At 70.2% G+C, this 57671-nt stretch carries 53 protein-coding genes and 5 tRNA genes (2 of these 58 cut by a window edge); 19 read left to right on the top strand and 39 right to left on the bottom strand.

The features are described 5' to 3' along the window. Both OG210_RS05485 and OG210_RS05490 read right to left on the bottom strand, forming a co-directional pair. Positions 1-655, bottom strand: the beginning of a protein-coding gene (locus OG210_RS05485) for an ammonium transporter (protein WP_328331895.1). The gene continues 734 nt to the left of window position 1, outside the view; the window shows 655 of its 1389 coding nt (coding positions 1-655); the start codon lies at positions 653-655; the stop codon falls past the left edge of the window. Positions 656-1002: 347 nt separating this feature from the next. Beyond that, positions 1003-2478, bottom strand: a complete 1476-nt coding sequence (locus OG210_RS05490) for a hypothetical protein (RefSeq protein WP_371535122.1) — start codon at positions 2476-2478, stop codon at positions 1003-1005. A 428-nt stretch (positions 2479-2906) separates the two neighbouring features. Between OG210_RS05490 and OG210_RS05495 the strand changes: the two genes are divergently transcribed. Beyond that, entirely contained in the window at positions 2907-3563 is a 657-nt protein-coding gene (locus OG210_RS05495; RefSeq protein ID WP_328331891.1) for a bifunctional DNA primase/polymerase, read from the top strand. A 126-nt stretch (positions 3564-3689) separates the two neighbouring features. Here OG210_RS05495 and ftsY read toward each other — a convergent pair whose 3' ends face one another. Beyond that, positions 3690-4910, bottom strand: a complete 1221-nt coding sequence (gene ftsY / locus OG210_RS05500; protein ID WP_328331889.1) for a signal recognition particle-docking protein FtsY — start codon at positions 4908-4910, stop codon at positions 3690-3692. Between the two features lie 192 nt (positions 4911-5102). Here ftsY and OG210_RS05505 point away from each other — a divergent pair, with 192 nt between their 5' ends. Continuing rightward, positions 5103-6578: a cytosine permease gene (locus OG210_RS05505; protein ID WP_328331887.1), complete on the top strand. Its 1476-nt coding sequence runs from the start codon at positions 5103-5105 to the stop codon at positions 6576-6578. A gap of 61 nt (positions 6579-6639) precedes the next feature. Continuing rightward, entirely contained in the window at positions 6640-7620 is a 981-nt protein-coding gene (locus tag OG210_RS05510; RefSeq protein ID WP_371535125.1) for an LLM class flavin-dependent oxidoreductase, read from the top strand. A 33-nt stretch (positions 7621-7653) separates the two neighbouring features. On the opposite strand, the gene OG210_RS05515 is transcribed toward OG210_RS05510, so the two are convergent. From OG210_RS05515 to OG210_RS05530, 4 genes are all read right to left on the bottom strand, one after another. Next, positions 7654-9072, bottom strand: coding sequence for a sugar porter family MFS transporter (locus tag OG210_RS05515; protein ID WP_328331883.1), 1419 nt, complete (start codon positions 9070-9072; stop codon positions 7654-7656). Positions 9073-9238: 166 nt separating this feature from the next. Further along, positions 9239-13021: an AAA family ATPase gene (locus tag OG210_RS05520; protein ID WP_371535128.1), complete on the bottom strand. Its 3783-nt coding sequence runs from the start codon at positions 13019-13021 to the stop codon at positions 9239-9241. Positions 13022-13281: 260 nt separating this feature from the next. After that, on the bottom strand, positions 13282-13497 hold the full coding sequence (locus OG210_RS05525; RefSeq protein ID WP_164267867.1) for a hypothetical protein: 216 nt from the start codon (positions 13495-13497) through the stop codon (positions 13282-13284). Positions 13498-13886: 389 nt separating this feature from the next. Then, the gene (locus OG210_RS05530) at positions 13887-14168 is read right to left on the bottom strand and encodes an acylphosphatase (protein WP_328331880.1); all 282 of its coding nucleotides are present in this window, start codon (positions 14166-14168) and stop codon (positions 13887-13889) included. Positions 14169-14300: 132 nt separating this feature from the next. Between OG210_RS05530 and OG210_RS05535 the strand changes: the two genes are divergently transcribed. After that, a complete protein-coding gene (locus tag OG210_RS05535) occupies positions 14301-15206 on the top strand; it encodes a CAP domain-containing protein (protein ID WP_328331879.1) in 906 nt (301 codons plus the stop codon). On the opposite strand, the gene mutM is transcribed toward OG210_RS05535, so the two are convergent. The 9 genes from mutM to OG210_RS05580 all read right to left on the bottom strand — a co-directional run bounded on the left by mutM (position 15200) and on the right by OG210_RS05580 (position 24467). Then, a complete protein-coding gene (gene mutM, locus OG210_RS05540) occupies positions 15200-16108 on the bottom strand; it encodes a bifunctional DNA-formamidopyrimidine glycosylase/DNA-(apurinic or apyrimidinic site) lyase (protein ID WP_328331878.1) in 909 nt (302 codons plus the stop codon). The two genes, OG210_RS05535 and mutM, sit on opposite strands and share 7 nt — an antisense overlap. 118 nt (positions 16109-16226) lie before the next feature. Further along, entirely contained in the window at positions 16227-17030 is an 804-nt protein-coding gene (gene rnc, locus OG210_RS05545) for a ribonuclease III (protein WP_328331876.1), read from the bottom strand. Positions 17031-17049: 19 nt separating this feature from the next. After that, positions 17050-17223 (bottom strand): 50S ribosomal protein L32, encoded by a 174-nt coding sequence (gene rpmF / locus OG210_RS05550; RefSeq protein WP_030753522.1) that lies wholly within the window; start codon positions 17221-17223, stop codon positions 17050-17052. 2 nt (positions 17224-17225) lie between these two features. Beyond that, the gene (locus OG210_RS05555; RefSeq protein WP_328335624.1) at positions 17226-17870 is read right to left on the bottom strand and encodes a YceD family protein; all 645 of its coding nucleotides are present in this window, start codon (positions 17868-17870) and stop codon (positions 17226-17228) included. 184 nt (positions 17871-18054) lie between these two features. Continuing rightward, the gene (locus OG210_RS05560) at positions 18055-19164 is read right to left on the bottom strand and encodes a cell division initiation protein (protein WP_328335623.1); all 1110 of its coding nucleotides are present in this window, start codon (positions 19162-19164) and stop codon (positions 18055-18057) included. 119 nt (positions 19165-19283) lie between these two features. Next, positions 19284-19775, bottom strand: a complete 492-nt coding sequence (coaD, locus tag OG210_RS05565) for a pantetheine-phosphate adenylyltransferase (RefSeq protein WP_328335622.1) — start codon at positions 19773-19775, stop codon at positions 19284-19286. Between the two features lie 26 nt (positions 19776-19801). Beyond that, entirely contained in the window at positions 19802-20386 is a 585-nt protein-coding gene (gene rsmD / locus OG210_RS05570) for a 16S rRNA (guanine(966)-N(2))-methyltransferase RsmD (protein WP_371535133.1), read from the bottom strand. Positions 20387-20432: 46 nt separating this feature from the next. After that, complete coding sequence (recG, locus tag OG210_RS05575; RefSeq protein ID WP_328331872.1) at positions 20433-22643, bottom strand: ATP-dependent DNA helicase RecG; 2211 nt, start codon at positions 22641-22643, stop codon at positions 20433-20435. Between the two features lie 120 nt (positions 22644-22763). Next, entirely contained in the window at positions 22764-24467 is a 1704-nt protein-coding gene (locus OG210_RS05580) for a DAK2 domain-containing protein (protein ID WP_328331870.1), read from the bottom strand. Between the two features lie 246 nt (positions 24468-24713). Between OG210_RS05580 and rpmB the strand changes: the two genes are divergently transcribed. Further along, entirely contained in the window at positions 24714-24899 is a 186-nt protein-coding gene (gene rpmB, locus OG210_RS05585) for a 50S ribosomal protein L28 (RefSeq protein ID WP_015036441.1), read from the top strand. Positions 24900-25127: 228 nt separating this feature from the next. Here the strand turns inward: rpmB and thiD are convergent, their stop codons facing one another. Then, entirely contained in the window at positions 25128-25919 is a 792-nt protein-coding gene (gene thiD / locus OG210_RS05590; RefSeq protein WP_328331868.1) for a bifunctional hydroxymethylpyrimidine kinase/phosphomethylpyrimidine kinase, read from the bottom strand. Then, complete coding sequence (locus OG210_RS05595) at positions 25916-26881, bottom strand: thiamine-phosphate kinase (RefSeq protein ID WP_266852576.1); 966 nt, start codon at positions 26879-26881, stop codon at positions 25916-25918. The genes thiD and OG210_RS05595 overlap by 4 nt, the downstream gene beginning before the upstream one ends. A 283-nt stretch (positions 26882-27164) precedes the next feature. Between OG210_RS05595 and OG210_RS05600 the strand changes: the two genes are divergently transcribed. Then, positions 27165-27398: an Lrp/AsnC ligand binding domain-containing protein gene (locus tag OG210_RS05600; protein WP_328331864.1), complete on the top strand. Its 234-nt coding sequence runs from the start codon at positions 27165-27167 to the stop codon at positions 27396-27398. Positions 27399-27417: 19 nt separating this feature from the next. Then, positions 27418-27888: a DUF3515 domain-containing protein gene (locus tag OG210_RS05605; protein WP_328331862.1), complete on the top strand. Its 471-nt coding sequence runs from the start codon at positions 27418-27420 to the stop codon at positions 27886-27888. A gap of 20 nt (positions 27889-27908) precedes the next feature. On the opposite strand, the gene OG210_RS05610 is transcribed toward OG210_RS05605, so the two are convergent. Genes OG210_RS05610 through OG210_RS05620 form a run of 3 tightly spaced genes read right to left on the bottom strand, consistent with a single transcriptional unit; the run spans position 27909 to position 30857 of the window. After that, complete coding sequence (locus OG210_RS05610) at positions 27909-29072, bottom strand: D-alanine--D-alanine ligase family protein (RefSeq protein WP_328331860.1); 1164 nt, start codon at positions 29070-29072, stop codon at positions 27909-27911. A gap of 34 nt (positions 29073-29106) precedes the next feature. Next, positions 29107-30108 carry an NAD(P)H-dependent glycerol-3-phosphate dehydrogenase gene (locus OG210_RS05615; protein ID WP_328331858.1) on the bottom strand — a complete coding sequence of 334 codons (1002 nt, stop codon included), beginning with the start codon at positions 30106-30108 and terminating at the stop codon, positions 29107-29109. Beyond that, positions 30105-30857: a lysophospholipid acyltransferase family protein gene (locus tag OG210_RS05620; protein WP_328331856.1), complete on the bottom strand. Its 753-nt coding sequence runs from the start codon at positions 30855-30857 to the stop codon at positions 30105-30107. The genes OG210_RS05615 and OG210_RS05620 overlap by 4 nt, the downstream gene beginning before the upstream one ends. Before the next feature lie 148 nt (positions 30858-31005). Here OG210_RS05620 and cofC point away from each other — a divergent pair, with 148 nt between their 5' ends. Together cofC and OG210_RS05630 are read left to right on the top strand one after the other, a co-directional pair. Beyond that, entirely contained in the window at positions 31006-31710 is a 705-nt protein-coding gene (gene cofC / locus OG210_RS05625) for a 2-phospho-L-lactate guanylyltransferase (RefSeq protein ID WP_328331854.1), read from the top strand. 30 nt (positions 31711-31740) lie between these two features. Further along, a complete protein-coding gene (locus tag OG210_RS05630) occupies positions 31741-31953 on the top strand; it encodes a hypothetical protein (RefSeq protein ID WP_328331852.1) in 213 nt (70 codons plus the stop codon). Between the two features lie 83 nt (positions 31954-32036). Here the strand turns inward: OG210_RS05630 and OG210_RS05635 are convergent, their stop codons facing one another. The 4 genes from OG210_RS05635 to leuC form a co-directional block, all read right to left on the bottom strand. After that, entirely contained in the window at positions 32037-32696 is a 660-nt protein-coding gene (locus OG210_RS05635) for an HU family DNA-binding protein (protein ID WP_328331850.1), read from the bottom strand. Between the two features lie 125 nt (positions 32697-32821). Further along, a complete protein-coding gene (locus OG210_RS05640; RefSeq protein ID WP_266852593.1) occupies positions 32822-33067 on the bottom strand; it encodes a hypothetical protein in 246 nt (81 codons plus the stop codon). A gap of 104 nt (positions 33068-33171) precedes the next feature. Further along, positions 33172-33765 (bottom strand): 3-isopropylmalate dehydratase small subunit, encoded by a 594-nt coding sequence (gene leuD, locus OG210_RS05645; protein ID WP_328331848.1) that lies wholly within the window; start codon positions 33763-33765, stop codon positions 33172-33174. 5 nt (positions 33766-33770) lie between these two features. Continuing rightward, a complete protein-coding gene (gene leuC, locus OG210_RS05650) occupies positions 33771-35195 on the bottom strand; it encodes a 3-isopropylmalate dehydratase large subunit (RefSeq protein WP_328331847.1) in 1425 nt (474 codons plus the stop codon). Positions 35196-35366: 171 nt separating this feature from the next. On the opposite strand from leuC, the gene ndgR reads away from it, so the two are divergent. Next, positions 35367-36083: an IclR family transcriptional regulator NdgR gene (ndgR, locus tag OG210_RS05655; protein ID WP_327295032.1), complete on the top strand. Its 717-nt coding sequence runs from the start codon at positions 35367-35369 to the stop codon at positions 36081-36083. Between the two features lie 125 nt (positions 36084-36208). Here ndgR and OG210_RS05660 read toward each other — a convergent pair whose 3' ends face one another. Beyond that, positions 36209-36724: a DUF4188 domain-containing protein gene (locus OG210_RS05660; RefSeq protein WP_328331845.1), complete on the bottom strand. Its 516-nt coding sequence runs from the start codon at positions 36722-36724 to the stop codon at positions 36209-36211. A gap of 106 nt (positions 36725-36830) precedes the next feature. Between OG210_RS05660 and OG210_RS05665 the strand changes: the two genes are divergently transcribed. Further along, positions 36831-37472: a MerR family transcriptional regulator gene (locus tag OG210_RS05665; protein ID WP_328331843.1), complete on the top strand. Its 642-nt coding sequence runs from the start codon at positions 36831-36833 to the stop codon at positions 37470-37472. Positions 37473-37584: 112 nt separating this feature from the next. Here the strand turns inward: OG210_RS05665 and OG210_RS05670 are convergent. The 9 genes from OG210_RS05670 to OG210_RS05710 form a co-directional block, all read right to left on the bottom strand. Then, a tRNA-Glu gene (locus OG210_RS05670) sits at positions 37585-37657 on the bottom strand. A 33-nt stretch (positions 37658-37690) separates the two neighbouring features. Further along, positions 37691-37762: transfer RNA gene (locus OG210_RS05675), tRNA-Gln, on the bottom strand. An 8-nt stretch (positions 37763-37770) separates the two neighbouring features. After that, positions 37771-37843 (bottom strand) — tRNA-Glu (locus OG210_RS05680). A 61-nt stretch (positions 37844-37904) separates the two neighbouring features. Then, a tRNA-Glu gene (locus OG210_RS05685) sits at positions 37905-37977 on the bottom strand. Between the two features lie 33 nt (positions 37978-38010). Beyond that, positions 38011-38082, bottom strand: a tRNA-Gln gene (locus OG210_RS05690). Positions 38083-38167: 85 nt separating this feature from the next. Next, positions 38168-38887: an HAD family hydrolase gene (locus OG210_RS05695; RefSeq protein WP_371535143.1), complete on the bottom strand. Its 720-nt coding sequence runs from the start codon at positions 38885-38887 to the stop codon at positions 38168-38170. A gap of 9 nt (positions 38888-38896) precedes the next feature. Further along, on the bottom strand, positions 38897-40420 hold the full coding sequence (gene gltX / locus OG210_RS05700; RefSeq protein ID WP_371535145.1) for a glutamate--tRNA ligase: 1524 nt from the start codon (positions 40418-40420) through the stop codon (positions 38897-38899). Then, complete coding sequence (locus OG210_RS05705; protein ID WP_328331839.1) at positions 40413-41198, bottom strand: fumarylacetoacetate hydrolase family protein; 786 nt, start codon at positions 41196-41198, stop codon at positions 40413-40415. Before OG210_RS05705 ends, gltX begins: the two co-directional genes overlap by 8 nt. A gap of 92 nt (positions 41199-41290) precedes the next feature. Beyond that, on the bottom strand, positions 41291-41485 hold the full coding sequence (locus tag OG210_RS05710; protein WP_328331837.1) for a hypothetical protein: 195 nt from the start codon (positions 41483-41485) through the stop codon (positions 41291-41293). 590 nt (positions 41486-42075) lie between these two features. On the opposite strand from OG210_RS05710, the gene OG210_RS05715 reads away from it, so the two are divergent. From OG210_RS05715 to OG210_RS05750, 8 genes are all read left to right on the top strand, one after another. Then, positions 42076-45990, top strand: a complete 3915-nt coding sequence (locus tag OG210_RS05715; RefSeq protein ID WP_371535148.1) for a nitrate- and nitrite sensing domain-containing protein — start codon at positions 42076-42078, stop codon at positions 45988-45990. Between the two features lie 9 nt (positions 45991-45999). Next, positions 46000-46413: a roadblock/LC7 domain-containing protein gene (locus OG210_RS05720; protein ID WP_164260060.1), complete on the top strand. Its 414-nt coding sequence runs from the start codon at positions 46000-46002 to the stop codon at positions 46411-46413. 119 nt (positions 46414-46532) lie between these two features. After that, a complete protein-coding gene (locus tag OG210_RS05725; RefSeq protein WP_164259976.1) occupies positions 46533-46940 on the top strand; it encodes a DUF742 domain-containing protein in 408 nt (135 codons plus the stop codon). After that, the gene (locus OG210_RS05730) at positions 46921-47502 is read left to right on the top strand and encodes an ATP/GTP-binding protein (protein WP_164259978.1); all 582 of its coding nucleotides are present in this window, start codon (positions 46921-46923) and stop codon (positions 47500-47502) included. Before OG210_RS05725 ends, OG210_RS05730 begins: the two co-directional genes overlap by 20 nt. Before the next feature lie 363 nt (positions 47503-47865). Beyond that, a complete protein-coding gene (locus tag OG210_RS05735) occupies positions 47866-51129 on the top strand; it encodes a nitrate- and nitrite sensing domain-containing protein (protein ID WP_328331832.1) in 3264 nt (1087 codons plus the stop codon). Positions 51130-51139: 10 nt separating this feature from the next. Beyond that, complete coding sequence (locus OG210_RS05740; protein WP_164260062.1) at positions 51140-51553, top strand: roadblock/LC7 domain-containing protein; 414 nt, start codon at positions 51140-51142, stop codon at positions 51551-51553. An 88-nt stretch (positions 51554-51641) separates the two neighbouring features. Continuing rightward, complete coding sequence (locus tag OG210_RS05745; RefSeq protein WP_328331830.1) at positions 51642-52202, top strand: DUF742 domain-containing protein; 561 nt, start codon at positions 51642-51644, stop codon at positions 52200-52202. Continuing rightward, positions 52183-52764 carry an ATP/GTP-binding protein gene (locus tag OG210_RS05750; RefSeq protein ID WP_014048542.1) on the top strand — a complete coding sequence of 194 codons (582 nt, stop codon included), beginning with the start codon at positions 52183-52185 and terminating at the stop codon, positions 52762-52764. The genes OG210_RS05745 and OG210_RS05750 overlap by 20 nt, the downstream gene beginning before the upstream one ends. A 98-nt stretch (positions 52765-52862) precedes the next feature. Here the strand turns inward: OG210_RS05750 and OG210_RS05755 are convergent, their stop codons facing one another. The 4 genes from OG210_RS05755 to OG210_RS05770 all read right to left on the bottom strand — a co-directional run. After that, complete coding sequence (locus OG210_RS05755; protein WP_327295038.1) at positions 52863-53069, bottom strand: acyl-CoA carboxylase subunit epsilon; 207 nt, start codon at positions 53067-53069, stop codon at positions 52863-52865. Positions 53070-53110: 41 nt separating this feature from the next. Further along, positions 53111-54694: an acyl-CoA carboxylase subunit beta gene (locus tag OG210_RS05760; protein ID WP_328331828.1), complete on the bottom strand. Its 1584-nt coding sequence runs from the start codon at positions 54692-54694 to the stop codon at positions 53111-53113. 208 nt (positions 54695-54902) lie between these two features. Continuing rightward, positions 54903-57296 (bottom strand): polysaccharide lyase 8 family protein, encoded by a 2394-nt coding sequence (locus tag OG210_RS05765; protein ID WP_328331826.1) that lies wholly within the window; start codon positions 57294-57296, stop codon positions 54903-54905. A 195-nt stretch (positions 57297-57491) separates the two neighbouring features. Further along, a protein-coding gene (locus tag OG210_RS05770) for an endo-alpha-N-acetylgalactosaminidase family protein (protein ID WP_371535161.1) crosses the window boundary here: on the bottom strand, positions 57492-57671 show its 3' end. The gene runs 3678 nt beyond the window's last position; only the last 180 of its 3858 coding nucleotides appear in the window; its start codon lies beyond the right edge, outside the window — the gene reads right to left on this strand; the stop codon is at positions 57492-57494.

A 57671-nucleotide genomic window follows, 5' to 3' on the forward strand; every position in this document is an offset into this window, starting at 1 on the left:
CCGCGCCGAGCATCACCAGCGGGAGGCTGTGCGGGCGCATCGGGTCCTTCCGGAAGCCGACGCGCCTGCCGGTCACCAGGATCACGCCGAGCGCCGCCGCGCCCGCGTTGATGTGGACCGCCGTGCCGCCGGCGAAGTCGATGACGCCCTTCTTGAAGAGCCAGCCGTCGGACGCCCAGACCCAGTGCGCGACCGGGAAGTAGACGACCGTGACCCAGCCCACGATGAACAGCGCCCAGGCGGTGAACTTCACGCGGTCGGCCAGCGCGCCGCTGATCAGCGCCGGGGTGATGATCGCGAACATCAGCTGGAAGACGGCGAAGACATAGACCGGGATGGTGTAGCCCGGCCACAGCTGGGTCAGCCCGATGCCGCTGAGTCCGAGGTAGTCCCTGGACCAGCCGAAGAATCCGTTGCCCGATCCGAAGGCGACGCTGAATCCGTAGAGCACCCAGAGGATCGTGACGATCCCGAGGCTGATGAAGCTCATCATCAGCATGTTCAGGGTGGACTTGACCCGGACCATGCCTCCGTAGAAGAAGGCGAGGCCCGGAGTCATGACCATCACCAGGGCCGAGCAGATGAGCATGAACCCGGTGTTGGCGGACGACAGCTTCGGGGCTTCTGCAGCAAGGGTCATGATGCCTGCGGGCATCGTCGTCTCCTCGTCGTCGGTGCGGCCACCTGCGGGCGGGGGCTGTGGAAAGCGGCGGAACAGCGGCCTGTCATGCGTCAGAGACTGACGCCGCGCCGTTTCCGCCGATGCCGCGTGATGTTTCACCGCAGTGACGAAGAGGTGATGTGTGTTACGCCCGGATGAAGTGCGGGACGGGTGCGCGGGGCCGGGCCCGACCTCGTGCGGGACGGAAACCGGCCACGACGGTCACCCTGTTGACCTGGCACAGGGGAGCCGAGTCGGGCATCACGGGGTGACTGTCGTGGCCGGGGCCTTTGGGTACCGCTGTTGCGTAACGCTGCCGTGTACCGGTGGGTGGCTGGGGCTCAGACCGCTTCGGCCGTCTCGGGCAGCTGCTCGGCGAGACGTTCCGTGAGGTCGATGACTTCGGGGACGTCCCCGAAGTCCCTGACCGCCGTGCCGACGGTCTTGCGGAGCCTGGTGTTGACGCGCTCGGAGCGGACGCGTTTGGCGATGTGCAGGGCCTGGGTGGCGAAGGAGGTGGACTGCTCGGGTTCCCGCTTCAGCAGATGGACGGTGGCCATTCCGACGAGGTTCAGCGCGTACGAACGCTGGTGCTCGTCGTCCTTCTCGAAGAGCGCGACCGCGTTGTCGATGACCGGCTCGGCGAGCGAGGCGTAGGTGGGGCTGCGGCCGGCCACATAGGCGAGATCGCGGAACGAGTGGCCGTTCTCGCCGTTCAGCTCGGCCTCCGAGAAGAAGCGGATCCAGTCGGGCTCCGGCTCGCCGTCGAAGCCGGCGTCGGAGAAGGTGTCCTCGGCCATCCGCACGGCCCGTTTGCACTTGCTCGGCTGGCCGATGTTGGCGTAGGCGCGGGCCTCCATCGCATACAGCATCGCCTGGGTACGGGGGGTGGCGCACTCGCGGCTGCCGTACTGGGCGAGATGGACGAGTTCCAGGGCGTCGTCGGGGCGGCCGAGATGGATCATCTGGCGGCTCATCGAGGACAGGATGTACGAGCCGAGCGGCTTGTCCCCGGCCTCCTTGGCCGCGTGCAGGGCGAGCACGAAGTACTTCTGGGCGGTGGGCTGGAGACCGACGTCGTAACTCATCCACCCGGCCAGCTCGGCGAGTTCGGCCGCGCACCGGAACAGCCGCTTCGAAGTGGCCCCCGGCTGGGGCTCCTGCAGCAGGTCGGTCACCTCGTGCAGCTGCCCGACGACTGCCTTGCGGCGCAGCCCGCCACCACACTGGGCGTCCCACTGGCGGAACATCGCCGTGGTGGATTCCAGCAGTTCCAGCTCGGGCCGCGAGAGCCTGGACGGGCGCCGTGCGTGGTCGGCGGGGAGTTCCGCGGTGGGCTCACCCGCGGGCGTGGGCACCAGCCAGCGCTGCATGGGCTCGATGAGCGTCGGGCCGGCGGCCAGTGCGAGCGAGGCGCCGAGGAACCCGCGCCGGGCGAGCATGAGGTCGCTGCGGGAGAACTCACTGAGCAGCGAGACCGTCTGCGGGCCCGCCCAGGGCATGTCGACACCGGACACCGAGGGTGACTGGTGCGCCGCGCGCAGCCCCAGGTCCTCGATGGCGACGACGCTGCCGAAGCGTTCCGAGAACAGCTCCGACAGGATGCGCGGAATGGGCTCACGCGGCTGCTCGCCGTCGAGCCAGCGCCGCACCCGCGAGGTGTCGGTGCTGATGTGGTGCGCGCCCATCTGCCGTGCCCTGCGGTTCACCTGGCGCGCGAGCTCACCCTTCGACCAGCCGCTGCGCACGAACCACGAGCCGAGCCGCTCGTTCGGGCGTTTGCCGGCACCCGTCTCGCCGTCGCCACTGCCGCCCACTGGAACGCCCCCATCCCGCTGAAGCCTCATTACGCCAACCCATATCAGAATGCCGCGAGTTGAGGTTCACTGTCCGGCGCTCGCGCCCCTTCGAACAGAAAACCGGCCTTGCCCCCGGCATACCCGTGAGTGCATCCGACCGAGGGTTCATGCACTGAAAGTAATCCTACGATCACGCACCCCGCGAGGGCGATCCCGGAAACGCCACCATTCGCCACCCCTCCGAAGGAACACGCCTGCCGCCAGGCGCGATTCACTTGACACTCGACGATCAGGATCGGGTGGAGCGATGCACGCGGGGGCGCGTGAATCGTTCCGCACCACCCCCAACGTCACCCCGCACCTCCCCGATCAGGGTGTTTGCAACGCAGGGTGACGGAGAGGCTCCAGGTCGTAACCACCGGCGCGCACGACCCGTTGGAGGGGGCATGGGCTTCACTATCGGCGGCATCCGGGACATCCGCTCCGGCACCCGGCGTCGCGGCCGCACACAGCAGAGCACAGCGGTGGCCGAGTTCACCGGGCTCTGGGGCTGGGACGTGGTTCCCGGCGCGCGCGCCGCGGCGGGCAACTGCTCCTGCGGAGAGGCCGGATGCGCGTCCCCGGGCGCCCATCCCCTCGGGTTCGCGCCCGAGGTGCCGGCGGGGGCCACCCTCGGTGAGGCGGCGAGAGCCTGGTCCCTGACACCGGGCGCCGCGGTGCTGCTGCCGGTCGGCCGCTGCTTCGACATCATCGACGTCGCCGAGCCCGCGGGGCGCACGGCCCTGATCCGGATGGAGCGCATGGGACTCCCGCTGGGCCCCGTGAGCGCGACCCCGGACGGCCGGGCCCAGTTCTTCGTCGCCCCCGGAGCCGCCCGCGAACTCCCCGAGCTGCTCTACCGGATGGGCTGGGACGACGCGGACCTCGATCTGCACGGCCTGGGCCCCGGCGAGCACATCACCGCCCCGCCATCGAACCACGCAGGCCTGGGCCCGGCCCGCTGGCTGCGCCCCCCGTCGCTGGAGACGGCGAGCGGCCCGCCCCAGGCCCGGCTGCTGCTCGGCACCCTCGCGTACATCTGCCACCGCCACGTACCCGCCTGACACGCCTCCCGCGCCGGCCGGCGCCGGCGCGGGACAGCGCGAAGGGCCCCGCCACATCTGCACCGTGCGGCGGGGCCCTTCGCGGTTCTCCCTGATTCGGACGGCCGGGTCTTCAGCCGGCCCGGTTCACTCCCCGACCAGCGCGTCCACGAACGCCTCGGGCTCGAACGGGGCCAGGTCGTCCGGGCCCTCGCCGAGGCCGACCAGCTTGACCGGTACGCCCAGTTCACGCTGGACAGCGATCACGATGCCGCCCTTGGCCGTACCGTCCAGCTTGGTCAGCACGATGCCGGTGATGGCCACCACCTCGGCGAACACCCGCGCCTGCACCAGGCCGTTCTGCCCGGTCGTCGCGTCCAGTACGAGCAGCACCTCGTCCAGCGGACCGTGCTTCTCCACGACCCGCTTGACCTTGCCGAGCTCGTCCATCAGGCCGGTCTTGGTGTGCAGCCGTCCGGCGGTGTCGATGAGGACGACATCGGCGCCCTCCTTGATGCCCTCCTTCACCGCGTCGAAGGCGATCGACGCCGGGTCGCCGCCCTCGGGGCCGCGCACGGTGCGCGCGCCGACCCGTTCGCCCCAGGTCTGGAGCTGGTCGGCGGCGGCGGCCCGGAAGGTGTCGGCCGCGCCGAGGACCACGCTGCGGCCGTCGGCCACCAGGACCCGGGCGAGCTTTCCGGTGGTGGTGGTCTTCCCGGTACCGTTGACCCCGACGACCATGACGACGCCCGGAGTCTCCAGGCCGCCCTCGGTCTTGACCTCGCGGTCGAAGTCCGTACCGAGCAGGTTCAGCAGTTCCTCGCGCAGCAGGGTGCGCAGCTCCTGCGGTGTACGGGTACCGAGGACCCTGACCCGCTCACGCAGCCGCTCGACCAGCTCCTGGGTCGGCGCGACGCCGACGTCGGCGGTGAGCAGGGTGTCCTCGATCTCCTCCCAGGTCTCCTCGTCGAGGTTGTCGCGGGAGAGCAGGGTGAGCAGTCCCTTGCCCAGCGAGTTCTGCGAGCGGGCGAGCCGGGCACGCAGCCGTACGAGACGGCCCTCGGTCGGTTCCGGGATCTCGATCCGCGGGGCGACGGGCTCCGCGACGACCGGGTCCTCGACGGCGGCGGGGGCGCCCACGGCCTCGTCGGCGGGCGGGAGGTCCACCTCCTCGATGGTGCGGCGCGACTCGTCGCGCGGTGGGGCAGCGTCCTCGCCGACCTGGGGTTCGGCGGGCGGCGCTGTGATGGTCGGCGCACTCGGCGGTGCCGTGGGCAGCTGCTTCTTCTTGCGGCTGCTGACCACGAGCCCGCTGATCGCGCCGACAGCGACCAGGGCGATGACTACAGCAAGGATCACGATTTCCATAACCCACCCAGTATCAGTCACGGCTCAGCGTTCGGTCACGGCCCGGCCGTACGCACCTTCGTCGGATCGCACAAGGGACTAAATCCTCTATTTGAAATTTTCCCGGCGCCTCTACGATGATGTCGCCATCTACGCGCGTCACTTCACATTCCCGTCCCCAACTCCCCCCTCACACGTGCACGGAGTACCCCCATGCCCCACGCCTCCGACGTCGAAGGCGCGGTGGAGACCCGCGGTCTCGAACCCGTCCCGGACAACGAACGCAAAGGCCGTGTCCGCGATCTGGTCCCGACCTGGGTCGCCGCCAATATCAGTGTGCTGCTCCTCGCGATGGGCGCGAGCCTGGTCGTCGCCGACAAGCTGAACTTCTGGCAGGCGCTGATCGCAGCCTTCGTGGCCCCGGTCATCAGCTACGGGCTCGTCGGCCTCATCAGCATCGCCGGCAAGCGCGGTGGCGCCCCCGGTATGGCCCTCTCCCGTTCGGTCTTCGGCCAGCGCGGCAATCTGCTGCCCGGCTCGCTGATCTGGGTCGCCCGCTGGGGCTGGGAGACGATCAACGCGGTGACCGGTGCGTACGCGCTGCTGACCGTGCTGGACATCTGCTTCGGCATCCACAGCAGCACCCCGCTGATCATCGTGACCCTGCTGCTGTTCGTCGCTGCCACGTTCCTGATCTCGGGCCTCGGCATCAAGGCCCTGCACCTGTGCAACAAGTGGTCCACGTACCTCTTCGGGATCTTCTCGGTCCTGGTGCTGGTCTATCTGATCGCCGACACCGACTGGTCCGCCGTGTTCGCCAAGCCGGCAGGCACCACCGCCTCCCTGGTGGCGGGCATCGGCCTGATCGCCGCGGGCGGTCTCAGCTGGGTCCCGTCCGGCCCCGACTTCGCGCGGTACCTGCCGCGGCGCTCCTCCGGCACCGGCATGATCGGCGCCTCGATCGGCGGCGCGGGCATCGTCGTCCTGCCGATGGTGCTGATGGGTGCCGTGATGGCGGTCTCCACCCCGGATCTCGCGAACGCGTCGGACCCGGTCTCCTTCCTGGGCAAGGTCCTGCCGATGTGGATCGCGGTCCCGTACCTGCTGATCGCCGTGGTCGGCATGGTCCTGATCAACGCGATGTCGATGTACTCGGCCGGCTTCACCGCGCTGACGCTGGGCATCAAGGTGCCGCGCGCCTGGGCGGTCTCCGTGAACGCCGTGATCAGCGTGGTGCTCGGGCTGGTCCTGATGCTGGCGGCGACGAGCTTCCTCGGCTCCTTCGTCGCGTTCCTCTCACTGCTCGCGGTGGCCTTCTCGGCGTGGATAGGGGTCTTCGGCGCGGACATGCTGCTCGGCCGGAAGTACGACCCGGTGGCCCTGATGGACACCACCCGGACCAGCGCCTACTGGTACCGGGGCGGCTTCAGCCCCGCCGCCGTCGGCGCCTGGCTCGCCGCACTGGTCACCGGGATGCTGTTCACCACGGCCGGCACCGCGGGCTCCGCCTGGTTCAGCGGGCCGTTCGCGGACACCTGGCTGGGCCGCAACGGCCTCGGCTGGGTGGTCACCATCCTGGTCTCGGGCGTGCTCTACGCCGTACTCCCGAAGCCGGCGCCGAAGCCGCAGGACGGCGCGGCGGACCAGGGGCCCGACGAGGACCGTGAGCCCGCGGGGCTACCTATCTGACGCTGCGTCAGCTACCGTCCCCCTTCGCCAGCTCCCACCCGGCGAAGGGGGACTTCCCGTCATGGCCTTCACAGTCGTCAGGTTCAATCTCGTCGATCCGCGGGCGACCCCCGAGTCACTCTCCTCCCGCTATCGCACCGCCCTCGAGATGGCCGCGTACGCGGACGACCGCGGTGTCGACACCGTCCAGACCGAGGAGCACCACGGCGTCGGCAACAACTGGCTGCCCTCCCCGTTCGTCTTCGCGGGCTCCGTCTTCGGGGCCACCCGCCGGATCGCGGTCACCGTCTCCGCGATCATCGGCCCGCTCTACGACCCGCTGCGCCTCGCGGAGGACATCGCTGTCCTCGACCTGATCAGCGCGGGCCGGCTGGCCACGGTCGCCGGCATCGGCTACCGGCCCGACGAGTACACGCAGCAGGGCGTCGAGTGGACCCGGCGCGGCCGGCTCCAGGACGAGCTGCTCGAGACCCTGCTGGCCGCGTGGACCGGCGAGCCGTTCGCGTACCGGGGGCGTACGGTACGGGTCACCCCGCGCCCGTACACCGCTCCGCACCCGCTGCTGCTCGTCGGCGGGTCGTCCAGGGCGGCGGCCCGGCGGGCGGCGCGGCTGGGGCTGCCGCTGTTCCCGAGCGCGTATCTGCCGGAGCTCGAGGCGTACTACCACCAGCAGCGCGCGGAGTACGGGACCGAGGGCTTCTGCATGATGCCGGAGGCCGAGACCCCGCTGCTGCACATCGCGGAGGATCCCGACCGGACCTGGGCCGAGTACGGCGAGTACTTCCTGCACGAGGCGCGCACATACTCCTCCTGGCAGTCCGCGGACATCCACTCGGCGGTCCGTTCGGCGGCGGAGACGGTGGAAGGGCTGCGCGCGGAGGGCGTCTACCGGATCGTCACCCCGGACGAGTGCGTGGCCCTGGCCGATGGCGGCGCCGGGAGCCTCGTCCTGCATCCGCTGTGCGGCGGGATACCGGTGGACGAGGGCTGGCGCAGTCTGCAGCTCTTCGCCGAACGCGTACTGCCCCGGCTCAAGAGCTGAGCCGGGGCCGGTGGGCAGGGGCGGGCCGCGACCTCAGCCCATCTGCTCCAGCGTCTTGCCCTTGGTCTCCTTCACGAACAGCAGCACGAAGGGGATCGAGAGCACGGCGAAGACGGTGTAGATCACGTACGTCGCCGAGAGGTTCCAGTCGGCGAGGCTCGGGAAGCTGGCCGTGATCGCCCAGTTGGCGATCCACTGGGCCGAGGCGGCCACCCCGAGCGCGGCGGCACGGATCTTGTTCGGGAACATCTCGCCGAGGAAGACCCAGACGACGACACCCCACGACATCGCGAAGAAGAACACGAACCAGTGGGCGGCGACGAGGGCGACCCAGCCCTGGACGGTCGGCAGTTTGCCGCCGACGAGGTGGTACGAGAACGCCCAGGCTTCCAGGGAGAGCCCGATGACCATGCCCACGGAGCCGATCAGCACCAGCGGTCTGCGCCCGATCCGGTCCACGAAGATCATGGCGACCACGGTGCCGACGATGTTGATGATGGACGTGGTGAACGAGTACAGGAACGAGGTCGACGGGTTGATACCGACGGACTGCCACAGGGTCGCGGAGTAGTAGAAGGCGACGTTGATACCGACCAGTTGCTGGAAGGCCGAGAGGCCGATACCGATCCAGACGATGCGTTTGAAGTAGAAGCCTCCGCCCAGCAGGTCCTTGAACGTCGACTTGTGCTCGCGCTTCATGGCGAGGTGGATCTCCTCCACCCGCGCGTCGAGATCGATGTGCGAGCCCTCGACCTCGGACAGCACCTTCCTGGCCCGGTCCGACTTGCCCGCGGAGATCAGATAGCGGGGCGACTCGGGGATCGCGAAGGACAGCAGTCCGTAGATCACGGCCGGGATCACCATGACACCGAGCATCAGCTGCCAGGCCTCGACGCCCAGCAGATTGCCGCGCTGGTTGCCGTTGGCCGTCTGCAGAATGCCGTAGTTGACGAGCTGTGAGACGGCGATGCCGATGACGATCGCCGCCTGCTGGAAGGAGCCGAGCCGGCCGCGGTACGCGGGCGGGGAGACCTCGGCGATGTAGGCCGGGCCGATGACCGATGCCATCCCGATGCCGAAACCGCCGATGATGCGCCAGAGAGCGAGGTCCCACAGGGCGAAGGGGAGCGCGGAGCCGACGGCGCTGACGGTGAACAGCACGGACGCGATCTGCATACAGCGGATGCGCCCGATGCGGTCGGCGATGCGGCCGGCCGTGGCGGCGCCGATCGCGCAGCCGATCAGGGCGACGGCGATGACCTGGGCGAGGGTCGCCGAACCGACGTTGTACTTGCCCCGGATGCCCTCCACGGCTCCGTTGATCACCGAGCTGTCGTAGCCGAACAGGAACCCGCCCATCGCGGCCGCCGCCGTGATGAAGATGACGTGCGCGAGGTGCTCAGGGGCAGCCGGGGTGCCGCCGGCCTGCGGTGTGTTCGCCGTGCTGGTCACATAAGCTCCTCGGGCCCGTCGGTGCTGACGGCCATGGGGGTACGAGCCCCTCCAGTTCCGCACAGCTTCCGGGCGCGCACCACTTGAGGGCCGAGACGTCTGAGGGCCCCTCAGTCCGGCCGGGACCGGTTGCCCGGCCGGTACTGGTTGCCCGGCGGGGACCGGTTCAGCGAAGACGCTGGCTGATCACCTTGGAGACCCCGTCGCCCTGCATGGAGACGCCGTAGAGCGCGTCGGCCACCTCCATCGTCCGCTTCTGATGAGTGATCACGATGAGCTGGGAACTCTCCTGGAGCTCCTCCATGATCCGGATCAGCCGCTGGAGGTTGGTGTCGTCGAGCGCGGCCTCCACCTCGTCCATCACGTAGAACGGACTGGGCCTGGCCTTGAAGATCGACACCAGCAGGGCCACGGCGGTCAGCGACCGCTCCCCGCCGGAGAGCAGCGAGAGGCGCTTGACCTTCTTGCCCGGCGGCCGGGCCTCGACGTCCACACCGGTGGTGAGCATGTTGCCGGAGTCGGTCAGGATCAGCCGTCCTTCGCCGCCGGGGAAGAGCCGGGCGAAGACCCCTTCGAACTCGCGTGCGGTGTCGCGGTACGCCTCGGTGAAGACCTGCTCGACGCGCTCGTCGACCTCCTTGACCACCAGCAGCAGGTCGGCTCTCGTCTTCTTCAGGTCCTCCAGCTGCTCGGAGAGGAACTTGTGCCGCTCCTCCAGCGCGGAGAACTCCTCCAGAGCGAGCGGATTCACCTTTCCGAGTTGCTGGTACGCCCGTTCGGCCGACCTGAGCCGCTTCTCCTGCCCGGCCCGGTCGAACGGCACCGGCTGGTTCCGAGGATGGTCCGGATCGTCGGGCAGCTCCTCGCCCTCGGCGGCCGGGGACGGCGGCACCGGCTGGTCCGGGCCGTAGTCGGCCACCAGCCCGGCCGGCTCCACGCCCAGCTCCTCCAGCGCCCTGGTCTCCAGCTGCTCGATCCGCAGCCGCTTCTCGGCCCCGATCACCTCACCGCGGTGCACCGAGTCGGTGAGCCGGTCGAGTTCGGCCTTGAGGTCGCGGCCCCTGTTCCGCTCGGCGGCCAGCTCCTGCTCGCGCCCGGCCTTCGCGGCCTCGGCTGCGGCCCGCTCCTGCTCGGCGCGGACCAGCGACACCTCGACATGCGCGAGCAGCTGGCGCGCCCCGTCCGCGACGGCCGACGCGACCGCGGCCTCGTGGCGCAGCCGGGCGCGGCGCTGCTCGGCGCGCGCCCGGGCCTCACGCTCGGCGCGCGCTCCCCGGTCGAGTGCTTCGGCGCGCCCCGCGAGCCCCTTGACCCTCTCCTCATGGGTACGGGCCTGGAGTCTGGCCTCCATCTCGGTCTGCCGGGCATTGGCCCCGTCGGCGGCGAGCCGGTCCCGTACGGAGGTGTCCGGCTCCTCCTCCATCGGTGACTCCTCGGCCACCAGCAGCCGTTCGGCCAGCTCCTCGGCCTCGCCGGTCGCGTGCTCCAGGGCCTCCTGGGCCTTGGCGGCGGCAGCCGCCGACCGCTCGGCCTCGCCCGCCGCACCCCGCGCCTGCCCGGCGAGGCGCCCGAGCTGCTGGGCCACACCGGACTTCTCCCGGTCGGCTGTGCGCCGCAGCTCAGCCAACTCGTCGACCAGCGCTGCGCACTCCGCGCGCCGGGCGGCCGCTGCGCGCTGCGCCCCGGCCAGCTCGTCGCACCGTACGGCCAGCTGCGCCAGCCCGGCGGCGGCCTCGTCCACCGACGCCTGCACCTCCAGCAGGCTGGGCGCACCGGCGGACCCGCCGTGTGCGAAATGCGCCCCCAGGACATCGCCTTCGGCGGTCACGGCGGTCAGCCCGGGCCGTTCGGCGACCAGCTCCTCGGCGTCTTCGAGGGTGCCTACGACGACGATGTCGCGCAGCAGCCTGCGCACCCCGGGCAGCAGCTCGGCGGGGCCGCCGACCAGATCGACGGCGAAGGGCGCGGCGGGAGCGAGAGCGGCGCGGTCCGGTCCCGGCGCGGTCCCGCCGGACGGGAGGGAACCGGCACCGCTGTCCCCATGGTCTCCGGGCCGGCCTTCGGAACGCCCCACGGACCGGCCCTCTGAACGGCCCGCCGCAACAGCCCCCGTACCGTCGCCGTGCCGGGCGTCCGGCACCTCGGGATCCCCGCCGCCCGGCTGCTCCGGAGCGTCCGTACGCACCTGGCCGGGCAGCCCTGCGGCACCGGACTCGCGCGCCGGGACGGCCGCCGTGCCGGGCAGCAGGGTCGCGCGGCCGGCGTCCTGCTTGCGCAACCGCCGGATCGCGTCCGCCGCGGTGGCCGTGTCGCGCACCGCGAGTGCGTCGGCCGCCACCCCCAGGGCGGCGGCCACCGGGACCTCGTACCCGGCGGCCACTGTCAGCAGCTCCGCGACCGGGCCCAGCAGACCGGCCGGGCGGTCATCGGCTCCGAGCAGCACACCGGTGCCGTCCTTGCGGCGCAGTCCGAGCGCCAGCGCCTCGTGCCGGGCCGACAGCGCGGCCCGCTCCCGCTCGGCGCCCGTGGCCGCCTCCCGGGCCACGGTGAGCTCGGTCTCCGCCTCCGCCAGCGCGGACTTCGCCGCGCTGTGCCGGCCGGCGAGGTCCAGGTCCCCGGCGTCGAGCCCGTCGACCTCGGCCTTGAGCTGCTCGTACTCCCGCTGGGCCGCTTCGGCGCGCTCCTGCGCCCCGTCCCGCGCCTCAGCGAGCCGGTCGATCTCGGCCTGCGCCGAACCTGCTCTGCTGCGGGCCGCGTTGACCTGCCCGTTCAGCCGCGCGAGCCCTTCGCGCCGGTCGGCGATGGCCCTGGCGGCGTCCCTGAGCCTGCGCTCCTCGGCGGCGAGCTCCCGCTCCAGCTCGGCCCGGTGCGCCGAGGTGTCCTCCAGCGCGCGCTCGGCGGACTCCAGCGCGGCCTCGAGTTCGGCCTCCTGCTCCCGGATCCTGGCCGCCTCGCGCTCCATGTCCTCGGGATCACGGCCCCGCCGCTCCTCTTCGGGGGCGGCGGACGCGCTCTTCACCCGCGCGTCGGCGAGCGAGACCGTACCGCGCACCCGCTCGGCCAGCTGCGACAGCTCGTACCAGGTCTGCTGGGCCCGCTGGAGCCTCGGGGCCAGCTGCCGCACCTCGTCCTCAAGACCGGCCTCGCGCGCGAGCGCGGCCTTGAGCGCCGTCTCCGCCGTCTCCCGGCGCTCCTTCAGCGCGGCCTCGTCGGCGATCTCGTTCCGCAGCGCCCGGCGCATCGTCACCAGGTCGTCGGCGAGCAGCCGCAGCCGCGCGTCCCTGAGGTCGGCCTGGATAACGGCGGCGCGCCGGGCGACCGCGGCCTGCCGCCCCAACGGCTTGAGCTGGCGGCGCAGTTCATCGGTGAGGTCCTGCACCCGCGCGAGGTTGGCCTGCATCGCGTCCAGCTTCCGCAGCGCCTTCTCCTTGCGCTTGCGGTGCTTCAGTACACCCGCGGCCTCCTCGATGAAGGCGCGGCGCCCCATGGGATCCGCGTGCAGTACGGAGTCGAGCTGCCCCTGTCCGACGATGACGTGCATCTCGCGGCCGATCCCGGAATCCGACAGCAGTTCCTGGATGTCCAGCAGCCGGCAGGTGTCGCCGTTGATCTGGTACTCGCTGCCGCCATTGCGGAACATGATCCGGGTAATGGTGACTTCCGCGTACTCGATGGGCAGCGCACCGTCGGAGTTGTCGATGGTGAGCGAGACCTCGGCGCGGCCCAGCGGCGGCCGGCCGGTCGTCCCGGCGAAGATGACGTCTTCCATCTTGCCGCCGCGCAGCGATTTGGCGCCCTGCTCCCCCATGACCCAGGAGAGCGCGTCGACCACATTGGACTTGCCTGATCCGTTGGGCCCCACGACACAGGTGATGCCGGGCTCGAACCGCAGGGTGGTGGCCGAGGCGAAGGATTTGAACCCGCGGAGGGTCATGGCCTTGAGGTGCACGCCGCCGGACTCTACCTTTCACTGCCGGTTTCACCCATGAAGGTGCAGGGCACATCAGACGTTAAAGGAAGCACACGCGGCAGTGTGTGAGGGGGCGGCGAGCGACCGGGGGGACCGGCCGTGAGCGACCGGGGGAAGCCGGAGGAAAAGAGAGAGCGGGCAGAAAGAAGGGACGCCGAAGCGTCCCTTGCATATCCTTGCGCATTGGATCTCAAGCGGCTGTACGGATCAGCCCGGCCGGTACCCTTATGGGGTGTGGGTCAGGTGAGCGCAGGCTCCGCCTGGGGTACGTCCATGTCGATACCGTCGAGCAACGAGTCTCCGTGGTGCTGGACTGCGGCGGCCAGCGCGTCGTTCTCGGACTGGATCCGTACGAGCTCGGATTCGAGGTCCTGGACGCGCTGCTGAAGCCGTCGCATCTCGGAGAGAAGTCGCGGGTCGGAACCGCCGACGTAACCGAGAAGCGCCTTTGCCATGATGGATGGTCCTCCACACTGAGTGACCGACCGAAGAGTGGTGGGTCGTAGGGGGAATCGCACCCGCGGAACTCGGCAGCCTCTGTCTGTGCTGTTTTTTCTGCGTTTCTCGCTGCCGAGCAGCTGAGGTGCGCGGGGCTTCCAGAGTCTCACCAAAAAGTTTGACGGTCAACACGATCACACCCCGTATCGATGGGCAGACCCGGGGGCGCACGCCGGACGGTGTCCGGTGCGGCTCTCCTGCGGGGCCCAGGGGGCTTGGAGATCATTCCTACTGCGGCAGCCTGGCACGGAGCGCGCTTCTTGGCAACCACCAGGCATTTTCTGCCTCGCACATATGCCAGAGGCGCATCAGCGGGACCCCGCAGCCGCCGCCGGGACCGGGTGCGTCAGCGAATCTCGAAGCCCTGGTAGATGTGGCGGGGAGTGTCCCAGATCTCAGACACACCGTCGACGCGGCCGGGTGTGTCGGACGACCTCAGCCACTCCAGGAGAAGGTCGCACTTCTCCCGCGGCCCTTCGGCGACGACCTGCACCCTGCCGTCCTCCAGATTGATGGCGAATCCGGTGAGCCCACCGATCCGCAGAGCGTTGGCCCTGGTGAACCAGCGGAACCCCACGCCCTGGACCTTGCCCCGCACCCAGGCGGCGAGCCGTACATCTTCGTTCATATCTGCACGCTAACCGGCCAATTGCCCCGGCAGCACCTCGCCCCCCGTGGCCCATGGACTACAGTCCCTGGCCAATGAGCTTCACCTGTACGGGTGAGTCAGCCACGCCGAGCACGAGGAAGGGCACCGCGCATGGGACGCCACAGCCGCTCCGCCGCCGGACCCGACGCCGGACCCGGCGCCGTCGAAGGCCGGGCGGCCTCCGGGAACCGGCGGCGGAACCGGGCGCAGGGCAAGGGCCGGGGCTCCACGCCCGTACGCACCGGGCTGCTGGGCGTGTCGGCCGCGGTCGCGGTGGGTGCCGTGGCGATGGCTTCGGGGCTGCTGCCGGGCGGCGACACCTACACGATGGGCGGCTCGGGCGGCGGCCAGGTCCGCGCCGACGGCGTACCGGACCTCCAGACCCAGGGCGGATCGTCGGCCACACCCGAATCGGACACCCCGTCCGCACCGGCCGGGCCGTCCTCCGCCCACGCGCACGCCCCGGCGGCCTCACCGTCCGTGCACAAGCCGGAGGCTCCCGACGTACCCGCTCAGCGGAAGACGGGCAGCCCCGCCGCACGGAGCGCCTCGCGCAGCGCGGCACCGGCCCGGACAGCGGCGCCCACCACGGCGTCCGGGCACACCGAGTCCACCCGCGCCCCAGCGGCGACCAGCACCGAGAGCACCGCGGCCGCGGCGGTTCTCAGCCTGGTCAACCAGCAGCGGGCCCAGGCCGGTTGCCGGCCGGTGCGGGCCGACACGGGTCTTGCCTCGCTGGCCGGGGCCTTCAGTGCCGAGATGGCGTCCCGGAGTTTCTTCGACCACACCGACCCCGACGGGGCCACCCCGTGGGACCGGGCGGACAAGGCGGGCGTCAAGGGCCTGGGCGGCGAGAACATCGCACGCGGCCAGGCCGATGCCGCCGCCGTGATGGACTCCTGGATGCACAGCCCGGGCCACCGCGCGAACATACTCAACTGCCACTTCAAGACGCTCGGCGTCGGTGTCCACTTCGGCACCGGCGGGCCCTGGTGGACCCAGGACTTCGGCTACTGAACCGATCCGGCCGGCGGGCGCTGGCAGCGCGGGCAGAAGTAGCTGGAACGGTTCATCCAGGGGCGGCGGCGAATGGGGGTGCCGCAGCGGCGGCACGGCTCGTCCTCCCGCCCGTAGGCGTCGAGTGACCGGTCGAAGTAGCCGGATTCGCCGTTCACATTGACGTAGAGGCTGTCGAAGCTGGTGCCGCCGACGGCGAGGGCCTGGTTCATCACATCCCGTACATGGCCCAGGAGTTCCACGGTCCGGGGGCGGGTGAGCGTGGCCGTGGGGCGCTCGTAGTGCAGCCGCGCGCGCCAGAGCGCCTCGTCCGCGTAGATGTTGCCGACCCCGCTGATCAGCGACTGGTCGAGGAGGGCGCGCTTGATGGTGGTGCGGCGCAGCCGCAGCGCCGCGTGGAACGCGGCGTCGTCGAACTCCTCGTCCAGCGGGTCGCGTGCGATGTGCGCGATGACGTCGGGCAGCCCGTCGGGGGTGTTCGCGTGCAGCGAGAGCCCGCCGAAGGTCCGCTGGTCGACGAAGCGCAGCTCGGTGCCCGCGATGTCGTCGAACCGGATGCGGACCCGCAGGTGCTTCTCGTCGGGCGCCCCTTCGGGCTGGACCAGGAGCTGCCCGCTCATCCCGAGATGGCCGAGGACCGAGTACGCGGCCCCGGGTTCACCCCCGGCGGAGGCGGCAGCGGTATCGGTACCCGCGTCCTCCAGCGGCAGCCAGAGGTACTTCCCCCGGCGGCGGGCCACGCCGAACCGGTGCCCGCGCAGAGCAGCGGCGAAGTCCTCGCCGCCCGCGGTGTGCCGGCGCACCGCTCGGGGGTGCAGCACCTGCACATGGGCGACGGTACGGCCGGAGACCCAGCGTTCCAGTCCACGCCGTACGACTTCGACCTCGGGCAACTCGGGCACGCTGCTCCTCAGGGGTGGATCACCGGTGAACGGTGAAGAGGCTGAGAGGGACCATGGAAAAGAACCACGAAAAGAACCGCCCGCCCCCCGGAGGGGACGGGCGGGGAAAGAACCGGCGTCAGGCCGAGGCCGTGCCGGCGGCCGGAGCCGAAGAGGTGTCGGCGTCCTCTCCGTGGGCGGCGGGGGCGGTCCCGGCCGCCACCGCACGCTCTTCCGCCGCGGCGCTGATCGCACGCCACGCGGACTCCGCCGCCTGCTGTTCCGCTTCCTTCTTGCTGCGGCCGGTGCCGGTGCCGTACGAGACACCACCGACGCGAGCGGCAGCTGTGAAGGTCTTCTCGTGGTCCGGACCGGTCTCACTGACCAGGTACTCCGGGACCCCGAGCCCTTCACTTGCGGTGAGTTCCTGGAGGCTGGTCTTCCAGTCCAGGCCCGCACCGAGATTGGAGGACAGCTCGATGAGGGGGTCGAAGAGCCGGTGCACCAGCTCGGACGCCGCTTCGAGGCCCTGATCGAGATAGACGGCGCCGATCACCGCTTCCAGGGTGTCGGCGAGGATGGATGCCTTGTCCCGCCCGCCCGTGCCTTCTTCGCCCCGGCCGAGCCGGATGAAGAGACCGAGTTCGAGCCCACGGCTCACCCCTGCGAGCGCACGCGAGTTGACCACCGCGGCCCGGAGCTTGGCCAGCTGGCCCTCCGGGAGATCGGGGTGGGTGCGATAGAGCGTGTCCGTGACCACCAGGCCGAGCACGGAGTCCCCGAGGAACTCCAGCCGCTCGTTGGTGGGCAGACCGCCGTTCTCGTACGCGTACGAACGGTGGGTCAGCGCACGCACCAGAAGGGCGGACTCGAGTGTGTACCCGAGCCGCCCTTCCAGAAGCGTGTGGGACGAGGCATTGTCCGTCTTGTTGACGTCAGACATTGCGCCTCTCACCAGCCGCTCAGACCTCGAGGACCTGGCGCTTGTTGTAGGTGCCGCAGCTCGGGCACGCGATGTGCTGGAGCTTCGGCTCCTGGCAGCGCTCGCACGCAACCAGGGTGGGGACCGCAGCCTTCCACTGCGACCGGCGGTGGCGCGTGTTGCTGCGCGACATCTTCCGCTTCGGAACAGCCACGGCTACTTCTCCTGCTTCTCGTCGACGCCAGGTTCGGCGCCGTCAACGTTGTCCTTCTCGCCGACCTGGCCGGTCCCGACGAGTCCCTGCAGTGCCGCCCAACGAGCGTCGACGGCGTCATGGTGGTGACCGGGTTCGTCGTCCAGCCTGATTCCGCATTCGGAACACAGGCCGGCGCAATCCTCCCGGCACACCGGCTGCATCGGCAGTGCGAGCACCACCGCATCACGCAGCACGGGTTCGAGGTCGAACAAGCCGTCCTCAAGGGGGGTGATTTCCTCGTCCTCGTCGTCGGCGCTGTCAGCCGGGTCCGCCTTCTTGCTGCGGCCCCGGTCGTCGGCTTCGGGGTACGAGAACATCTCCTGGAAATCCGCTTCGAGCTCTCGCTCCAGCGGCTCCAGACACCTTACGCACTCCCCCTTGGCGGTTGAACGGGCGGTGCCTGTGACAAGCACCCCGTCCATGACCGACTCAAGGCGGAGCTGCAGTTCTACGGGAGTACCTTCCGGCACTCCGATGACCCCGTCGATGCCGAGGTCCTTTGGCGCTGCGACCGAGCGGGTAAGCCGCTGGAGCGCACCGGGACGCCGGCCCAGCTCGTGTGTGTCGAACACGAGAGGGTTGCGGTGGTCGAGGCGGGCGTTCAGGGCTCTTCCTGCTTTCGGATCGCTGAAGACTGGGGAATGAGGCGCCGCCTCGTCGGGAACCGTCCGGAGACCATCGGAACGGGCAGCACAGATCGCGGAGGTACGGGCGACCGAAGAGCCAGGATACTGGACCGGCCGCCGTAGGCCCAATCGGCCCCTTCGGGCCTCCGGGTCCCCCCTGGCTTCAGCGCCCCTGTTCGTACTCGCGCAGCTGATCCAGGTTGATCATGCTGGTGTCGAAGAGGCTGGTCTCGTCGAGAGCGCCCTGCTGCTGGGGGTGCGGCGGCTGCTGCATCTGCTGGACCTGGTCGGGCTGCTGGACCTGGCCGGGCCCCGGGTAGCCGTACCCGTCCTGCTGCTGGGCCTGCTGCTGGTACGCGTACGGGTCGTGCTGGTACGCGTACTGCTGCTGCTCGTACGCGTACGGGTCCTGGGGCTGGTGCTGGTAGCCGTACGGGTCGTACATCTGCTGGACCGGTACGTCGGCGAGGTGCTGCGGCGGCTCGTCAGGCTGCAGCTGGGCGGCCATCGGGACGGGTGCCTGGGCGGGCGGCTGGACGGCCGCCGGGGCCTGCGGCTCCGCGAGGTCCGAGAGGAAGTCCGCGTCGCTGCTGTGCCTGCGGCCCATCTCGTCCTGCTCCGCCATGTGCACGCCCAGTTCGTCGGACGCGACCCGGCCGTGCAGCTTCTGCCGGCCGCGCCCCACGGCTTCGAGGGTCTTGGCCATCACGGCCTCGAAGGCTCCGAGCTTGGTGTCGACGTACTCGTCGGCGCGCATCCGCAGGGTCTCGGGGTCCTGGCTGCGCTCCGGGGCCTCCGGGTCCTCGTAGCCCTCGTCGTCCAGGCCGGGACCGCGGCCGAGCAGCTTCTCGCGGCCCCGGTCGACGGAGCCGATGGTCTTGGTGAGGACGACTTCGAAGTTCGCCAGCTTGGAGTCGACGTAGTCGTCGGCCTCGGCGCGGATCTCCTCGGCCTCCCGCCGGGCCTCGGCGAGCACCCTGTCGGCCTCGTCCTGGGACTGCCGGGCGACCTCGGTGTCGGAGATGAGGGAGCCGCGCTGGGCGTGCGCCGCCTCGATGATCCGCTCGGCCTCGTCACGGGCCTGCTCGACCAGCTGCTCCCGGCCGCCGATCAGCTCCTCGGCCTGCGCCAGAGAGCCCGGCAGGGCCTCGCGCACCTCCTGGAGCATCGCCAGCAGCTCGGCGCGGTTGACCACGCAGGAGGCCGACATGGGCATGGACCTGGCACTGCCGACCGTGTCGACGATCTCGTCCAGCTTCTTCTGCACGTCCACCGTGTGCGCCACCTGTTCTTCCGGCCTGGAGACGGACGGGGACGACTGTACGGCCAGTCGGCGCCCGCCCGACACCTGGTGACGGTCCGTCAGTTCAGTCCGGCACCGTCACGCGGCCGTCAGCCGGCTTCCCGCTTCTCGCCGAGCCGCTGTGTCAGGGCCTCGCAGACCAGCGGAGGCAGCAGGTGCGAGACGTCCCCGCCCCAGGTCGCGACCTCCTTGACCAGGCTGGAGGAGAGGAAGCTGTAGGTCGGGTTGGTGGGGACGAACAGCGTCTCGACCCCCGAGAGACCGATGTTCATCTGCGCCATCTGCAGCTCGTAGTCGAAGTCGCTGACCGCGCGGAGGCCCTTCACGATGGCCGGGATGTCGCGCTGTTTGCAGAAGTCGACGAGAAGGCCGTGGAACGACTCGACCTCGACGTTCCCGAAATCGGCCGTGACCTGGCGGATCAGATCAATCCGCTCCTCGATGGAGAACAGGCCCTGCTTCGACTGGTTGATCATCACGGCCACGTGCACGACGTCGTACAGTCTGGAGGCACGGCCAATGATGTCGAGGTGTCCATTGGTGATGGGGTCGAATGACCCCGGACAGACGGCGCGGCGCAACTGAAGTCCCTCGCTCCCGGGTCCGGTCATCGTGCGTCTTCGCACGTAGAGGCGGCGCGACCGTACCAAAGCGTGGCCTCGCCGTAGCGGCGGGCCCGTAGCGGCTCAAATCCCTCGGGCCACTTGAACTCTCCGCCTCTTGTGCTCCGTTCCACCGTGACGAGCGCATCGTCGGTGAGCCAGCCCTGAGCACCGATTGTGAGCAGGATCTCGCGAAGATCGTCATCGGTGACGGCGTACGGCGGATCCAGGAAAACCACGTCGTACGGGGCTTCCGGCGCCGGTCCTGTCACGATCTGCTCGGCTTTGCCCGCTCGCACTTCCGCCCCGGGGAGCCCGAGCGTACGGACGTTGTCGCGGACCGTGGCCACCGCCCCCGCGTCCGCCTCGACGAGCAGCGCGTGCGCCGCGCCACGGGAGAGCGCCTCCAGACCGACGGCGCCCGACCCTGCGTACAGATCGGCGATCCGGGCCCCGTCCAGGGTGCCGAGCAGCGCTTCCCAGGTGGAGAAGAGCCCTTCGCGCGCACGGTCGGATGTGGGGCGGGTGCCGTTGCCCGGCGGTACGGCGAGGCGGCGCCCGCCGGCCGTACCGGCGATCACGCGGGTCATCTCGGTCCTTGTCCTTCTCGGGGGTGGAGCTGTCCCGGCCAGTCTCTCAGCCCTTGTCGAGGTACCGCTCGCGCTCCTGGTCGAGGAGGGCGTCCAGGGCGGTGCGCAGCGCGGGCAGCCGGGCGAGCTCCGGGTCGGCGGCGACGACCTGGGCGGCCTCCTCGCGGGCCGCCGCGATGACCTCCTCGTCGTCGATGACGGCGAGCATCCGCAGCGAGGACCGCACACCGGACTGGGCCTGGCCGAGGACGTCGCCCTCGCGGCGCTGTTCGAGGTCGATACGGGACAGCTCGAAGCCGTCGAGAGTGGCGGCCACCGCTCCGAGCCTGGCGCGCGCGGGACCGGCCTCGTGCGCCTCGCTCACCAGGAGGCAGAGACCGGGCGCCGAGCCACGGCCCACCCGTCCGCGCAGCTGGTGCAGTTGCGATACGCCGAACCGGTCGGCGTCCATGATCACCATGACGGTGGCGTTGGGCACGTTGACCCCGACCTCGATGACCGTCGTCGCGACCAGGACATCCACCTCGCCCGCGGCGAAGCGGCGCATGACACCGTCCTTGTCGTCCGGTGCCATCCGCCCGTGCAGCAGCTCGATGCGCAGCCCCTTGAGCGGGCCGTTCCTGAGCTGTTCGGCGGTCTCGACCACGGCGAGCGGGGGCCGCTTGTCCGCGTCGGCCCCGGCCTCCGCGACCGCTTCCTCAGCTGCGGGTTTCCGCTTCTTCGGCTCGTCATCGCCGTCCCCGATGCGCGGGCACACCACGTACGCCTGGTGGCCGTTCTCCGCCTCCTCGCGCACCCGCTCCCAGGCGCGGGCCAGGAAGTGCGGCTTGTCCTTGGCCGGTACGACATGGGTGGCGATCGGGGAACGGCCCGCGGGGAGCTGGTCGAGCACGGAGGTCTCCAGGTCCCCGAAGACGGTCATGGCGACCGTACGGGGAATGGGCGTGGCCGTCATGACCAGCAGATGGGGCGGCTGGTTCCCCTTGCCCCGCAGCGCGTCCCGCTGCTCGACCCCGAAGCGGTGCTGCTCGTCGACCACGACCAGACCGAGGTCGTGGAACTGGACCTTGTCCTCGATCAGCGCGTGTGTGCCGATGACGAGTCCGGCCTCGCCTGTGACCAGGTCGAGCAGCGCCTTGCGACGGGCGGCCGCGCCCATGGAACCGGTCAGCAGCACGACCTTGGTGGACTGCTCGCTGCCGCCGAGCGTCCCGCCTTCGGCCAGCTCGCCCATCATCTCGGTGATGGAGCGGTGGTGCTGCTGGGCGAGCACTTCGGTCGGCGCGAGCATCGCGGCCTGGCCGCCCGCGTCGACGACCGTGAGCATCGCGCGCAGCGCGACCATGGTCTTGCCCGAGCCGACCTCTCCCTGGAGCAGCCGGTGCATCGGGTGCTCGGTCGCGAGACCGGCGAAGATCTCCCCGGTGACCTTCTGCTGGCCTTCGGTGAGAGTGAACGGCAGCTTGGCGTCGAAGGCGTCGAGCAGTCCGCCCGGTACGGGCTTCCGTGCCACTGCGGGCAGTTGGGTCTCGGCGTACCGCCGCCGGGCCAGCGCGACCTGGAGGACGAAGGCCTCGTCCCACTTCAGCCGGTCGCGCGCGACCGCGACATCGGCCTTCGTCTGCGGCCGGTGCACCTTGAGCAGCGCGTCGGGCAGCGTGGTGAGTCCGCGTCCGTCGCGCAGTGCGGGCGGCAGCGGGTCGGCGGCCTCCTGGGCGGCGGGCAGTACGGCGTCGACCGCTTTGGCGATCTTCCAGGACTCCAGCCCCTTGCAGGCCGGATAGATGGGGATCAGTTCGTTCGCCCAGGCCTCGACGGTGCCCGCGTCGGTGTCGGCGTCCAGCAGTTCGTACGTGGGGTGGGCGAGCTGGAATTTCTGGTTGAACTTGGAGACCTTGCCCGCGAACATCGCGCGGCGGCCGGGGAGCAGTTCCTTGTGGGGCTTGTGGATGCCCTTGCCGAAGAAGACGAGCTGCAGCCGGCCACTGCCGTCGGTGATGTTCACCTCCAGGCGCCGGCCCCTGCCCTGGTTGAAGGTGAGCACCCGGGCGTCGGCGACCTGGGCGAAGACGGTGACGTGTTCGTCCAGGGGCAGCTCGGCGAGCTGGGTGAGTTCACCGCGCTCGGCGTATCTCCGGGGGTAGTGGTGCAGCAGGTCGCCGACCGTGTGCAGGTCGAGGTGCTCGGCCATCACCTTGGCGGTGGGGGCGCCGAGCGTGTTCTTGAGAGGTTCATCGAGCGCGGGCACGCGGTCCATTGCACACCATGGGTCCGACAGCGGGGGTATTTCCCCTGCCCGCCGTCCCCTGCCCCCGTCCCCTGCCCCCGTCCCCTGCCCGTCCGGGACCGGACCCTGGGCCGCCCGGTGGCCTCCCCGCTACTCGACCCCGATCAGCAGCGGCGCCAGCTGGCGGCCGCCGTCGTAGACCACCGTGTCGACCGCCAGGTGCCCGCCCCGTACGAACCCTTCGAGCCGGTCGGCGACCGCCACCGGCACCCCGTCGCCCAGGACCAGCGTCACCAGTTCGCCGCCCGCGGAGAGCATCCGGTGCAGCACCGTCTCCGCCGTCGTGACCAGATCGGCTCCGATCACCGCCACATCGCCGTCGATGAGACCCAGCACGTCGCCGGCCTGGCAGATACCGGCCGACGTCCAGGACTGCCGCTCGGCGACGGCCAGTTCGGCGTAGCGGGTGGCGCCCGCCGCCGCGGTCATCGCGACGACGTCCTCGTCGAACCGCCGCTCGGGCTCGTGCACGGCCAGCGCCGCGACGCCCTGGACGGCTGCCCGGGTGGGCACGAGGGCCACCCGTACGCCCTCCGCCCTGACCTGCTCGGCCGCCGCCGCTGCCGTGTGGCGCAGTTCGGCGTCGTTGGGCAGCAGCACCACCTCGCGGGCGTGCGCGCGCCGGATCGCGTCGACCAGTTCGCCGCTCGCGGGCGGCTCTCCCGGGCGGGCCAGCACCGTGGTGGCACCGGCTTCCCGGCACAGGGCCGCCAGACCCTCGCCGGGTACGACGGCGACCACCGCGCGCTGGACCTGCTCGGGCGCCGGGGTCCCGGCCACGCCGAAGTGGGTGATACGGATCCGGTAGGGGCGCCCGGCGTCGACTCCGGCCTCCACGGCAGCCCCGGCGTCGTCCACATGGACATGGACGTTCCACAGGCCGTCACCGCCGACGACGACCAGTGAGTCGCCGATGCCGTCCAGCCGGGTACGCAGCCGGGCCACGGCGTCGTCGTCCGCTTCCAGGAGGTAGATCACCTCGAAGGCCGGGCCGCCGTCGGCCGGGCAGTCGTCGGTGAAGTGCGGGGGCAGCACGGTGGGGGCCCGCCGCCGCTCGGCGGCCGGGGCCTCACCGGAGAACGCCCCGGCCAGCGCGGCGAGGACGTCGACCAGGCCCCGGCCGCCCGCGTCCACGACGCCCGCGCGGCCGAGTACGGCCAGCTGTCCGGGGGTTGCGTCCAGCGCCACGCGCGCCCCTTCGTAAGCCGCGCGCGCCACCGCCGTGCAGCCGGCGCCGGTACCGGGCAGGGCGGATGTGTCCGTACGGGCGGCGGCCGCAGCCGCTTCGGCCGCGGCGGTGGCCACCGTCAGAACGGTGCCCTCCACCGGGTGCGCGACCGCCTGGTACGCCGATTCCGCTGCCCGGCGAAGCGCCTCGCTCAGCAGTTCCGCGTGATCATCGTCACCCGTCGGCGCCCCGAGCACCTCGGCCATGCCGCGCAGCAGTTGGGCCAGGATCGTGCCCGAGTTGCCGCGGGCCCCGATGAGCGCGCCGTGTGCCATCGCCCGTACCGCGTCCGCCAGCGCGGGGGCCGAGCCCCCGCCGTCCGGGCCTCCGTCGGATCCGGCGGCGGTGCCGGCAGGACCCACCGTCCCGTGGGCGACGAAGACCGCTTCCACCGCCTGGGCCGCGGATTCCACGGTCAGATAGAGGTTGGTGCCGGTGTCCCCGTCGGCGACCGGATAGACGTTGATCGCGTCGATCTCCTCACGGTCCCTGCCCAGCGCCTCCAGCGCCAGTGAGCACCAGGTGCGGACCACGACGGCATCCATATCGTCGGGCGGCTGCGGCACCTGAAGCCTCCTTGAGCAGCGGGGTTGAACCGCAGGGTAGCCCTCGGCCGGGAAGTGGGCAGCGGGACCCGGACCGGGAGGGGGGCGGTGCCAACCGTGGTAGTTTCGTTCCACCGGCGCAGTCGTTGTATGCTGCTTCGGTTGCCCGATGAGAATCGGGCCATTCCTCCGGTACCGCCACTTCAGTCAATGATTCCGGCGCGCCGGAATTCACTGTAAGTGCACCTGAAGTCTTTGGAGTGACCCGTGGCTGCCAACTGCGACGTCTGCGGCAAGGGGCCGGGCTTCGGCAACAACATTTCGCACTCGCACCGCCGTACTCCGCGTCGCTGGAATCCCAACATCCAGCGCGTGCGTGCAGTGGTCGGTCGGACGCCGAAGCGGCTCAACGTCTGCACCTCGTGCATCAAGGCCGGCAAGGTCTCGCGCTAATCTGTGGTTGCTCCCCGCCTGTGCGGGGACTGATCCCGCCGACGTTTCGTCGTAGCGCAGCCCCTTGCGGTTGCCTTGAAAAGCCGGTCCACCTCGGTGGACCGGCTTTTTCGCATTCCCCTACGCATTCCCGCACGCATTCCCACTGAGCGCCTGCTGAACCGAGCGCCCACTGAACGGGCGGGCCCGGCGGCCCGGACCCGTCCCGTCCTCATCCGTGCCGACAGCTCACCGGCGGAGCTGCCAGCCGTGGTCCACCGGGCCGATGCCCGAGCCCAGCGCGAATCCGGCACCGATGGCGCCCGTGACGTACTCCTTGGCCGCGGCCACCGCTTCGGGCACGGCCAGACCGCAGGCCAGCTGCGCCGCGACGGCCGACGCCAGCGTGCATCCGGTGCCGTGCGTATGGCGGTTGTCGAGCCGGGGCGCCCGCAGCCAGTGCTCCTCGCTGCCGTCGGTGAGCAGGTCCACCGCGTCACCCGCGAGATGACCGCCCTTGATCAGCACCCACTTCGGCCCGTGGGCCAGCACGGCCGCCGCCGCACGCGGCAGATCGGCCTCGCACTCCACCTGTACGCCGGTGAGCTGGGCCACCTCGTCCAGGTTGGGGGTGGCCACGGTGGCCACCGGCAGCAGCCGCTTCCGTACGGAGTCGAGCGCCGATGCCGCGAGCAGCGGGTCGCCGTGCTTGGAGACCCCCACCGGGTCGACGACCACCGGGGCCCGCGTCCCGGCGAGGAGCTCGGCCACCGTCTCCACCAGCTCCGCCGACGACAGCATCCCGGTCTTCACCGCGTCGACGCCGATGTCGTCCACGACCGCCCGGTACTGGGCGCGTACGGCGTCGGCTGGCAGCTCCCACGCGCCGTGCACGCCCTGCGAGTTCTGGGCGGTCACCGCGGTGAGCACGCTCATGCCGTGCACCCCGAGCGCGAGCATCGTCTTCAGGTCCGCCTGGATGCCCGCGCCGCCGCCGGAGTCCGATCCGGCGATGGTCAGGACCAGCGGTGGCGCCGTCATGACGGGTCCTCCCCGAAGTGGTCCCAGCCGCCCTTGCTGGTCCACGGCGCCCCGTCGACCGTCACATGGGGCAGCGCGGAGGGGTTGACCACCTCGCCGATCACCTTCCAGCGCGCGGGCAGTTTCACGTCCGGCGGGAAGGTGGCCACGATCGCGTGGTCCTCTCCCCCGGTGAGCACCCACTGGAGCGGGTCCACACCGACGGCCTGGCCGATGTCGCTCATCTGCGTCGGGATGTCGATGAGCCCCGCCCGCAGGTCGATCCGGACCTTGCTGGCCTCGGCGATGTGCCCGAGGTCGGCCACCAGTCCGTCACTGACGTCGGTCATCGCGGTGGCGCCGAGGCCGGCGGCCGCGGGGCCCGCGTGGTACGGAGGTTCGGGGCGCCGGTGCGCCTCCACGAAGGCGCGGGGCGAGCGGAATCCGCGGGAGAGCACCGCGAACCCGGCGGCGGACCAGCCGAGCCATCCGGTGACTGCCACGACGTCGCCGGGCCTGGCGCCGGACCTGGTGACCGGTTCGTGGTTGCGCAGATCGCCGAGTGCGGTGATGGAGACGGTGATCGTGTCTCCTCGTACGACATCGCCCCCGACCACGGCGGCCCCCGCGACCTGGCACTCGTCGCGGATGCCGTCCATGAGCTCGGTGGGCCAGGTGACCGGGAGCTCGGCGGGCACGACGAGCCCCAGGAGTATCGCGGTGGGCACCGCGCCCATGGCCGCGATGTCCGCGAGGTTCTGCGCCGCCGCCTTGCGGCCCACGTCGTACGCGGTGGACCAGTCCCGGCGGAAGTGCCGCCCCTCCAGCAGGATGTCCGTGCTCGCCACGACCCGCCGGTCGGGGGCGGCCACGACCGCGGCGTCGTCGCCGGGCCCCAGCCGTACCGCCGGGGTCGTCGTGAGCCTGGAGGTGAGCTCTCTGATCAGCCCGAACTCCCCGAGCTCCCCCACAGTGCCCTTCATCGCCCGTCGCCTCTCCTCGTGATCCGGACCTCGTGTCCGGGCTGTCCGCCGGCCTGCCTGCCAGGGGAGATACCCCGTATACCCTGTTTGCCCCGGTCCGCTCGCGGTCGCGGGCTCCCACGGCCGTGGGTACCGTCAATCAGGTACGTCAACTCTGTATCCCATACACCCCGTACGCGTGTGACTGCAGGGTGCGCGGGTCTCCCCGCCGCCCGGAGCTACGCGATACCGTGGCGTCCCTTTCTCTCCCCCACATGATCCTCGTGGCCGCCTTGGAGGTTCCGTGGTACAGGCGTACATCCTCATTCAGACCGAAGTGGGCAAGGCGACAGCGGTCGCCGAGCTCGTCGGGAAACTCCCCGGGGTGATCCAGGCAGAGGACGTGACCGGTCCGTACGACGTGATCGTGCGCGCGCAGGCCGACACCGTCGATGAGCTCGGCCGCATGGTGGTCGCCAGGGTCCAGCAAGTGGAGGGCATCACGCGCACCCTGACCTGCCCGGTCGTCCATCTGTAGCCCCCTCTACGCTGAGCCGGTGAAGACCGATCGCCACCGGCTCCTGTCCCTTTCCGCCGCCGCCCTGCTGCTGGCGGCCGCGGGCTGTTCCTCGACGGACGGCAGCACGTCCGTCGCGGTTCCCGAGCCGCCCGCGGCCCAGGTCAAGCTCTGCGGGGCGCTCGACAAGGAGCTGCCGAAGACCGTCGCGGGACTGACCCGCGGCGATCCGGCGCCGAAGTCCGAACTGACCGCCGCTTGGGGGGATGCGGCGATCGTACTGCGCTGCGGGGTCCCGCGGCCCGCGGAGATGGACGACTCCCAGGCCAAGGCCGTGGACGCGAACGGGGTCAACTGGCTGCTGGAGCAGCGGGACAGCGGACCCCGGTTCACGACCACGTACCGCAAGGCCTATGTGGAGGTGACCCTGGGGCAGAAGTACGCCCACGACGCCACCCCGCTCTCCGACTTCGCGAGCGCCATCAGGAAGACGGATCCGTCCAGCCTCTGAGGGCCGGCCGGCGCACGGTCTCAGCGCAGCCCCGTCGACCGGCTGAGCGCGGCCTGGATCAGCCGGTCCACCAGCTCCGGGTAGCCGACGCCGCTCTCCTGCCACATGCGCGGGTACATCGAGATCGGCGTGAACCCGGGCATGGTGTTGATCTCGTTGATGACGAACCCGCCGTCCTCGGTGAGGAAGAAGTCGGCGCGCACCAGACCCTCGCAGGACACCGCGTCGAACGCCTCGACGGCAAGCCGCTGTACCTCGGCGGTCTCCTCGGCCGTCAGCGGTGCGGGCACCATGCCCTCGGCCGACTCACCGGGGATGTACTTCGCCTCGAAGTCGTAGAAGTCGTGCGAGGTGACCGGCGGGATCTCGGCGGGCACGCTCGCCCGCGGGCCGTCCTCGAACTCCAGCACCCCGCACTCGATCTCGCGGCCCCGCAGCAGCGCCTCGACCAGCACCTTGGGGTCGTGGCGCCTGGCCTCCTCGACGGCGTCGTCGAGACCGGCCAGTGAGTCGACCTTGGTGATGCCCATCGACGAACCGCCGCGTGCGGGCTTGATGAAGAGCGGCCAGCCGTGCTCGCCCGCGAAGTCCACGATCTTCTTACGGGCGGCGGCCGGGTCCAGGTTCCACTCGCGGGGGCGGATCACCTCGTACGGGCCGACCGGCAGCCCGTAGGAGAGGAACACCCGCTTCATGTACTCCTTGTCCTGGCCGACGGCGGACGCGAGGACGCCCGCGCCGACGTAGGGCACTCCGGAGAGTTCGAGCAGGCCCTGGAGGGTGCCGTCCTCGCCGTAGGGGCCGTGCAGCATCGGGAAGACCACGTCGACGTCGCCCAGCGCCTTGGGCACCGAGCCGGGCTCGCTGTAGACGACTTCGCGGTTGCCGGGGTCGACGGAGAGCACCACGGCGCCCTCGGCGCCCTCGGCGATCGCTTCCACCGACGGCATGGTGCGGTCGGCGATGGCCATCCGCTCGGGATCGTCAGCGGTCAGCGCCCAGCGGCCGTCCGTGGTGATGCCGATGGGCAGTACGTCGTATTTCGTCCGGTCGATGGCGCGCAGGACGGCGCCCGCTGTGACCACCGAGATGGCGTGTTCGGAGCTGCGCCCGCCGAAGACAACCGCCACACGCGGCTTACGACGCTGCTGCTCAGGGCTCTGGGATGAGTTCTCGCTGCTCATATCGCGTTGAGGGTACCTGCTGGTACGTATCGAGTCAGCGTCGCTCGGCCTTGGCGCTGCGCGACATCAGTTCCTTCAGCGCGACGACCGGCGCCTTCCCGTTGTGAACGATGTCCACAACGGTTTCCGTGATGGGCATTTCGACGCCGTGCCGGCGGGCCAGATCGGCCACCGACTCACAGGACTTGACGCCTTCGGCCGTCTGACGGGTGGCCGCGATGGTCTCCTGGAGCGTCATGCCCCGGCCGAGGTTGGTACCGAAGGTGTGGTTGCGGGAGAGCGGCGACGAGCAGGTGGCCACCAGGTCGCCCAGGCCCGCGAGTCCGGAGAAGGTCAGCGGATCCGCGCCCATCGCCAGGCCCAGACGGGTGGTCTCGGCGAGTCCCCGGGTGATCAGTGAACCCTTGGCGTTGTCACCGAGTCCCATCCCGTCGGCGATCCCGACCGCGAGGCCGATCACGTTCTTGACGGCGCCGCCCAGTTCGCAGCCGATGACGTCGGTGTTGGTGTACGGGCGGAAGTACGCGGTGTGGCAGGCGGTCTGGAGCCGCTGGGCCACCGCTTCGTCCCGGCAGGCGACGACGGCGGCAGCGGGCATCCGGCCGGCGATCTCCTTGGCCAGGTTGGGCCCGGTGAGTACGGCGACGCGCTCGGCGGGGACCTTGCCGACCTCCTCGATGACCTCGCTCATCCGCTTGGCCGTGCCGAGTTCGACGCCCTTCATCAGCGAGACGAGGACGGTGCCGGGGTGCAGCAGCCCGGTCCAGTCGGCCAGGTTGGCGCGCAGCGTCTGCGACGGGACGGCGAGCACGGTGAACTCCGCGTCGCGGGCCGCCTCGGCGGGGTCGGCGGTGGCCCGTACCGACGCGGGGAGTTCGATCCCCGGCAGATAGTCCGGGTTGGTACGGGTGGTGTTGATGGCCTCGGCGAGAGCGGCACGGCGGCCCCAGAGGGTCACCTCGCACCCCGCGTCGGCGAGGACCATGGCGAAAGCCGTGCCCCAGGATCCGTTGCCGAAGACGGCTGCTCGCGTCACTTGGTGCCCTCTCCTGCGGCCTTGCGGCGCTCTGCGGCGCGGGCCTTGCGGTGGTCGTACGGTTCGGCGGGGGCCTGCTCGCCCCGCAGGTCCTCCAACAGGGCGGTGACGGCGGCCATGATGGCCTCGGTCGCCTCCCGCAGCACCTCGGGCGTCGGGTCCTCGCCGTAGAACCGCGCCAGGTCCACCGGCGGTCCGGCCTTGACCTGAAGGGTCTTGCGCGGGAAGAAGTGGACCTTCTTGCCGGTGGCGTACGGCGGCATCGCGAGGTTGGCGCCCCACTGGGCCACCGGGATGACCGGCGCCTTGGTGAGCAGAGCCGCCCGCGCGACCCCGCTCTTGGCGGTCATCGGCCACTGCCCCGGGTCGCGGGTGAGGGTGCCTTCGGGGTAGAAGGCGACGCACTGGCCCTTTTCAACGGCGGCCACGGCGGCCCGGAAGGCGCCGAAGGCGTTGGAGGACTCGCGGTAGACGGGGATCTGTCCGGTGCCGCGCAGTAGCACTCCGACGACGGGCACCTTGAAGAGCGCGGCCTTGGCGAGGAAGCGGGGCACCTTGCCCGTGTTGTACTGGAAGTGACCGTAGGAGAACATGTCGAGATATGAGTTGTGATTGACAGCGGTGATAAATCCGCCGTCATCCGGAATGTGTTCCATTCCGCTCCAGTCCCGCTTGAACAGAACCAGCAGCGGCGGTTTAGCAATCACCGCCGCCAGGCGGTACCAGAAGCCGATTCTGCGGCCGGACACTCGGACACCTTCCTCTTGTTCCACTTGAGCCTCAACGCTGCCTGGCTGCCTGACGTCACGTGTCGCACCGGGCCCCCTGCTCTGTCGAGAACACCGTACGCCCGGCCCGGCCCGCCCGGTATCGCGGGCTCGGGCCACAATGGGGCCGATGCCGAACACGGATCGGACCGCCAACTGGTCCCTGGTCGTACCTCTGAAGCCCTTGTCGCTGGCGAAGAGCAGACTCTCGCCGACGGCGTCCGACGCGGTGCGTCCCGGGCTCGCCCTGGCCTTCGCGCAGGACACCGTGGCGGCGGCGCTGGCCTGTTCTGCCGTACGGGATGTGGCCGTCGTCACCAACGACGCGCTGGCCGCCGCCGAACTGGCCTCGCTGGGTGCCCGGATTGTGCCGGATACGGCAGCGGCGGGGCTGAACCCCGCACTGGCGCACGGTGCGCGTTCCGTGCGGGAGCTGCGCCCCGGGGCCGCCGTGGCCGCGCTGAACGCCGACCTTCCCGCACTGCGCCCGGCGGAATTGCGACGGGTGCTCGACCGGGCGGCGGAATTCCCCCGTGCATTTCTGACGGATGCCGCGGGAATCGGCACGACTTTGCTGACAGCGCGAGCGGACACTGAATTGAGCCCGGCATTCGGCGGGCTGTCGCGGGCGCGGCATTCCGCGTCGGGAGCGGTGGAAATACTGCTCGGGGGCGTGCCTTCGGTCCGCCAGGACGTGGACACCGGTGACGATCTGCTGGCCGCTGTGGCACTGGGGCTCGGCCCGTACACGGCCCGCAGGTACGCGGCGGTCACCGGGGAGCCGAGGCCCGTCCGCGGCCGGGAAGGCCGTCACGGGACGCCGCGACGCCGCTGACAATCGTGGGCGAGGTCGTAAGCTGCGCTCATGCAGGCGACCGCGTACACGTACGACTCCGAGACCCGCAGCGGCAGTGTGCTGCTCGACGACGGCACCCCGGTGGATTTCGGTGCCGCGGCCTTCGACGCGGGCGGCCTGCGGCTGCTGCGGTCCGGGCAGCGGGTACGGATCGAGACGGCGGACAACGGCGGCGAGGGCGAAGCCCCGCACATCACCCTGGTGACCCTGGTGACGCTCTGACGCCCGCGGCCTGAGGCCCACAACGCACCGCGGGCCGGACTCCCCAGGGGGAGTCCGGCCCGACGCGTGGGTGGCCCTACCGCTTACTTCTTCCTGGCGGTGGCCTTCTTGGCGGTGGTCTTGCGCGCCGTGGTCTTCTTGGCCGGGGCCTTCTTCGCAGCGGCCTTCTTCGCCGGCGCCGTCTTCTTCGCGGCCGCCTTCTTGGCGGTGGCGGCCTTCTTGGCCGGGGCCGCCTTCTTCGCCGCCGCCTTCTTGGCGGTGGTGGCCTTCTTCGCCGCGGTGGCCTTCTTGGCCGCCACCGTCTTCTTGGCAGCGGTCTTCGCCGTCGTGGCCTTCTTCGCGGCCGCCTTCTTGGCGGTGGTGGCCTTCTTCGCCGCCGCCTTCTTCACGGTCGTACGGGTGGAAGCACCGCCCGAGAGGCTGCCCTTGGGCGCCTTCTTCACGGCCACGTCGTTCTTCGGGAGCTTCTTCGAGCCGCTGACGAGGTCCTTGAAGCCCTGACCCGCACGGAAGCGCGGCACCGAGGTCTTCTTGACCCGCACGCGCTCACCCGTCTGCGGGTTGCGGGCGTACCGGGCCGGCCGGTCGACCTTCTCGAACGAGCCGAAGCCGGTGACCGACACACGGTCGCCGCCGACAACTGCGCGGACGATCGCGTCCAGTACGGCATCGACAGCGTCTGCGGCCTGCTGGCGGCCACCGACCTTGTCGGCAATGGCCTCTACGAGCTGCGCCTTGTTCACGTCTTCCCCTTCGGAGACATTGCCCGAACGAAACTGTTCAGGCTTTTTCGCACGTTAGGCAGATATATACCGCAAATCAAACACGAAACGGTCTAATCACCCTTGTGCCGCAACGAACTCAACCGTCACGGAGATCCACCAAGGGAGTTGCCATCGGGGAATCGACCCTCGTCGAGGTCCTTCATCAACCGATCCAGCCGCGTTGCTGCATCGGTGAGATCGTGCTTCGCCGCGGCCGTGATGACCAACAGCTTCCGGGACAGCGCCATCCGTACGCCCTCCGGGACTTGCAGTTCACGCACCCTTGCGTGCGCTTCTTTCATTTGTTCGGCGACTTCCGCGTAAAGCTTGAGTTGGTTGTCGCGTTCCATGCGCCGATTGTGCCATCTGGGGCGAGTTGTCGCCCGGCGGGGGCTCAACAAGCGACTGCGCCCCCTGCCGGTCGGCAGGGGGCGCAGTCCTGAAAAGGTGCTGCTCAGACCTCAATTGTGCGGGGCTTGAAGGCGGGTCGGGCCGCCTCGTAAGCCGTGATGTCCGCTTCGTTCTGAAGGGTGAGGCTGATGTCGTCCAGGCCGTTCAGCAGCCGCCAGCGGGCGTTCTCGTCCAGCTCGAAGTCGGCGGTGATGCCCTCGGCGAGGACCTGACGGGCCTCCAGGTCAACGGTGACTTCGGCGGTCGGGTCGGCCTCCGTCAGCGCCCAGATGGCATCCACGACCTTCTGGTCGAGAACGACGGTCAGCAGACCGTTCTTCAGCGAGTTCCCGCGGAAGATGTCGGCGAACCGGGACGAGATGACGGTCTTGAAGCCGAAGTTCTGCAGGGCCCACACCGCGTGCTCGCGGGAAGAGCCCGTACCGAAGTCGGGGCCCGCCACCAGCACCGACGCGCCAGCGCGCTCCGGGCGGTTGAGCACGAACTCGGGGTCCTTGCGCCACGCCTCGAAGAGCCCGTCCTCGAAGCCGTCGCGGGTGACCTTCTTCAGCCAGTGGGCCGGAATGATCTGGTCGGTGTCGACGTTGCCGCGGCGCAGCGGGACGACCCGGCCGGTGTGCTTGGTGAAAGCTTCCATGGAAATCAGGCCTCCACGAGAGTCGGGGCGTCGGACAGGTCGGCGGGCGAGGCCAGATGGCCAAGCACCGCGGTGGCGGCGGCCACCTGCGGGGAGACCAGGTGGGTACGGCCGCCCTTGCCCTGCCTGCCTTCGAAGTTGCGGTTGGAGGTGGAGGCGCAGCGCTCACCGGGCGCGAGCTGGTCGGGGTTCATGCCCAGGCACATCGAGCAGCCCGCGTGCCGCCATTCGGCGCCCGCGGCGGTGAAGACCTTGTCCAGGCCCTCCTCCACGGCCTGCAGCGCGACCCGTACGGAGCCGGGGACGACCAGCATCCGCACACCGTCGGCGACGCTGCGGCCCTTCAGCAGGGCTGCCGCGCTGCGCAGGTCCTCGATGCGGCCGTTGGTGCAGGAACCCACGAAGACCGTGTCGACCTTGATGTCGCGCAGCGGCTGGCCCGCGGTCAACCCCATGTATTCCAGGGCCTTTTCGGCGGCCAGACGCTCCGATGCGTCTTCGTACGAAGCCGGGTCGGGGACGCTGGCGGAAAGCGGTGCGCCCTGGCCGGGGTTGGTGCCCCAGGTGACGAACGGGGCCAGTTCGGCACCGTCGATGAACACCTCGGCGTCGAATACCGCGTCGTCGTCGGTGCGCAGGGTCTTCCAGTGCTCGACCGCCGCGTCCCACTCCGCGCCCTGCGGGGCGTGGTCGCGGCCCTTGAGGTAGTCGAAGGTGGTCTGGTCCGGGGCGATCATGCCGGCCCGCGCGCCCGCCTCGATCGACATGTTGCAGATGGTCATCCGGGCTTCCATCGAGAGCTTCTCGATGGCGGAGCCGCGGTACTCCAGGATGTAGCCCTGTCCGCCGCCGGTGCCGATCCGGGCGATGATGGCCAGGATCAGGTCCTTGGCCGTGACCGCGTCGGGCAGTTCGCCCTCCACCGTGATGGCCATGGTCATGGGGCGGGCCATCGGCAGCGTCTGGGTCGCCAGCACATGCTCGACCTGGGAGGTGCCGATACCGAACGCCAGCGCACCGAAGGCGCCGTGCGTGGAGGTGTGGCTGTCACCGCAGACCACGGTGGTGCCCGGCTGGGTCAGGCCCAGTTGCGGTCCCACGACATGGACGACACCCTGCTCGACGTCGCCCAGCGGGTGCAGCCGTACGCCGAACTCCGCGCAGTTCTTGCGCAGCGTCTCCAGCTGGACACGGGAGACCGGGTCCGCGATCGGCTTGTCGATGTCGAGGGTGGGGGTGTTGTGGTCCTCGGTGGCGATGGTGAGGTCGAGTCGCCGCACCGGCCGGCCGTTCTGGCGCAGACCGTCGAACGCCTGCGGGCTCGTCACCTCGTGCAGCAGGTGCAGATCGATGAAGAGAAGGTCGGGCTCGCCTTCGGCGCGCCTGACGACATGGTCGTCCCAGACCTTCTCCGCGAGTGTCCTACCCATCGCTTTCCCTCCGGCCGGCGTCTTCGCCGGCCCAACTAGAAATCGGGCGCCCCGTCCGGACCCCCGTACCGGGCGGCAACTGCGAGCCGTTGTACGGCCGCCCCTACAGGTTGGCAAGTTCCCTGGAAAATTGAACTTGCGTTTCACAGAGTGAGACGCGAGTATCGTTGCATGGACAACTCTAGCGGCGTCGGCGTTCTCGACAAGGCAGCTCTGGTATTGAGTGCTCTGGAGTCCGGCCCGGCCACCCTCGCCGGGCTGGTCGCGGCGACAGGGCTGGCACGACCCACGGCACACCGGCTTGCGGTGGCCCTGGAACACCACCGGCTGGTGGCGAGGGACATGCAGGGCCGGTTCATTCTCGGCCCACGGCTCTCGGAGCTGGCAGCGGCGGCGGGCGAGGACCGCCTGCTCGCCACGGCCGGCCCCGTACTGACGCATCTGCGCGATGTCACGGGCGAGAGCGCCCAGCTCTACCGCCGGCAGGGAGACATGCGGATCTGCGTGGCGGCGGCCGAGCGCCTCTCCGGGCTGCGGGACACCGTCCCGGTCGGCTCGACACTCACCATGAAGGCCGGTTCGTCGGCGCAGATCCTGATGGGCTGGGAGGAGCCGGAGCGGCTCCACCGTGGGCTCCAGGGCGCCCGGTTCACCGCGACCGCGCTCTCCGGCGTACGGCGCAGGGGCTGGGCCCAGTCGATCGGCGAGCGCGAACCGGGCGTGGCCTCGGTCTCCGCCCCGGTGCGCGGACCCTCGAACCGGGTGGTCGCCGCCGTCTCGGTGTCGGGCCCGATCGAACGGCTCACCCGCCACCCGGGCCGGATGCACGCCCAGGCGGTCATCGACGCCGCCGGACGGCTCTCCGAGGCCCTGCGCCGCTCCAGCTGACGCGGGCCCCCCGCTCACACAGGGCCCGGCAGCCGCTCCGCTCAGTCACCCCGACCGGTCGCTCAAGCACCGGCCGCCCCAGCGTCGTGGCGGCCCGGCTTCACGGCGGACCGGGACCGGCCCGCTCAGCCCTCCCCGGGCCGTGAGCCCGCGCCGGAGCGGTGCGCGAGACGGTCCGCCGCCGCGCGGCCCCGCCGCTCGACCGGGAGCACTCCGGTCGCCGCCGCCAGCCCGAAGGCCGGCATATCGGCGTAGATGGACTCGTACGACCCCTCCGGCACGATGTACGTCTCGTGCCACAGCCCCACATGCTGCCGGGACTTCCGCTCCTTGCGGTTGACCATGGCCCACGCGGTGCGGTGGAACATGTCGGGAGCAGCCGCGTACGCGAGCAGCTTCTCCTTCGACTCCCAGTACTGCACGACGTAGTACGTCCGCGGTGAGCCGGTCAGCAGCGCGTGGCCGAGGAGTCCGCGATCCTTGTTCCTGCCCAACTCCCTGAGCATGCGCGGCATCGCCAGGAAGACGGGCAGCCAGTGGTGCACTCCCCAGAAGTGGTTGATGCGCATCCCGATCAGCAGAATGACGACGTCGCCTTCGGCGGCTGCGGTCATCCGGCCCGGAATCGGCTTGGCGAACATGCCGTTCCCCCCTCACCGTGCTGGACGGCAGATATTGGATAGCGGCACTATCCAGTGCTGGGATAGTGGCACCGCCCACGGGGCGGCGCAAGGGAAGGCGCCAGGAATGCGACTGTCGGAACTGAGCGAGCTGAGCGGGGTCCCGGCCGCGACGATCAAGTACTACCTGCGGGAGCGGCTCCTGCCGCCCGGCCACCGGATCAGCGCCACCCAGGCCGACTACGACGAGAGCCATCTGCGCCGGCTGCGGCTGGTGCGGGCACTGATCCAGGTCGGCCGGCTCCCGGTGGCGACGGCGCGGGAGGTGCTGGGGCATGTCGACGACGCGTCCCTGGGCCGCACGATCCGGCTGGGCGCGGCCCTCTGGTCGCTGCCGCACGGACCCGAACCGGACGACGAGGCACCGGAGACGGCCGTCGCGCGCACCGAGGTCGACCGGCTCCTCGACCAGCTGGGCTGGGAGAGCGTCCGGGAGATCGGCGAACTCTCCCCCGTCCACCGTTCACTGGTCGCGTCGGTGGCCACACTGCTGCGGCTCGGCTATCCGTACGAGGTCGGCTACCTGGTCCAGCAGGCCCGGCTGATGTACCAAGTGGCCGTCCAGGACCTGGACATGATGGAGACGCACCCCTCCGAGAAGGAGCAGGTGGAGACGGCCGTCGTGGCCACCGTGCTCTACGAGCCGCTGCTGACTGCGCTGCACAGACTGGCGCAGGAGGAGGAGTCGGCTCGGCGCTACGGGCTCTGAACCGGCGGGAGTTCGGGCATCCGGCCGACAGGCCGGTCACACAACAGGCCGGTCAGGCAACAAGCCCATGCAGAAAGGCCCTTCACCGAAGTGAAGGGCCTTTCCCGTCCTGTACCCCCGACCGGATTCGAACCGGCGCTACTGCCGTGAGAGGGCAGCGTGCTAGGCCGCTACACAACGGGGGCTTGTACTGCAAGGTGGTTACTACTGATCTTGCGCTGGGCTACCAGGACTCGAACCTAGAATGACGGTACCAGAAACCGTTGTGTTGCCAATTACACCATAGCCCATGGTGGAGTACCCCCGACCGGATTCGAACCGGCGCTACTGCCGTGAGAGGGCAGCGTGCTAGGCCGCTACACAACGGGGGCCCTAGCGATCCTGCATCAAGTTGACCGGGTGCGACCCTGATCAACTCACGGGAAGGATCTGTACCCCCGACCGGATTCGAACCGGCGCTACTGCCGTGAGAGGGCAGCGTGCTAGGCCGCTACACAACGGGGGCTTGTACTGCAAGGTGGTTACTGCTGATCTTGCGCTGGGCTACCAGGACTCGAACCTAGAATGACGGTACCAGAAACCGTTGTGTTGCCAATTACACCATAGCCCAATGAAACGCAACCCCTTGGGGGTCTTGTTCATCTCGCGCTGTCCGCTCCGGCCTTCCGGCCCACTCGGGCGGCGCAAGAAGAACATTACCCGAAGGTGGACGGCGCTCCAAAACGGGTATCGCCCCGCAGCAGCCCGGGAAGCTGGCCCAGCGCGGTGATCCGCTCCAGCTCGGGCCGTCCGCCGAGGTCCGCCCTGTCCAGCCAGACCGCGCGCAGTCCGGCCGCGAGCGCTCCGGCGGCGTCGATGTCCGGATGATCTCCCACGTACAGGACTTCCGCCGGGTCGAGCCGCAGGGCGTCGCAGGCGGCGTGGAAGGCGCCGGGGGCGGGTTTGGCCACCCCCAGGTCGGCCGCGCAGACGAGCACCTCGAACCGGTCCCGTACGCCCAGGGTGCGCAGCTTGCGGTCCTGGTTGTGGGCGGCCGAGTTCGAGAGGAGGCCGTGCCGGTAGTCGGCGGCGAGGGCGTCGAGCGCCGGCACGGCGTCCGGGAAGAGCGACCAGGCCGCCTCGTAGTGCGCCAGGTGCCGGGCGAACCAGGCGTCGGCCTCCTGGTCGCTCAGTTCCGTACCGGTGAAGGACCGGACCCGCTCGCGGCGCTGGCCCTCCCAGTCGGTCTCCCCCGCGGCGAACCTCGCCCAGTGCAGCTCGGTGATCTCCCGCCAACGGCCGAGGGCCTGCTCGACGGAGGTGTATCCGTCGGGCAGGCCCTCGGTCTTCAGATGTTCCAGCAGCCCGGTGCGATCCGCGGTGGTGTAGTCGAAGATCGTGTCGTCGATGTCCCAGAGGACCGCACGTATGGGCATGTACCCAGCTTAGGCGGCCAGCTTCGCCAGCGCCGCGTCGATCCGCTGGAGCGAGCGCTCCCTGCCCAGGATCTCCAGGGACTCGAAGAGCGGCAGGCCGACCGTACGGCCGGTGACCGCGACGCGGACCGGGGCCTGGGCCTTGCCGAGCTTCAGGCCGTGCTCCTCGCCGGCCGCCAGGACCGCCGCCTTGAGCGCATCGGGGCTGGTCCAGTCGGCGTCGGCGAGCTTGGCGCGGGCCGTGGTGAGCAGGGCCGCCGGGTCGCCCTTCATCGCCTTCGTCCAGGACGCCTCGTCCTCGACCGGCTGGTCCAGGAAGAGGAAGTCGACGTTGGCGGTGATGTCCGAGAGGACCGTGAGGCGGGTCTGCGCGTACGGGGCGATGGCCTCCCAGGCCGCCTGGTCGAAGTTCTCCTCCGGCCAGTTGGCGTGCGGGGCGCGCAGCCACGGGGTGCAGGCCTCGGTGAAGGCGCGCACGTCCAGCAGCCGGATGTGGTCGGCGTTGACCGCCTCGGCCTTCTTCAGGTCGAAGCGGGCCGGGTTGCTGTTCACGTCCGCGATGTCGAACTTCTCGACCAGGTCGGCGACCGAGAAGATGTCCTGGTCCGCCGAGAACGACCAGCCCAGCAGGGACAGGTAGTTGAGCAGTCCCTCGGGGAGGAAGCCCCGCTCGCGGTAGAGGTTGAGGGACGCCTCCGGGTCGCGCTTGGAGAGCTTCTTGTTGCCCTCCCCCATCACATAGGGAAGGTGCCCGAAGAGCGGGATCTCCTTGGCGGCGCCGATGTCGATCAGCGCCTTGTACAGCGCGATCTGGCGCGGGGTCGAGGAGAGCAGGTCCTCGCCGCGCAGTACGTGCGTGATCTCCATCAGCGCGTCGTCGACCGGGTTGACGAGCGTGTACAGCGGCGCGCCGTTGGCCCGGACGATGCCGTAGTCCGGGACGTTCTCCGGGGTGAAGGTGAGCTCGCCGCGGACCAGGTCGTTGAAGGTGATCGTCTCGTCGGGCATCCGGAAGCGGACGATGGAGGTGCGGCCCTCTGCCCGGTACTCCTCGATCTGCTCCGCACTGAGGTCGCGGCAGTGGCCGTCGTACCCCGAGGGGCGGCCGGCCTTGCGGGCGGCGTCGCGGCGCTCGTCGAGCTCGGCGGTGGTGCAGTAGCAGTCGTACGCGTGGCCCGCGTCCTGGAGCCTCTTCGCGATGTCCGCGTAGATGTCCATCCGCTGCGACTGCCGGTACGGCGCGTGCGGGCCGCCCTTCTCGTCGGGCCCTTCGTCCCAGTCCAGGCCGAGCCAGCGCAGCGAGTCGAGCAGCTGGTTGTACGACTCCTCGGAGTCGCGGGCCGCGTCGGTGTCCTCGATGCGGAAGACCATGGTGCCGCCGGTGTGCCGGGCGAAGGCCCAGTTGAACAGGGCGGTGCGGACCAGTCCCACGTGGGGGTTGCCGGTCGGGGAGGGACAGAAACGTACGCGGGGGGGCACCCCCTGCCCGTCGAGCGAAGCCGAGAGCTTGGGGGGGGGTGTCGCGTTAGCCACGCTTGATCACCTTGTTGGTGAGAGTGCCGATGCCTTCAATGGAGACGGCGACCTCGTCGCCGACGTTGAGCGGTCCGACGCCGGCCGGGGTGCCGGTCAGGATGACGTCTCCGGGGAGCAGCGTCATGGCGTCGGAGATGTTCACGATCAGATCCGCGATGGAGTGGATCATCTCGCTGGTGCGGCCGAGCTGTCGCTGGTCGCCGTTGACCGTGGCCTGGATGGTCAGGTCGGACGGGTCGAGGTCGGTCTCCACCCAGGGGCCGAGCGGGCAGGAGGTGTCGAAGCCCTTGGCCCTGGCCCACTGCTTCTCGCGCTTCTGGACGTCACGAGCGGTGACGTCGTTCGCGCAGGTGTAGCCGAAGACGACGTCCTTGACGCGGTCGTGCGGGACCTCGCGGCACATCCGGCCGATCACCACGGCCAGTTCGGCCTCGTGGTGCAGTTCGCTGGAGAAGGAGGGGTACTCGATGGCGTCGCCCGAGCCGATCACCGAGGTGGTGGGCTTGAAGAAGGCGAACGGCGCGTCCGGGACCGCGTTGCCGAGTTCCGCCGCGTGTTCCGCGTAGTTGCGGCCGAAGGCCACGACCTTGTTGGGGAGCACGGGGGGCAGCAGCCGGACCTTGCTCAGCGGGACCTTGACACCGGAGAGCTCGAAGTCGGAGTACGGGATGCCCTTGATGATGTCGAGGACGAGGTCGCCCGAGGGATCGGAGCCCTCGCCCTCGACCACGCCGAAGGCGACATTGCCGTCGATGGAGAATCTGGCGATGCGCACGAGTGCTGTCGCCCCTCACTTACTGGCTGGCTGGAGTTCTGACGCTCCAGGCTAACGCGGGTGGCGAGGGGCTGCCGCGCGATCACCCCGCGTCACTCGGCGGGGGTGACCTGCGCCTGGGCGGGCGCCTCCATCAGGATCGTGCGGCGCGGGTTGGCCGTCACGGCGGGCAGGGTCGCGGCGTGCTCCGGCTGCTCGGGGCGCTGCAGTTGCTCGGCGTCCGTGAGGTGGGCGAGCGTGGTGCGGCGGGGGTTGGCAATGTTGCGGAACAACGTCGTCGTCTTCATCTGCTTGTGAGGCCCTGTCGGTCGGGCGGCGCCGGGGCGCCGGGTTGTCGGATTCGCCATCCCTGTAAAGCGTCAGGCTAAACATCTGATTCCCCGCGGAAGCGTGGGCCGGACATCGATCTAGGTGTGAGTTTGCTCACGAGTTGAGTGATATTTAGGGCATTACGGTCACTCAACACCCCCTGAAATAGCGGACATTACACGCTTGAACGCCCCATTTCGCCCCTGATCATCGCGACTGGGACACCCCCGCCCCGTAAGCGGTACGTAAACAAAAGTCCGATTCATCCAGGATGGATTTCTACCCCTGGTGATGCGCCGCTCACGCCGTGTCAATAAGCTCACATCCCGGCCCATGGGCCTTGTTGGAGATCCGTCGCTGTGCTGGAATTCCACGCACTGCCGCGCAGTCTTTGTGAAAACACAGGCAGGCCGGCGCACGAAGGGCGCAACGCAGCGCCGAGTGGCGGCGGTAAAGGGGGAGAACACGCCGGTCACTGACGACCACCATGGGGCGCGCCGCGCCCCACAACTCGACACCGTTCCGCCGCCTGTGCGGGGGAACGCCTGGTCCAGAGGTTGCGACGCTAGTGCAGGGACGTTTCAAGAGGGATGGCACGGGCTCTCCCCAGGCCCGCCAGGGTCGAGGGGAAGCCGAGGCTGAACAGGAGCCTCGCGGCGGATCCGACCGCGGCTCCTCGGCCCAGCACGCCCAGGCCCCCCAGGCCCCCCGGGGACAGAGCCAGACCCCGGCAGGAGGCGGTGAGTCCGGTACGTCGGCTCCGGCCGCGCCGAAGCCCAAGGGCCAGACGGGCGCGGGCTCACGAATAGCTCTGCGCAACTGGCGCATCAGCACCAGGCTTGTCTCCCTGCTCGCGCTGCCCGTGGTCGCCGCGACCACCCTGGGTGGGCTGCGCATCAATGACTCGCTGGACAACATGCAGCAGCTGGACCACATGCAGCTGCTCACCCAGATGACCAAGCAGGCGACCGAACTGGCCGCCGCGCTCCAGGAGGAGCGCGACAGGTCCGCGGGTCCGCTGTCGCACGGCGCGAAGGCCAACGACTTCAACGTCGAAGAGCCCCGCAAGCGCACCGACCTCGCCGACCAGGCCTTCCTCAAGGGCACCGCGGACTTCGACAGCGCGAACCGCGACAGCTCGATCGAGTCGATCCGCGGCAGCCTCCGGGGTATCGCCACCAAGCTGACCCGGCTCAAGGCCATCCGCGCCGACGCGTACCAGGGCAGCGCCACCACCTCGCAGACGGTCAACGAGTACAGCGAGCTGATCGATTCGCTGCTCGGCCTCTCCCAGGACATGGCCCAGGCGACCGCCAACCCCGAGATGATCAAGCGGACCCGCGCCCTGGCGGCCTTCTCGTCCGCCAAGGAGTACGCGTCGATCCAGCGAGCGGTCATCGCCGCCGCACTGCCGACGAGCAACAAGGGCCACGGCCAGCTGGAGGAGAGCGACCGGCTCTTCGCCAAGTCCGCCATGCAGAGCGAGGAGGACGAGCTCAAGTCCTTCAAGCTGGTCTACGCGGGCAACGCGGCGGCCCTGACCGCCCCGCTGGACACCGGTAACCCGGAGATCACCGCCGCCAGCCTGTACGCGAAGCACGTCCTGGAGAACAAGGGCGGTCTGCAGAGCCAGACCCCGCGTTCGTACAAGGACTGGTACGACGCGGACAGCAACCGCATCACCGCGATGAAGACCATCGAGGCCACGCTCCTCGGCGAGATGGAGCAGAAGGCCCGCGAGCTGCGCAACGACGCCGAGCGCGAGGCGATCATCAACGCCGCGCTCATCGTGCTCGTGCTGGGCGTCTCGCTGGTCGGCGCCTTCGTCGTGGCCCGGTCCATGATCCGCTCACTGCGGCGGCTCCAGGACACGGCGACCAAGGTCGCGAGCGAGCGCCTTCCCGAGCTGGTCAAGCAGCTCTCCGAGACCGACCCGCAGGACGTCGACACCTCCGTGGAGTCCGTCGGTGTACACAGCCGGGACGAGATCGGAAAGGTCGCGACTGCCTTCGACGACGTGCACCGCGAGGCCGTCCGGCTCGCCTCCGAGCAGGCCATGCTGCGGGGCAACGTCAACGCGATGTTCACCAACCTCTCGCGCCGCAGCCAGGGCCTCATCCAGCGCCAGCTCTCGCTCATCTCCGAGCTGGAGTCCCGCGAGGCCGACCCGGACCAGCTGTCCTCGCTCTTCAAGCTCGACCACCTCGCGACCCGTATGCGCCGGAACGGTGAGAACCTCCTGGTCCTCGCGGGCGAGGAGCCCGGCCGCCGGTGGACCCGCCCCGTGCCGCTGGTCGACGTGCTCCGCGCCGCCGCGTCCGAGGTGGAGCAGTACGAACGCATCGAACTGGCGGCGGTGCCCGCGACCGAGGTCGCGGGACGCGTCGTCAACGACCTCGTCCACCTGCTCGCCGAGCTGCTGGAGAACGCCACGTCGTTCTCCTCGCCGCAGACCAAGGTCCGCGTGACGGGTCACGCGCTGCCCGACGGACGGGTGCTCGTCGAGATCCACGACACCGGTATCGGGCTCTCCCCCGAGGACCTCGCCGCGATCAACGAGCGGCTCGCGTCGCCGCCCACGGTGGATGTCTCGGTCTCCCGCCGCATGGGTCTGTTCGTGGTCGGCCGCCTTTCGCTGCGCCACGGCATCCGTATCCAGCTCAGGCCCTCCGACTCCGGTGGTACGACCGCGCTGGTCATGCTGCCCGTCGATGTCGCGCAGGGCGGCAAGAAGGCTCCGGCCAAGCCGGGTATGCCCGGTGGCCAGCAGCAGCCGCAGCAGCAGCTGGGGCAGTCGCAGCAGGGCGCGGGCGCCCCCGGCCGTGCCGGCGCCGGTCTCGGTGCGGGCGCTGGTGCCGGTGCGGGCGCTGGTGCCGGCGCCGGTATGGGTGCCGGTGCCCCGCGCGGTCAGGTCTCGGGTACGGGTCCGCGCGCCGCGCTGCCCGCCCGCGACGGCGACCGTTCGATCCACCCCGGCGGTCCGCAGCAGCAGGGGCTGCCGCAGGGCGGTTCCGCCCCCGCTCCGGCGATGAACGCCTTCGGCGCGGGGGCACCCATGCCGCGCAGGGCCGCCCAGGGCGGTCGCGGCGGTCAGGGCGGTCAGGGCGACACCCCGGGACGCGGCGGCAACGGACCGCAGCGCCCGCAGCAGCCCGGGGACAGCATGTTCCAGCCCCCGGCCGGCCGTCACCAGCAGCTGCCGCCGACCGGTGGCCCGCGCGCGGAGCTGCCCGGCGGCAACCCCGTCGGGCCGCAGGCCCGCGGCCCGCAGTCGCAGCAGAACCCGCAGCAGCCGCAGGGTCCGCAGCCGCCGCAGCGTCCGCAGACCACCAGCTGGGGCAATGAACTGCCGCAGCGGGCGGCCCAGGACATGCCGCGCGGCCACGAGGAGCCCGACACCGGCGCGTTCCCCGACGCGTTCGGCTCCGGTACGAACGACTCCGGTACGAACAGCTCCGGCATCGGCAACTCCGGCGCCCAGTACCGCCAGCCGCTGCGCCCGCGGCGCCAGTCCGGCGAGCGCACCCCGGCCACCCCGGCGGACGACCCGTTCGGCAACGACCGGCTCTCCGCCGAGCGCCAGGGCCCCGGCTCCACCGCCGAGTTCCAGCGCCCGGACTTCAACGGCCCGCCCCCCGGGAGCACCGGCCGGTTCGAGCGTGCCGACGTCTTCGAGCGCCCGGATGTGCGCGGCCCGCAGCGGCGCCCGCAGATACCCCAGGTGCCGCAGATACCGCAGGCCCAGCAGCAGGACGGCCGGTTCCCGCAGGACCGTCCCCAGGACGAGCGGTTCCAGCAGGACCTCCCGTACCAGGACCCGCAGCAGTCGCAGGACCCCGCGTCCACCGCGCAGTTCCCGCGAGCCGAGCTGTCGGACTTCGGCGGCTTCAACTCCCCGCGCCCGCCCGCCCCTTCGGAGGGTCCCGGCGGCGCCCCGCAGCAGCGTGACCGTACCGAGGCCGACTTCGGTGCGCCGCGCCCGCCCGCGCCGCAGAGCCTGCCCGCGCAGCCGCAGTACGACGCGCTGCCGCCGGCCGCCGACCCGGGCGACGGACGTACCCCGCTGTACGACACGCTGGAGACCAACTGGTTCCACGGCGCGCAGTCCGCGAGGACCGCGCAGCCGCAGGGACCGGCCGCTCCCCAGCAGCCCGAGCAGGCCGCTCCCGCGGCGCCGCCCCGCGACCCCATGGCCCAGACTGCCCCCGGCAGCAACTGGCGGGCATCGCCCAACGACGAACTCGTACGGCAGGCCGAGCGGGCCAAGAAGCCCGCTGCCGGTGGTGTCACTACATCCGGTCTGCCCCGACGCGTACCGCGTGCCAATCTGGTGCCCGGTACCGCACAGCAGCAGGCCCACCAGGCCGGTCCGCAGGTTTCGCGTGCGCCCGACGACGTACGCGGCCGGCTGACCAATCTCCGGCGCGGCATCCAACAGGGTCGCCAGGCCGGCAACGGCCCCTCTCACCAGCAGGAGCACTAGTTGAGTCCGATGAGCCAGGCGGCGCAGAATCTGAACTGGTTGATCACGAACTTCGTGGACAACACCCCCGGGGTGTCCCACACAGTGGTGGTCTCCGCCGATGGACTTCTGCTGGCCATGTCCGAAGGCTTTCCGCGTGACCGTGCCGACCAGCTGGCGGCCGTGGCTTCCGGGCTGACCTCGCTCACGGCGGGCGCCTCCCGGATCTTCGAAGGCGGCGAAGTCGCCCAGACCGTGGTGGAGATGGAGCGCGGCTTCCTCTTCCTCATGTCGGTCTCGGACGGCTCGTCGCTCGCCGTGCTCTCCCACCCGGACTGCGACATCGGCCTGGTCGGGTACGAGATGGCCCTGCTCGTCGACCGCGCGGGCAGCGTCCTCACCCCGGACCTGCGCGCCGAACTCCAGGGGAGCCTGCTCCACTAGAGACACCTACCCCACAGGTTCTGCCCGTACGTTCATCATCTACCGTCCGGCCGCATCACGCCCCCCACCGGCCCAGTCAGACGGCACTCCGTCTCATCGCTGTCACGCCCGGAGGATCCATGACCCCGCCCCCCGCCTCTCACGATCCGTACGGCGTGCTGCACGACGCGTCGTACGACAGTGAGGGCGACCAGCCACTGGTACGTCCGTACGCCATGACCGGCGGCCGGACCCGGCCCCGCTACCAGCTCGCCATCGAGGCGCTGGTCAGCACCACGGCCGACCCGGTGCATCTCGCGGGCCTGCTCCCCGAGCACCAGCGGATCTGCCACCTGTGCCGTGAGGTCAAGTCGGTGGCCGAGGTGTCGGCGCTGCTCTCGATGCCGCTGGGTGTGGCGCGAATCCTCGTGGCCGACCTGGCGGAGGCCGGCATGGTGGCCATCCACCAGCCGGGCAACGGAGAGGCCGGCGGCACGCCGGACGTGACACTGCTCGAAAGGGTGCTCAGTGGACTTCGCAAGCTCTAGCGGCGGGGCGGCCAGATCGACCACCTCGGCGAAGATCGTGGTGGCAGGGGGCTTCGGCGTGGGCAAGACCACGTTCGTCGGCGCCGTCTCGGAGATCAACCCGCTGCGTACCGAGGCAGTCATGACGTCCGCATCCGCGGGCATCGACGACCTCACGCACACCGGGGACAAGACCACCACCACGGTGGCCATGGACTTCGGACGCATCACCCTCGACCAGGACCTCATCCTCTACCTGTTCGGCACCCCCGGACAGGACCGCTTCTGGTTCATGTGGGACGACCTCGTACGCGGCGCCATCGGCGCCGTCGTACTCGTCGACACCCGCCGCCTTTCGGACTGCTTCCCGGCCGTCGACTACTTCGAGAACTCGGGACTCCCCTTCGTCATCGCCCTCAACGGCTTCGACGGACACCAGCCCTACACCCCCGACGAAGTACGCGAAGCACTCCAGATCGGCCCCGACACCCCCATCCTCACCACCGACGCACGACACCGCGCAGATGCAAAGAGCGGACTCATCACACTCGTCGAGCACGCACTGATGGCACGTCTCAAGTAGTCGTCCTTCTACGGCAGTTGTCGTAGCCGACCTGGGGCGGGCTGTGGTCTTTGACACGATCCGCCCCCATGTTCATAACGTTTCGACAGAGAATTCATCGACCGCGGACACCCGTTGCATCCGCATGGTGCCGCTCCGCTCACATCGGTCTCTGCTTTTGGCGCGCCTCGCTCTTTTTGACCGTTTTATCTGAGGCATACGCCACTCGGCGCGGCGGGTTCCAGCTGTTTGGAGCCACGCCGCCCGACGTGCTGGAATTCGGCGAACTCCCGAGTAGGACCACCGTTCGACGGCCGGTCCGAGTACGGCTCTGAATGATGGACGGCACAGCGTTGGTGCCGGCGCCGAGAGGTTGTTGGTCGAGTGAGGCGAAGCACGAAGAGCTCCGCGGCGGAGCAGGCGCGGGGGAACTTCACGCCGCCGCAGTCGGCGACGTCTCCTGCCGGCCGGTCCGGCGCCGCTGCCGGGGGCGGTGACACCGTCGCGAGCGGCAGCCGGATGGCGCCGCGCAACTGGCGTGTGCCCACCAAGCTCAACGCCATTCTGCTGATCCCGGTGATCGTCGGCCTCGTCATGGGCGGGTTCCAGGTCAAGAGCTCGATCACCACCTGGAACAGCGCGCGGGACGCCGAGCAGGTCGCTCTCGTCGTACGGGCCGCTTCGGCATACGGCGAGGCGCTGCTCGCAGAGCGCGACAACAGCGCTGAGCCGCTTCTTTCCAACCACCGTATTGACTTCAACGTCAAGCGCGCTTACAGCAATACGGACGCGGCCGCCAAGTCCTTCGACGCGGCGGTGAAGCACCTGCCGAAGACCAGGGACCTCCAGCGCCGCCTCAAGCTCTTCCGCGACGAGGAGCCCTCCCTCGCCACGCTGCGCAAGACCGCGTACACCGCGGCGATGGACCCGGTGAAGACCGAAGAGGGCTACGTCAAGGTCCAGCACTCGCTGATGGAGTTCTCCAATGAACTCGGCCTCGGCACCAGCAACATCAACAGCTACGGCCGCACGGTCTACGCCCTCCAGCTGGCCCAGGCAGCAGAATCGCTTCAGCGCTCCATCGGTACGCATCTGCTGGTGCGCCCGAGCCAGGACCCCGCGACCTTCCAGGCCCAGGTCGTCGCCTTCAACTCGTACAACTACCTGGAGCAGATCGCACTCCAGGAGTACGTGTCCGGCGGCACCGAGGCGGACGTCGCAGCGCTGAAGACGGAGATGGCCGCCCAGGCCGCCAGTGCCAAGAACTACGTCTCCCGCGACAAGGAGGCGGCCAAGGGCAGCAAGAAGCCCTATGTGAACCCGCCGTCCAAGGGCGGCTCGATGTTCGACGGCATCGCGTCCGAGATCGGCAAGGGCCAGACCCCCGCGGCGCTGAAGGCCAAGGGCATCGACTCCGAGTCCTGGGCCATCGCGGCCGGTACCAGGTTCAACGGCTACAGCACGGTCGAGAAGAACCTGGTCGACAACGCGGTCGGCGACGCGGCGACGATCTCGCACCACGCGAAGAACGACGCCATCACCAACGGCGCCGTCGTCCTCGTCGCCCTCCTGGTCGCCTTCATCCTGGCCGGGATGATGGCCCGGCAGATGAGCCGGGCGATGCGGCGCCTGCGCACCGCCGCCTTCGGGGTGGCCGAGCAGCGGCTGCCGATGCTCGTCGACCAGCTCTCCCGTACGGAGCCGGGCCGGGTGGACACCCGGGTCGAGCCCATTCCGATCCACACCCAGGACGAGATCGGCGAGGTGGCGCGCGCCTTCGACCAGGTGCACCGCGAGGCGGTCAGGCTCGCGTCGGAGCAGGCCATGCTCCGGGGCAACGTCAACGCGATCTTCACCAACCTCTCGCGCCGCAACCAGTCGCTCATCGAGGGCCAGCTGACGCTGATCACCGACCTGGAGAACAACGAGGCCGAGCCCGAGCAGCTGGAGAGCCTCTTCAAGCTCGACCACCTCGCGACCCGGATGCGCCGCAACGGCGAGAACCTGCTCGTGCTGGCGGGCGAGGAGCCGGGGCGGCGCTGGAACCAGCCGGTCCCGCTGGTCGATGTACTCAGGGCCGCCTCGTCCGAGGTGGAGTCGTACGAGCGCATCGAGCTGACCGGGGTCCCCGAGACCGAGATCCACGGGCAGTCCGTCACCGACCTGGTGCATCTGCTCGCCGAGCTGCTGGAGAACGCCACCACGTTCTCCTCGCCGCAGACCAAGGTGCGCGTCACGGCGACCCGGCTGCCGGACGGCCGGGTGATGATCGAGATCCACGACAAGGGCATCGGCCTCACCGCCGAGGACTTCGCGGACATCAACCACAAGCTGGCCAATCCGCCGACCGTGGACGCGGCGATCTCGCAGCGCATGGGGCTGTTCGTGGTCGGCCGTCTCGCCGACCGGCACGGCGTACGCGTGCAGCTGCGCCCCTCGGGTGAGCAGGCGGGCACCACGTCGCTCGTCATGCTCCCGGACGCCATCACGCACGGCGGTGGCGGCGAGCAGCTGCCCGCGGACGACTTCAGCGTCTCCTCGATCATCCCGGAGCAGCAGCCGCGCGAGCAGCAGTCGATCCCGCAGGCTCCGCAGCGTACGGCCGCCGAACTCGGCTTCGACGACGCTCGTTACGGCGACACTCGATACGGCGACAGCGAACCGCGCCGCCTTGACCCGGTCAACCGCTCGCTGATGCGTGAGGAGCGCCGGGCGGCGGTGGAGGGCACCCACGACGGGGGCGGCAGGCCGCTGTTCCGCGACGAGGTGGCGGAGCCCGGGCAGCCGTACGGGCAGCCCCAGCAGTACGCGCAGCCCGCACAGCCCGGCAGCGGTTACGAGCAGCCCGGCGACGGCTACGCGCAGTACGGCCAGGAGCCGCAGCAGGCGTCGTACGACCAGAACGGCTACGCGGCCCGCACAGCGCCGGACGACTACCGGGACGGGGCATATCCGGACTCCGGCCACCCGGCGTCCGACGGGCTGCAGCCGCAGTACGACAGCGCGTTCGAGCCGCAGCCCCAACAGGGAGACTGGGCTGGTCAGGCCACGTACCAGGACGGTTTTCGGTCGGCTTACCAGCCGGAGGCGGAATCTGCACAGGGCGCTCCCGCAGCCGCTCCCGAACGCGTAGGCTTCGACCGTCCGGGACCGTCTCCGAGCACCTCCCACGAACTGACCGACGCCGGCCTTCCCCGCCGTGGCGGTCAGCAGCAGGCCCCGGAGCCGTCCCCCGGAGCACACCGGCCCGGTCAGCAGAATTCCGGCCAGTCCCAGGCCGGGCAGCAGAATCCTGAGGAGCAGAACGACGGGGAAGAGAGCGGGGAGAGCAGCCGTCCCGACGGCTGGCGTTCGTCGAACGACGAGCGCTGGCAGCGGGCGGACAAGCTGCGCGAGCCCAAGGCGGGCGGGGTAACTCCCTCCGGTCTCCCCCGGCGGGTGCCCAAGGCCAACCTGGTCGAGGGCAAGGCTGAGCAGACCCCGCAGGGCGGCCCCCAGGTCTCCCGCGCACCCGAGGACGTCGGGGGCAGGTTGAGCAACCTGCGCCGCGGGGTCCTGCGGGGGCGCAACGCAGGTAGTGACACGAACAGTCAGGCCACCGGGAATCACCACGGCGGTCCTGACAGCACCTACAACCAGGAGCGTTAGTGTGAGCCCGATGAGCCAGGCGGCGCAGAACCTGAACTGGTTGATCACCAACTTCGTGGACAACACCCCCGGGGTGTCCCACACCGTGGTGGTCTCCGCCGACGGACTCCTTCTGGCGATGTCCGAGGGGTTCCCGCGTGACCGCGCCGACCAGCTGGCGGCCGTAGCTTCCGGGCTGACCTCGCTCACCGCGGGGGCGTCCCGGATCTTCGAGGGCGGTCATGTCAACCAGACCGTCGTGGAGATGGAGCGCGGCTTCCTCTTCATCATGTCCGTCTCGGACGGTTCCTCGCTGGCCGTGCTCGCTCACCCCGAGGCCGATATCGGCCTGGTGGGTTACGAGATGGCCCTTCTGGTGGACCGTGCGGGCAGCGTCCTGACGCCGGATCTCCGTGCCGAACTGCAGGGCAGTCTTCTCAACTAGCAAACAGACAGTGCGTTTCTCGCCACCGCGCCATAAGGTGCGGTGGCGCGGCCCCACAGGACAGCGACGGGCAGTCGGAGGAGGAAACGTGGCAACACCCCCAGGCGGTCACCCTTACTACGGTGAACAGCGGGTTCCGGGCGGGTATGACCGGGACCGTTTCGACTTTCCCTCCACGCCGGGCAGACACGGCAGGCAGCACCAGCAGCCGGAGCCCCCGTCGCCGTACGACCAGCCGCCGCGCATCCAGCCGGTGCAGCCGCACTGGAGGCCGCACCAGCAGCCCGACCCGGCCCCGGCTCAGGACCGCAATCCCCTGGTGCGCCCGTACGCCATGACCGGCGGCCGGACCCGGCCCCGCTACCAGCTCGCCATCGAGGCGCTGGTCAGCACCACGGCAGAACCGTCGCAGCTGCAAGGGCAGTTGCCCGAGCACCAGCGGATCTGCCGGCTCTGTGTCGAGATCAAGTCTGTTGCCGAGATCTCGGCACTTCTTACGATTCCTCTCGGCGTCGCCCGGATCCTTGTCGCCGATCTGGCGGAGGCCGGGCTTGTCGCCATCCATCAGCCCGGCGGCGACGATGCCGTCGGCGGCCAGCCAGACGTGACACTGCTCGAAAGGGTGCTCAGTGGACTTCGCAAGCTCTAGCGGCGGTGCAGCCCGCTCCACTACCTCCGCGAAGATCGTGGTGGCAGGGGGCTTCGGCGTGGGCAAGACCACGTTCGTCGGCGCCGTCTCGGAGATCAACCCGCTGCGTACCGAGGCAGTCATGACGTCCGCATCAGCGGGCATCGACGACCTCACGCACACCGGGGACAAGACCACCACCACGGTGGCCATGGACTTCGGACGCATCACCCTCGACCAGGACCTCATCCTCTACCTGTTCGGCACCCCCGGACAGGACCGCTTCTGGTTCATGTGGGACGACCTCGTACGCGGCGCCATCGGCGCCGTCGTACTCGTCGACACCCGCCGCCTCGCCGACTGCTTCCCGGCCGTCGACTACTTCGAGAACTCGGGACTCCCCTTCGTCATCGCCCTCAACGGCTTCGACGGACACCAGCCCTACACCCCCGACGAAGTACGCGAAGCACTCCAGATCGGCCCCGACACCCCCATCCTCACCACCGACGCACGACACCGCGCAGACGCGAAGAGTGCGCTGATCACGCTGGTCGAGCACGCGCTGATGGCCCGCCTGCGTTAGCGGGGCCCCGGCCGTACAGCGAAAGGCGCCCGCACCCTCCGGAGAGGATGCGGGCGCCTTTCGTGTGGCCGGTGCGGGCGACCGCTCCGGCGGCGGGCTCAGCCCTGCCAGGAGTGCGGGGCCCGGAAGCCCGGGGTGCGCTCCAGGCGGCGCCAGCCGGCCGTGGTGCGGGGCGTGTGCAGCGGGGCCTCGGGCTGGTTGCCGGCGCGGGCCAGCAGGATCGCGGTGATCGCGGCCAGCTCCTCCGGCTCCGCGTGGCCCTTCTCGACGCGCAGCAGCGATGCGGCGGCGGTGGGAGTACTCAAGGTCTTTCCCCTTACTGGGACATACGTGCTGTGGCTGTGGATTACTGCGGCGGGTTGCCGTGCTTGCGCGAGGGCAGGTCGGCGTGCTTCGTACGCAGCATGGAGAGCGACGCGATGAGGACCTCGCGGGTCTCGGCCGGGTCGATGACGTCGTCCACGAGACCGCGCTCGGCCGCGTAGTACGGGTGCATCAGCTCGGCCTTGTACTCCTTGACCATCCGGGCGCGCATGGCGTCGGGGTCCTCGGCCTCGGCGATCTGCTTGCGGAAGATCACGTTGGCCGCGCCCTCGGCGCCCATCACCGCGATCTCGTTCGTCGGCCACGCGTAGGTGAGGTCGGCGCCGATGGACTGGGAGTCCATGACGATGTACGCGCCCCCGTACGCCTTGCGCAGGATCAGCGAGATCCGCGGGACGGTGGCGTTGCAGTACGCGTACAGCAGCTTCGCGCCGTGGCGGATGATCCCGCCGTGCTCCTGGTCCACACCCGGCAGGAACCCGGGCACGTCCAGGAGGGTGATGATCGGGATGTTGAACGCGTCGCACATCTGGACGAAGCGGGCCGCCTTCTCGGACGCCTCGATGTCCAGGACACCCGCCAGGGCCTGCGGCTGGTTCGCCACGATGCCCACGACCTGGCCGTCCATCCGGGCCAGCGCGCAGATGATGTTCCGTGCCCAGCGCTCGTGGATCTCCAGGAAGTCGCTGTCGTCGACGAGCTCCTCGATCACCTGGTGCATGTCGTAGGGGCGGTTGCCGTCCGCCGGTACGAGGTCCAGCAGCCGCTCCGAGCGGCGGTCCGCCGGGTCCTCGCTGGGGTGCGAGGGCGGGTTCTCCCGGTTGTTCGACGGCAGCATCGAGATGAGGTAGCGGACCTCCGCGATGCAGGTCTCCTCGTCGTCGTACGCGAAGTGCGCGACGCCCGAGGTCTCGGCGTGCACGTCGGCGCCGCCGAGGCCGTTCTGGGTGATCTCCTCACCCGTCACCGCGCGGACCACGTCCGGCCCGGTGATGAACATCTGCGACGTCTCGCGCACCATGAACACGAAGTCCGTGAGCGCGGGGCTGTAGGCGGCGCCGCCGGCGCACGGGCCGAGCATCACGCTGATCTGCGGGATGACACCCGAAGCACGTGTGTTGCGCTGGAAGATCCCGCCGTACCCGGCGAGAGCGCTGACGCCCTCCTGGATACGGGCGCCCGCGCCGTCGTTCAGGGAGACCAGCGGCGCACCCGCCGAGATGGCCATGTCCATGATCTTGTGGATCTTCGTGGCGTGGGCCTCGCCCAGCGCGCCGCCGAAGATCCGGAAGTCGTGCGCGTAGACGAAGACCGTCCGGCCCTCGACCGTGCCCCACCCGGTGATCACACCGTCGGTGTACGGCTTCTTGGCCTCCAGGCCGAAGCCGGTCGCCCGGTGGCGGCGCAGCTGCTCGACCTCCTTGAACGAGCCCGGGTCCACCAGGAGCTCGATGCGCTCGCGCGCGGTCAGCTTGCCCTTCGCGTGCTGGGCCTCGGTCGCTCGCTCACTGGGCCCGCTCCTGGCCTGCTCGCGCAGTGCCAGCAGTTCCGCCACCCGTCCACGTGCGTCGGTGGGCCGGCCCGCGGTCTCGTCCAAAACGGTCATGTTCCGACCCTACGAACTGCGCCAAGAAAACGCGCAGTGCACTTCGCACAGTCTCCGGACCAGTTTCCTGGCCGCCCTGGACAGAAGAGCCCGGCGGCGCAGCCGAAGTGCCATCCAGTACCACCCTGGATTGTGGAGTTCCCACAACCACTCGGGGCGGGGGGTGTCATGGCGTAACAGCAGCGCGGCCGGGCCGTCCGGTGTCGGGTCAGCCGAGTACGACCTCGCAGGCGTGTGTCGCGCCCGCCGTTCCCGGAGTGATCCGCAGCCGCAGCGATGTGCCGGCAGAGACCACCTGTACGGAGGAGTCCGCACTGGTCACCCGGCGTACCGGCTGCTTCCAGACGATCTCCACCGGCATACCGGTCCGCGGCGGCTCACTGATGTGCAGGGTGGCGGTGCCCTTCTTGCGTCGCACCAGCACGCTCGCCGGAGCGGAGGCGGTGAGCCGCTCCACCGTACCGGCCTCCCAGAAGTTCACCGCGGTCAGCCCGAGCGAGCGTACGGCGACCGCCTGCTGTGCCGCCGTATTGGTCAGTACCTCCAGCCAGCCGCGGTCGGCCGCGCGGGCCGCGAGGGTGCGGGCGGAGGCACCGGGCATCAGCAGATACGCGTACGAGGCGTCCACCGGGTCCGTGCCGTGGTCGAGCCAGAGGGTCTGGAAGGTCCGGGTCTGCCGCTCGGTCGAGCTGGTGGTGTTGATGTCGTGCCAGGCCCCGGTGCGGGCCTCGCGCAGGGTGTGCAGCGCGTCGGTGCCACCGGGGAAGACCCATCCGCCGTGTCCCGCGAGGTGGGCCCAGCGCGGCCGGCCGCCGCCGTCCAGGGTGAACGCGCCCGCCCCGTCGGCTCCGAGGCTGCGGTTGTCGACCACCGTCTCGACCGGGACGCCGTCGGTGGCGGTGATCCCCGCGCCCAGGCAGATCACCGTGTCCGCGACGCAGAACCAGGACTTGCGGGCCTGGAGGGTGGAGAGCAGCCCCTTCACATGCTGGCCGACGGCCGCGAACTCGCCGTCGCTCGCTCCGCCCACCCACTGGACGGCCGGTTTGGCGGCGCCCCACTCGCCGCCCGCCTCGTCGGCAAGCCGCTTGGTGGACACGGTGGTTCCCGGCATCCGGTACGGGTCGACGGTCGGCCAGAACCAGTCGGTGTACTGGTCGTTCGCCTGCTTGCCCGGCCACCAGTAGAGCATTCCGGCGCCGGTGTGCCAGCCGTGCAGGTTCTCGCCGTTGCCGCACTCGTAGTACGAGATCCGCTCGGAGGACATCGAGATGTTCGCCGCCCAGCCGGGGCGGCGGTGCACGGCACGGTCCATGGAGGCGAAGAGGTTGTGGGCGACCGGCTCGGGGGCCGCAGCCACCGGGGCGGCGGCGACCGCGTGCAGCCGGGAGAGGTCGGCGACGCCGAACTGCGTCGAGGTGAGGACCGGGGCCGTGGTGTCCCGCTCGATCCAGCCCTTGACCATCCCCTGCCAGCGCAGCCGCTCGGCATCGGACGCGCCGCCCGCCATGACCGCGATGGCGGCGATCAGTCCCTTCCCGTGGAAGTGGTCGCTGCGCATCACGTGCTGGTCGTCGTTGGCGAGGTAACCGCGGCTGACCGCACGCCCGTTGACGCTGTCCATGGCCAGACCGTTGTAGATGACGGGCGCGTAGGCGTGCTCGACGCTGTCCAGGATGATCTGCCGGTTGGGGTCGGTGACGTCCCAGGTGGAGCCCGCGAGCAGGGTGAAGAGCCGGCCGAGGCCGTCCAGCATGACCTGGCCGTAGGTGCCCGAGTAGGCGATCGACGTGTGCTGGAGGAACGAGCCGTCGGGGTAGAGCCCGTCGCTCTTGGTGACGTACGGGAAGACGGGCGAGAGCGCGTCGCGGGCCAGCGCGATCTTCTCCGGGGAGCGGCCGTTCACCCCGCGCATGGTGACCGAACGGCAGAGGTCGACCCGGTTGGCGCCGGTCGACGTGCCGGAGTAGTCGGCGAGCACCGAGTCGGGGATGAAGTGGTCGACGGCCGCGCAGGCGGCCTGGATCTGGGTGTCGGTGAGGTGGTCGTAGAGGGCGGCCACCAGGTCCATCAGCAGCCGGGGGCTGCCGATCTGCCACTCCCACCAGTTGCCGTAGACCGTCGTCGTGGGGTTGTAGATCTTCGCGGAGAGGTGGTCGATGCCGGTGATCACATCGGCGAGCAGCCCGGCGTCGCCGGTGAGCCCGGTGCCGTCCTGGAGGTATGCCTCGGCCATCGTCCACAGCCGTGAGTAGCTCTGGGTGATACCGGCCGGCGGGTCGAACGGGTAGTCCGCCCAGAGGGACTTGTCCGCAGGAGCCATCGACGCCCGGAACTGCGCGGCGAGTTGGCCGGTCGCCTTGAGCTGGGACGCGTACGGCTCCGCTGTCGCGTCGTAGCCGGTGCCGAGCGCCAGGTCCAGCCAGCGGCCGCGCAGCGTCGCGAACTCGTCGCCGGAGCCGGTGCCCGCGGCCGTGGCCGCTCCGGCGGCGGACGGCGCCGATGGGGCTGCGTTCGCGTACGGCACGGACGTCAGGGTGAGCGCACCGGCGCCCGCGGTGGCGAGGAAAGCGCGACGGGACCAGGGGGGCAGCGAGGGCACAGGGGACTCCCGGAGACAGGGGGCATGGATCTGCTAACCGCTGGTGTAGCAGGGCCTCAACGGCCGGGCAATGGTCTGGACAACATGAACAGAAAGCGCTTGCTCCCGGATCATCGTGAACCGGGAGCAAGCGCTTTCTCCAGTCATTCCCCAGTCGGCACCCGACCAGGTCCCGCCCGGTCTCCGACCGGCCGGTCAGCTTCCGCAGTGGAAGCGGGCGTCGCCCCAGTCCGCGTGGTCGTTGCCCGGCCCGTCGCCGCCGTCACCCGTGACGAGGTCGACGTACTTCGCCCCGGTCACGTCGGCCGTCAGCGGCCAGGCGCCGTCGGCGCCCCTGAGCACCGGCGACTTCACCTTCTCCGTGCCGTCGGCGAC

The organism is Streptomyces sp. NBC_00466 (assembly GCF_041433995.1).
GTDB lineage: Bacteria > Actinomycetota > Actinomycetes > Streptomycetales > Streptomycetaceae > Streptomyces.

Bases quoted from the DNA above. Each gene is read 5' to 3' on its own strand.
- OG210_RS05505 (WP_328331887.1), top strand. From the start codon at position 5,103: ATGCCCCACGCCTCCGACGTCGAAGGCGCGGTGGAGACCCGCGGTCTC.
- OG210_RS05640 (WP_266852593.1), bottom strand. From the start codon at position 33,067: ATGGAACGCGACAACCAACTCAAGCTTTACGCGGAAGTCGCCGAACAA.
- OG210_RS05760 (WP_328331828.1), bottom strand. From the start codon at position 54,694: ATGACCGTTTTGGACGAGACCGCGGGCCGGCCCACCGACGCACGTGGA.
- OG210_RS05720 (WP_164260060.1), top strand. From the start codon at position 46,000: ATGAGCCAGGCGGCGCAGAATCTGAACTGGTTGATCACGAACTTCGTG.
- rsmD (WP_371535133.1), bottom strand. From the start codon at position 20,386: ATGACCCGCGTGATCGCCGGTACGGCCGGCGGGCGCCGCCTCGCCGTA.
- OG210_RS05740 (WP_164260062.1), top strand. From the start codon at position 51,140: ATGAGCCAGGCGGCGCAGAACCTGAACTGGTTGATCACCAACTTCGTG.
- thiD (WP_328331868.1), bottom strand. From the start codon at position 25,919: ATGACGGCGCCACCGCTGGTCCTGACCATCGCCGGATCGGACTCCGGC.
- OG210_RS05495 (WP_328331891.1), top strand. From the start codon at position 2,907: ATGGGCTTCACTATCGGCGGCATCCGGGACATCCGCTCCGGCACCCGG.
- leuC (WP_328331847.1), bottom strand. From the start codon at position 35,195: ATGGGTAGGACACTCGCGGAGAAGGTCTGGGACGACCATGTCGTCAGG.
- OG210_RS05525 (WP_164267867.1), bottom strand. From the start codon at position 13,497: ATGGCAAAGGCGCTTCTCGGTTACGTCGGCGGTTCCGACCCGCGACTT.
- cofC (WP_328331854.1), top strand. From the start codon at position 31,006: ATGCCGAACACGGATCGGACCGCCAACTGGTCCCTGGTCGTACCTCTG.
- rnc (WP_328331876.1), bottom strand. From the start codon at position 17,030: ATGTCTGACGTCAACAAGACGGACAATGCCTCGTCCCACACGCTTCTG.
- OG210_RS05710 (WP_328331837.1), bottom strand. From the start codon at position 41,485: ATGAAGACGACGACGTTGTTCCGCAACATTGCCAACCCCCGCCGCACC.
- leuD (WP_328331848.1), bottom strand. From the start codon at position 33,765: ATGGAAGCTTTCACCAAGCACACCGGCCGGGTCGTCCCGCTGCGCCGC.
- OG210_RS05510 (WP_371535125.1), top strand. From the start codon at position 6,640: ATGGCCTTCACAGTCGTCAGGTTCAATCTCGTCGATCCGCGGGCGACC.
- OG210_RS05665 (WP_328331843.1), top strand. From the start codon at position 36,831: ATGCGACTGTCGGAACTGAGCGAGCTGAGCGGGGTCCCGGCCGCGACG.
- OG210_RS05725 (WP_164259976.1), top strand. From the start codon at position 46,533: ATGACCCCGCCCCCCGCCTCTCACGATCCGTACGGCGTGCTGCACGAC.
- recG (WP_328331872.1), bottom strand. From the start codon at position 22,643: ATGGACCGCGTGCCCGCGCTCGATGAACCTCTCAAGAACACGCTCGGC.
- OG210_RS05695 (WP_371535143.1), bottom strand. From the start codon at position 38,887: ATGCCCATACGTGCGGTCCTCTGGGACATCGACGACACGATCTTCGAC.
- OG210_RS05630 (WP_328331852.1), top strand. From the start codon at position 31,741: ATGCAGGCGACCGCGTACACGTACGACTCCGAGACCCGCAGCGGCAGT.
- OG210_RS05530 (WP_328331880.1), bottom strand. From the start codon at position 14,168: ATGAACGAAGATGTACGGCTCGCCGCCTGGGTGCGGGGCAAGGTCCAG.
- OG210_RS05535 (WP_328331879.1), top strand. From the start codon at position 14,301: ATGGGACGCCACAGCCGCTCCGCCGCCGGACCCGACGCCGGACCCGGC.
- OG210_RS05610 (WP_328331860.1), bottom strand. From the start codon at position 29,072: ATGAGCAGCGAGAACTCATCCCAGAGCCCTGAGCAGCAGCGTCGTAAG.
- OG210_RS05660 (WP_328331845.1), bottom strand. From the start codon at position 36,724: ATGTTCGCCAAGCCGATTCCGGGCCGGATGACCGCAGCCGCCGAAGGC.
- ftsY (WP_328331889.1), bottom strand. From the start codon at position 4,910: ATGGAAATCGTGATCCTTGCTGTAGTCATCGCCCTGGTCGCTGTCGGC.
- ndgR (WP_327295032.1), top strand. From the start codon at position 35,367: ATGGACAACTCTAGCGGCGTCGGCGTTCTCGACAAGGCAGCTCTGGTA.
- OG210_RS05595 (WP_266852576.1), bottom strand. From the start codon at position 26,881: ATGAAGGGCACTGTGGGGGAGCTCGGGGAGTTCGGGCTGATCAGAGAG.